Genomic DNA, 56,429 nt, shown 5'->3' on the forward strand with positions numbered 1-56,429 from the left:
CCACCAGCGAGACGAACGCGCCCGCCGTCAGGCGCTGCCAGTCCTGACCGCGCGTACCCACCATCTCGGCGAGACGCTGCGTCAGCGGTGCGACGTCCTGCGTGCCGCCCGAGAAGATGAGGGCGACGAGCAGGTCGTTCCAGACCCACAGGAACTGGAAGATCGCGACTGACGCGATCGCCGGCGTCGCCAGCGGCAGCACCACTCGCAGGAAGATCTGGCTGTGGGACGCGCCGTCGACGCGGGCCGCCTCGATGACCTCGCCCGGGATCTCCGAGATGAAGTTGTGGAGGAGGAAGATCGTCAGCGGCAGCGCGAAGATGGTGTGCGCGATCCACAGTGGCAGATAGTTCTGGGCCGGGATGATCGGCACGACATCGTGCAGCCACTCCATGCCCGGCTTCAACCAGATCGAGAAGGTCTGCAGCAGGGGCACCAGCGCCATCTGGATCGGAACGATCTGCAGCGCGAAGATCAGGATGAAAAGCCAGTTCGAGAACCGGAACTTCATCCACGCGAAGGCGTAGGCCGCCATCGACGCGAACACGAGCGGGAAGATCGTCGCGGGAATGGCGATCGCGAGGGAGTTGACGAAGTACGCGCCGAGCTGCGGCGAAGAGCGCGACGGCGACAGCAGCACCTCGCGATAGTTGTCGAGTGTGAACCCGGGGTTCTGGAAGATCGTCCACCAGCCGGTCGTGTCGATGAGCTCGGCCGGTCGGAACGACGAGATGAACAGTCCGAACGTCGGGATCGTCCACAGCACCGCGATGATCAGGGCGGCGATCGTGGCGGTGCGCGACGTGAGGCGCCGCTTCACGCGGGAGGTCTTCGTACCCGCCGCAGCGTCTTGATAGGCGTCCTTCCCGTCCTCTGTGGGAAGGTCGACAGGAGCCACGCTGCTCATCGGATCTCCCTCTGCTTGCGGAGCACATTGACGTTGTAGACGACGATGGGCAGCACCAGCAGGAACAGGATCACCGCGAGGGCCGACCCGCGCCCGATCTCGCTGGCACGGAACGCCTGCACGTACATCTCGTTCGCGACGACGCTGGTGTTGAAGTTTCCGCCGGTCATCGTGCGGACGATGTCGAACACTTTGAGGGTGGCGATCGAGATCGTCGTGAGCACCACGACGAGCGAACCACGGATGCCGGGCACCGTCACGCTGGTGAAGCGCTGCCACGCGTTCGTCCCATCGAGCTGGGCCGCCTCGATCTGCTCGGTCGGGATGCCCTTGATCGCCGCACTCAGCACGACCATCGCGAAGCCCGTCTGGATCCAGATCATGACGACGATCAGCAGCACCGTGTTGATGGGGTCCGTCTGCATCCACTGCACCGGCTCGCCGCCGAACGCGACCACGATCGCATTGAGGAGGCCGATCTGCTCGCGCCCGGCCGCCTTGTACTCGTACACGAAGCGCCAGATGATGCCGGCGCCGACGAACGAGATCGCCATCGGCATGAACACGAGCGCCTTGTAGTACTTCTCACCCCGCGACTTGTCGATCCAGACGGCGTAGAGGAGACCGAGCGCCGTCGAGAACGTGGGCACCAGAAGCACCCAGATGACCGTGTTGATGAGCGTGCGGATGGCCGCGGGCTGCGTGAACATCCAGACGAAGTTGGTCCAGCTGAAATTGCCCGAGCTGTCGAGGAACGCCAGTCCGGTCGTGCGGATCGCGGGCCAGATCAGGCCGATCGCGAGGAGCACGACGGCCGGAAGCAGGAACCACGTCAGCTGCCAGTAGTCGCGACCCTTCTTCGGCGCGCGATCCATCAGAAAGATCAGGGCCCCGATGATCGCCGCGAACACGGCAAGGCCCATCACCACCTGAAGGATTTTTCCGATGAGATCAGCGGTGGTCATGTGTGTGCACCTCTCGTCCTCGAGGATGGGATCGGGGCGGGCCATGACCCGCCCCGATCCTCATGGATGCGACATCCGGCCCTACTGCGAAGGCCAGCTGGACTCGACCGCGTCGACCGCCTGCTCGGTGGTCGCGTTGCCGGTGACCCAGGCCACGATCTGCTTCCAGAACGAGTCAGCGCCCACCGCTCCGGGCATCAGGTCGGAACCGTCGAACCGGAATGTCGTCTCCGGGTCCTGCAGGATCTCGATGCCCTGCTTCAGCAGCTCGCTGCCGGCGTTCTCCGGGTCGAGGCCCTTGTTGGCGCTGATCACGCCGCCGAGGCTCACCCGGTTGTTCGCCCACAGGTCGGTCGAGAGGTACGCACGGACCGCCTCGACCTCTTCGGCGTCACGGAATGCGACGGGGAACTCGCCACCGCCCGTGACCGCCTGGCCGGCGCCTGCGTCGACCGGCGGCAGGAGGAACGCGTAGATGTCGCCGTCCGGGGCCACCTCGGTGCCCTCCGGCCAGAACGAGGAGTAGAAGGTCGCCTGGTGGTGCAGCGAGCACTCGCCATCGAGGATCGGCAGGCCGGCGTCGCGGAAGTTGGTCGCGACGATCGTCGACACGTCTCCGAATCCGCCGTTGACCATCTCGTCGCTCTTGATGATCTCGCCGACGCCGTCCCATGCCTCGACGATCTGCGGGTCGTTGAACGGGATCTCGTGCGACACCCACTGGTCGTAGACGTCAGGGCCTGACTGGCGCAGGACGTAGTCCTCGATCCAGTCGGTGCCCGGCCAGCCCGTTGCCTCCGCAGACTCGAAGCCCGCGCACCACGGCTGGCGCCCGGTGTCCTCGGCGATCTGCTCCGAAAGCGTCATGAGCTCGTCGATGGTGGCGGGGATCTCCCAGCCGTTCTCCTCGAACTCCGAGGGCGAGTACCACACGAAGCCCTTGATGCTCGCCATGAGCGGCGCCGCGTAGAAGACGTCATCCACCGTGCCGTAGGTCTTCCAGATCGGGTCCCACCACTCGTCGGTGTTGGCCTCCACCGCTTCGGAAGCCGGGATGAGCCAGCCGCCGTCGGCGAGGCGTGCGACCAGGCCGGGTTGCGGAACGATGCCGATATCGGGGGCATTGCCGCCCTCGGCGAGCACCGCGATCTGGGCTTCGAACTCTCCTGAGCCCTGGTAATCGATCGTGATGCCGGTGCACTCCTCGAAGTCCGCCCAGGACTCTACGAGCGCGTCGGCCTCGACCTCCAGGATCGTTCCGCCGATGGTCACCTCGGCGCCGTCGAACGTCCCGAACTCCTCGTAGTCCGAGCAGTCTGCGTCGCCGCCGCCCTCCTCGATATCGCCGGTGCAGCCGGCGAGGGCGAGTGCTGCGACCGCCGCGCCCGCTGCCATCGCGATCAGACGACCGCGCTTGTGCACTCTCATTCGTCCTCCTCTATGAGTTCGCGGAGCCACGCCTCTCGGGATCCGCTCTTATGAGATCGGGAACCGATTCCATGCTCACGCTAGGGGATGCCGCCAGGAGGCACAATGACCGTGGGTCACAAGTCGATAAAGCCCGAGCCTTGGGCTGGTGCGCCGGCGGGGAGCACGGCAAAATGACCCTGGAACCGGTTCCAGATTCCCGGGTGACGTCGGCGTCTCCGGGAGCGCGAGGAGGACCCGATGGGGGGCATCGCCGATGTTGCGCGGGCGGCAGGCGTCTCGAAGTCGACGGCCTCGCGGGCTCTCACCGGTTCGGGGTACGTCTCGGCCGCCACTCGCCAGCGGGTGAGGGATGCCGCGACCGCCCTGGGCTACGTCCCCACGACGAGCGCCGTGAGCTTGGTGACGGGACGCACCCAGACCGTGGGCGTCGTCATGCCGTCGCTGGACCGGTGGTTCTTCGCCCAGGTTCTGGAGGGCGTCCAGGACGCGCTGCTCGAACGCCGGTACGACCTCGCCCTCTACGGCGCGCCACCCGAGTCGACCGCGCGCCGCGAGATGTTCGAGCACTTCCTCGCCCGCAAGGGGTTCGACGGGCTGATCGCGGTCGGCATCGAACCCAGCGCACGCGAGCTCGAGCGCCTCGTCGCGTTCGGCAAGCCGGTCGTCGCCGTCGGGGGCTACGACGTCGGCACCAATGCCGTCTCGATCGACGACGAGGCGGCCGCCCGGATCGCCACCGACCACCTCATCGGCCTGGGGCACCGCGAGATCGTCTTCCTCGGCGGCGACCCCGACGGTCGCCGCACCAGCTTCGGCGACGGCCGTCGCCTGGACGGGTATCGCTCTGCGATGCGCGAGGCGGGGTTGGAGGCATCCGCTCGCCATGTCCAGTCCGAGGTGACGATGCCCGGCGGGTACGGCGCGGCCGTCGAGCTGCTCGGCGACCGCCGCACGCGGCCGACGGCCATGGTGGGGGTGTGCGACGAGGTCGCGGTCGGCGCGATCATCGCCGCGCGACGGCTGGGGATCCGTGTTCCGGAGCGGCTCAGCGTGGTCGGCATCGACGACCACGCCTACGCCGAGATGTTCTCGCTCACCACGCTGCAGCAGCGGCCGCACCAGCAGGGACGAGCCGCGGTGCAGCTGCTCATGTGGCAGCTCGACGACCCCGACGCCCCCACCCACCGCTTGTACGAGTCGTCACCGCTCGTGGTGCGCAACTCCACAGCCCCCGTCGACGACGACGCGTCCGCGATCATCGGCGTCGGCCCGCTCGGCACCGCCTGAGCCTCGGACCGTGCGTCAGAGCACGGCGAGGTCTCGGAAGGTGCGCGCCTCCCACGCCACGCGCTCCACGGCGTCCTCGACTCCGGTCACGACGCGGAAGGTCTCGCCGGCGGACTCGTCGACCCGCACCAGCGCGGGCGCGATGGGCGTCGGCGGCGGACCGGTGACGATCTCCTCGAGAACGCGGGTGAAAGCACCGGTGCGCTCGAGCGGGGCGAGCAGCTCGTCGGTGCCGCGGATGTGCCGGACGAGGTTGTCGAGGAGCTCGGTGCGCTCGAACGCGTAGGTGCGCGGGAGCGCCGCTCCGTCGCGATGGACGTGGAGGGTGTCGAGCGTGTAGACGTACACCAGGAAGCCCCGGCTGCCGCGCACGAGCACGTACGGCTCATGGCGTTCCGCGGCGGTCGCCGCGAGCCCGGCCGCCACCCGCGCTCCGCCGCGCAGGTCGATGACGAGCGAAGACGTGTCGTCGGTGGCGATGTCGTTCGCGCGGCGGAGGTCGGCGTCGATCCCGACGACGTCCTCCGGGGCGGCGGCACCGGCGATCGCGAGCGCCGTCGCGATCGCGTGGGCCAGCGGATTGGTCGCGACGCCGTCGGCGACCAGCCGGCCATCGAGAACGCGGTGCCCGGCCCACGGCGCGCGCCGCCAGTACTCCTCGGACCGCGCCCATTGCCCCACTGCCCCGTAGTGGAGCACGTCGCCGATGATCCCGGATGCTGCGACCTCGGCCGTCGCCGCCACACCGGCGCTCCCCAGCGACTGGAAACCGACCTGCACGGCTCGGGACGCAGCATCCGCCGCGCTGACGAGCTCGTGGTGATCGGCGACGGACGGCACCGGCGGCTTCTCGAGCAGCACATGCGCGCCGCGGGCGAGCGCGAGCCGGGTGAGGCCCGCATGGGTGGGGATCGGGGTGCTGAGCACGACGATGTCGAGGCGGACGGCGTCGATCATCGCGACGGCGTCGGCGAAGACCCGCGTCGAGGAGGGAACGTCGCCGCCGCCCCGGGGGTCGGCGACGGCGACGAGTTCGAGGCCGGAAGCGGCGAGCACCGCGTCGACGTGGCGGCGCCCGTGGCCGTGGACGCCGGCGACGCCGACGCGGAGGCGTCCGGTCACAGCCCCGCCTCGGCGCGCAGCGCGGGAAGGGCCGCCTCGACGGCACCGGCGTCGGCGAGCTCCTCGTCGAGGACGTACGCCGTCAGCTCGAGGCTGAGCTCCCCTCCCTCGGGGATCGTCCGGGGCGCGTCCCATGCGACGGACGGCCCTGCGCCCAGGTACTCGGCGAACCGCACGAACCACGGCAGTCGCTCGTCACCCTGGGTCAGCACGACGGTCGTGCCCCGTTCGGGGAAGGAGAAGGCGAGCCACGGAGTCGCCGCGCCGTGCACGTCGCGCTCGGTGTCGCCGACCGGGCTGAAGACGCGGGCGATCTCGGGGGCGAAGCGCCAGAAGATGCCGCCGTAGCCCGCGCCGTCACGCCCGTTCGTCGCCGGCGAGCCGAACGTGATCGCGTCGAGGGTCGCCTTGAGGCGGCTGCGCCAGCGCAGCGCCCAGCCGTTCGCGAGTTCGGCCGACCGGAGCTCGCGCACTTCGACGAGCTGCGTCGTGCCGTGCTCGTCGACCCAGCTGAGCCGCTCGTCGAGCGCGTGCCCGTCGATGTGCAGGCGGTCCCGGCGCTGCCGTCCGTGGTTGGGGACCATGACCGACCCCTCGCCGCGCACATACGTGCGCCCGCCCCAGTACGACGTGCCGTTGACGTCGGCGATGGCCAGGCTCACGCCCAGGTGGTGAGGGTGGTCGGTCGGCTCGGTCACGGTGAGCGGGGTGCCTGTGCGGGAGATCACGGCGTCGAGATAGGGCCGCGGCGACAGCACCGAGTCGACGTTCACGCCCTCCTCGTACTGGGCGACGACGGTCGACCCCAGGCGCAGCACCGGGCGGGCAGGACCCACCCAGCCGCTGGCGTGGGACGCCGGACCGGAGCTGTGGCGCGCCACCAGGACGGGCCGATAGAACAGGGGGTGGTCGGCGCTCTCGCCGTCCAGTGCTTGACGCATGCGATTCCAAGCCTGCCGCCCGATCTCGATCCGCGGGACCGACATGGTCGTCAGCGGAGGGGCGGCGAAACGAGACTGCGGGATGTCGTCGATCCCGACGATGGAGAGCTGCTCGGGCACCTCCACGCCGACCTCGCGCAGGCGCGACATGAGCCCGAGCGCGACGAGGTCGTTGAAGGCGATGGCGGCGGTGGCCCCGGTCTCGAGCACGGCGTCGGCGGCGTCGTAACCCGCTTCCATGCTCGATCCCGCCGGAATGGTGAGGAACTCGAGGTCGGGGTGGTCCCGGGCGAGCTCCCCCAGCCCGAGAGCCCGCTGCTCGTTCGCGTAGCTGAGGGCCGGGCCCGCGACGTAAGCGATGCGCCGATGGCCGAAGCCGCGCAGGTGCATCCCCAGCTCCTTGACGGCCGTGGCGTAGTCGACCGACAGCTGGGCCGCCGCGGTGTCGTCGACGCGACGGTTCACCACCACGACCGGCGTGGTGCGCTGGATCAGATCGCGCAGCTCGGCGTCCGGCACGCGGGGTGAGACCAGCACGAGCGCGTCGCACTTGCTGCGGGCCTCGCTCGCGATGTCGGCCTCGACGCCGACGGCCTCCGCGCTGTCGGCCACGAGCACGCGGTAGCCGTCGCGGGCGGCGGCGACGGTGAGGCCCTTGAGCACGCCCTGGAACATCGGATTCTCGAGGTCGGGCACCAGCAGCGCGATGGTGTGACTGCTCCCCCTCACGAGGCTGCGCGCCGCCTCGCTCGGCGAGTAGTTCAGTGCGGCGACCGCGCGGTTGACCTTCGCGACGATCGCGGGGTCGACGGTGGCGACGCCGTTGAGGACGCGCGAGACGGATGCCTGCGACACACCGGCGTGCTGTGCGACCTGCGCCATCGTGATCGGGCGCGACGTGACCTCGCTCAAGGAACCCCTCCTCTCTCCATAGTGGGCGTGTTCGGGCCCGGTGCGGCGCATTCGGGCCGATGACATGCGAGCGGATGACCTGCCCGCCGTGGGCGCTCGTCCCGGGCCGCAGTCCGCCGGCCCGGGCGGCGTGCCCGCCCGGGACCGGACCCCTCATCACTTCGGTCCGGCCCCGCGCGGTCCTGGGGACGACGGGGTCGCGCGTTCGGATGGGCGCGACCCCGCTCGTCGGCTAGATGGCGGCGTCGTCGAGCGCCCGCTGCAGCTCCGCGATGAAGCTCGCCGCGGCGTCCTCGGGCGTCACTTCGCCGAACAGCACCCGCTGGGTGTGCTGGTCGATGATCGTCTCGATGGCTCCGCCCCCCGGCGGGGTGGCGGGGGGCGCGTCGCCCACGCGCGGAGCGATCTTGTCGAGGAAGTCGACGACCTCCTGGTTGACCTCGTCGAGCTTGGGGGTGATGTACTCGCGGATCTTCTCGTTGGCCGGCACGCCGCGCTCGGCGAGCAGCAGGTCGGCTGCCTCCTCGCTGTTCGCCAGGAAGTCGAGGAACAGCGCGACCTCGGCCGGGTGCTCGGTCTTGGCCGACGCCGACCAGAACATCGAGGGCTTGTAGTACGCGGCGGCTTCTTCGCCCTCGTCCGGAATCGGCACCATGAGCGGCACGAGGTTCTGACCGCTCGCGTCACGCAGCGCCGCGACCTGGTTCGACCACCACGGTCCGAAGGCCGACTGGTTGGTCGCGGTGAACGATTCCGCGAGGCCGGCCGACTCGCGCTCGATCGTCGCAGAGGGAACGGGCGTGCCGCCGGCCTCGGTGACATCGAGCAGGTTCTGCCACCACGCGGCGAGCGTCTTCTCGGTCGCGGTCACCTCCGGAGATCCGTCCTCGGCGTACAGCGACTCGCCATGCTGGCGCAGCCAGTTGTTGAGGCCGCCGTCCTCGAAGCCCCACGACTGCGAGCCGACGACCGCGCCGCCGCTGGCGGCGGTGACCTCCTCGGCGACCTCGTTGAGGTCCTCCCACGACCACGTCTCGTCGTCGGGCAACTCGATGCCGAGGCTCTCGAGGACATCCACGTTCGCCATGTACGTGTACGTGTTGATGCCGACCGGGATGCCGTACTGCGTGCCGTCGAGCGCGCCGGTGCCGAGCACCGACTCCGGGAAGTCGCCGGTGGGCAGCTGGTCGCCGAGGGTCCCGAGGTCGAGCAGCACGCCGTTCGCGGCGTACGTCGAGAGCTGCTTCTCGTCCATCTGGATGATGTCGGGCGCATCGCCGGCCGCCACCGTGGTGGCGAGCTTGTCCCAGTACCCCGCCCAGTCGGTGTACTGCGGCTCGATGGTGATGTTCTCGTGCTCGGCCTCGAAGGCCGCGATGAGCTCTTCGGTGATCCCGTGGCGGACGTCGTTGCCCCACCAGGTGAAGCTGAGTGTCACGGGCTCGTCGGACAGTGTCGGGCCGGTGGCGGGGGTCTCCGCCTGACCCGCGCACGCCGTCAGCGTCAGCATCGTCGCTGCGCCGACGGAGGTCAGCAGCAACCAGCGCGGTGCGGTTGTGGTGCGTCGCATGTCTTGCATCCTTTCGACCGAAGTCGGTGAGTGGTGTTGGTGCGTTGTGATGAGGGTGGGCCCGGCGGCCCGCGAAGCAGTGCGTGACGCGAGCGTCACTTGATCCCGGTCGTCGCGATCCCCTTGATGAGGAACTTCTGGCCGAACAGGAAGATCAGGAAGATCGGGATGAGCGAGACGACGCTCATCGCGAACATCTGGGCGTAGTTGGTGGAGCTCTGCGCGTCCTCGAAGGACCGCAGCGCCAGGGGCACGGTGTACAGCTCGGGCTTGGTGAGGAAGATCAGCTGCGAGAAGAAGTCGTTCCACGTCCAGATGAAGGTGAAGATCGCCGTCGTCGCAAGCGCCGGGACCATCAGCGGCAGGATGATCTGGAGGAAGATCCGGGGGTGACCCGCGCCATCGATTCGCGCGGCCTCATCGAGCTCCTTCGGGATACCGCGGATGAACTGCACCATCAGGAAGATGAAGAACGCGTCGGTGGCCAGCAGCTTCGGCACGATCAGCGGCAGGAAGGTGTTGACCCATCCCAGCTGGGAGAACAGCACGTACTGCGGGACGATGATCACGTGGATCGGGAGCATGATGCTCAGGAGCATCACCGCGAACCAGAACCGCTTGCCGGTGAACGACAGCCGCGCGAAGGCGTAGGCGGCCATCGAGCACGACACCAGGTTGCCGACGATGCAGCCGAGCACGATCAGTGCCGAGTTCCACATGTACACGTTGAACGGGTAGGCGAGCGCGTTCCAGCCGTCGGTGTAGTTCGAGACCTCGAAGCTGTCGGGGATGATGCTCGGATCGCGGAAGATCTCGTCGTTCGGGCGCAGCGAGCTGACGACCATCCAGATCACGGGATAGAGCATCGCGAGCGCGAGCGCGATGAGCAGGGTATGGCGCACGATGCTCGCCATCGGCCTGCGGAAGGGGCTCCGCCGGCGGGTGCGCGGCTGGCGTCCGGTGACGATCGTCTCGGTCGCGAGCGGGGCCGTCGTGGCGGCGTCGTCAATCTTGGTCATCGTAGAAAACCCAGAATCTCGAGGTCCAGAACATCAGGACGGTCAGAATGCCGATGATGACCAGCAGCAGCCACGCCATGGCCGATGCGTAGCCCATGTTGTAGTTCGTGAAGCCCTGCTGGTACAGGTACAGCGTGTAGAAGAGCGTGGAGTCCACCGGACCGCCGGTGCCGCCCGAGACGATGTACGCCTGCGTGAACGACTGGAACGTGCCGATCAGCTGCAGCACGGCGTTGAAGAAGATGATCGGTGTGAGCAGCGGGATCGTGATGCGGAACAGCTGCTGCCGCCGGCTGGCCCCGTCGACGTCGGCCGCTTCGTAGTACATCGTCGGGATCTGACGGAGGCCGGCGAGGAAGATCACCATCGGCGAGCCGAACGTCCAGACGTTCAGGATCATCAGCGTGCCCAGGGCCGTGTCGGGGTTCGAGATCCAGCCCTGGCCCTCGATGCCGAATACGGCGAGCACTTGGTTCACGAGTCCGTCGACACCGAAGATCTGGCGCCAGAGGATCGCGATGGCGACGCTCGCCCCCAGAAGCGACGGCAGGTAGAAGGCCGACCGGTAGAAGGCGAGCCCGCGCAGGCCCCGGTCGAGCACGATCGCGAGGAACAGCGCGACGGCGAGCTGCAGCGGCAGCGACACGAACACATACGTGAACGTCACCTGGAGGGCGGAGTGCAGCCGCTCGTCCTCCCACATGCGGGCGTAGTTCTGCACGCCGATCCACTTCGGCGGGCTGAGCAGGTTGTACCGCGTGAACGACAGGCCGAACGATGCGACCATCGGGCCGATCGTGATCAGCGCCAGCCCGACGAACCACGGGGCGAGGAAGAGGTAGGCGGCCTTGTTCTGCTTCTTGCCGTCGCCCTTCGCTGTCTTGAGCTTGCCGAGCTCGCTGATCGCGCTCATGCGGATGCTCCGCGTGCGCACCGTGGGGGCCGCGTTCTGGGGCGGTGCGTCGTCGTCACCGAATCCTCCGGTCTCGTCTTCGAGGGTGAGAATGCGCTTTCTGGAATGCGCTTTCTCATTCTTGCCAGAAGGGATGCTGAAGCGCAAGTCCTCCGGCGAAATCAACGGTGGAGCTTGACAGATTCGCGAGAAAGGGGTTTCACAGAATGCGCAGTCTCGCGGGTAGGCGGGCCGCCGCCGGCACGACGAAGGCCCCGGATGCCGAGCATCCGGGGCCTTCGTTGATTCGCTGCAGAAGCAGCGCGGGATTACTTGAGGGTAACCGTCGCGCCGGCCTCTTCGAGAGCGGCCTTCGCCTTGTCGGCGGTCTCCTTGTTGGCGCCCTCGAGGACGGCCTTCGGAGCACCGTCGACGACGGCCTTCGCCTCACCGAGGCCGAGCGAGGTGAGCTCGCGGACGACCTTGATGACCTGGATCTTCTTGTCGCCGGCGGCCTCGAGGACGACGTCGAACGAGTCCTTCTCCTCGGCCTCTTCCGGAGCGGCACCGGCGGGCGCGCCCGCAGCGGCAACCGCGACCGGGGCGGCGGCGGTGACGTCGAAGGTCTCCTCGAACGCCTTGACGAACTCGCTGAGCTCGATGAGCGTGAGCTCCTTGAACGCGTCGAGCAGCTCCTCAGTGCTGAGCTTTGCCATGATGTTTCTCCTTGATTGTGGTTTTGCTACGCCGAGGCCCGATGTCAGGCCGCGGACTCCTGCTTCTCGCGCAGCGCGTCGACCGTGCGGACGGCCTTCGACGGAAGCGCATTGAAGACGTATGCCGCCTTGGTCATCGAGGCCTTCATCGCACCGGCGAGCTTCGCCAGCAGGACTTCACGGCTCTCGAGGTCGGCGAGCTTGTTGACCTCGTCAGCGCTCAGGGGGTTTCCGTCGAAGAAACCGCCCTTGATCACGAGAAGAGGGTGTGCCTTGGCGAAGGCACGAAGACCCTTCGCGACGGAGACCGGGTCACCGTGCACGAATGCGATGGCCGACGGACCCTTGAGGTCGTCGTCCAGCGACGTGATCCCCGCGTTGTTCGCGGCGATCTTGGTCAGCGTGTTCTTCACCACGGCGTATTCCGCGTCCTGACGGATGCTGTTGCGCAGCTCCTTGAGCTGGGCAACCGTCAGACCGCGGTACTCGGTCAGCAGAACGGCGGTCGAGTCCTCGAAGTGCTTCGTGAGCTCGGCGACCGATGCTTCCTTCTGCGCCATGGCCACTCCTTGTGTGAATGAGACGCTCCGCGGTGGCGGGGCGCCGGCCGAAGGCTCCCGGTCATCCTCGTCGCGGCAACAAAAAAGCTCCGGCGCAAGCGCACGGAGCGGGATTCCTGAATCCAGGAGAATCGTTCGTGACACCTGCGCGGGCCCCTGCGTTGCAGAGCTTCGATCTTCATGCGTTCGCACGCACGTCGATGACCGGCGGTCTTCGGCTTCCACAAGGGTACGCGATCGCGCACGGTCCGCCAAATCGAGCCCCCAGTGCGCGACGCCTCCGGAAGGAGGAGTCAGGTGCGCCAGGGGCAGAGGTCGACCTTGTGACCGTCGGCGTCGGCGAGCGTCCACCATTCGGGCGCGTGCGAGTCGTCGACGATGACGCCGCCCGCGGCGAGCGCGGCGTCGAGCCGCTTCTCGATGACGTCCCGCGGTCCGTTGACGTCGAGGTGCGACCGACCCCGCAGCGGCTTGTCGACCGGCTGGAACCAGATGAGCGGGCCCCGTCCGTCCTTGTCGAACAGGACGCCGTCGCGCACCTCCGAGAATCCGGTCGCCGCCTTCCAGAACGGCACGACGGCGCCGGGGTCGGGGGTGGCGAGCGCGAGCATCACGTCGAGCATTCGCGCGGTGTCGGCCGGGATGTCGAGTTCGCGCGCGGCCTGCGAGATCTGCGCGGCGAGCGCCGCATCCTTGTGCGTCAGCCCGCCTGCCGAGTGCGTCATGAGCCGCACGCGCACGGAGGTGTACCGCACGTCGACGTCGGGATGGTGGTCGGCCGCCTCGGCCAGCTCGGCGATCGCGCCGAACAGCTGCGCCCCGGCGGCGAACGTGCCGGTGCGGAACAGCGCGAACGCCCCGGTCACGCGCGGATGCCAGTCCTCGACACCGGGGAACGCGCGGAACTCGCCTGAAGTGATGGTGTCCATGCCCCGAGAATGCCACCGTGGCCGCCGACCGCAACCCCCTTGCGCGCCGCAGGCCCGGCGACCGCGGTGCGTCGCAGGCGGCGGATGTCTGGTCGGCGGCGTAGCCTCGAAGGGTGAATCCCGTTCCCTCCGTCGCGCACCCGTCCGGGCTCGCGACGCAGGCACCGGAGGTCGCCGCCCGCATCGTCGCCGACTCGCGCGACCGGGTGGCCTGGGTGCGCGCGCGGTCCCGGGGCATCACCGCGACGGACGTCGCCACCCTCACCTCCGACAGGGCGATCGCCCGCGCGGCCGATGCGAAGCTCCTCGGCTCGGGCTTCTCGGGCAACGCGTACACCGCGCACGGACGCGCCCGCGAGCCGGAGATCGCAGCGTGGGTCGCCGCGACCCACGGCATCCAGCCGTCGTCCGCGCTCTTCCACGCGGTCGTCGAGAAGCGCCATCTCGCGACCCCCGACGGCATCGCCGTCGACAGCGTGGGTCGCATCACCCTCGCCGAGATCAAGACGACGAACAAGGCGTGGCGCAGCATCCCGCGGGGCTACCTCCGCCAGGTGTGGTGGCAGCAGCACGTGCTGGGCGCGGAGCGCACGCTGGTCGCGTGGGAGCAGCATGACGGCTTCGTGCCCGTCGACGACGAGCCCCGCTGCGCGTGGGTCGACCGCGACGACGCCGAGATCGCGAAGCTCGTGCGCCTCGCGACCTCCCTCATCGACGAGCTCTACCTGCGCACCATGCGCGCACGGCAGCAGCCGGCACGCACCCCGCAGCCGCCCGCCGCGCCGCGCGAGCCGTTCCGCGCGCTCGCCCTCGCGGACTGACCGCTCGCGCAGCCGGCGCCGCACTCACCGGATCGTGATGACGCGCCGGTTCTCGGCGTCCCACACCCGCGCACCGACGGCTTCTCCGCTCAGGTGCGGGGCCCTGATCGTGCGCATGGCCGTCGCCAGTCGCACCGCGGTCAGCCCGCGCGCGAGGGTGATGTGCGGCGTCCAGTGGTCGATCCGCGTGGTCGAGTAGCGGGGCTCGGGCCTGCCGGCGAGCTCGGCCACGACGCGGTGGATCTCCAGCAGGGCGGAGGTCACGACGACCTGGCGCGTGAGCACGTACCGATCCCGGTGGCCGAGGAGCAGCACCCCTCCGAGCTCGAGGGGTACGGGGAGCATCTCGGCGATGCCGGCGAAGGCCGACGGCTCGAGATGGTCCCGCACCGCGAGCGTGACGTGGGGGCGGTTGCTGGGCGCCGGGTTGCGTCCTGCGCTCGGCAGGTCCGCGCCGAGGAGCCGGTCCCAGTCCTCCCGGAGCACGCCGTCGATCTCGGCATCCGGAATCAGTTCGACACTGAACACCCCTCCATCCTCCCGCGCGCCGGTGTCCTCCGCCGGACCCGGCTCACCGCGCCTGCCCGGCCGCCTCGACCTTCGCCGCCTCCACTGCTGCGGCCTCCGCATCGCCGTCGTCCGCACCCGCGTCCGGTACGCCGCCATCGACACCCGCGGCCTCGACCTCGGCACCCGCCGCTTCGGCGTCCCACCCGGGCTTCGGCACCGAGTCGATGAGCAGCCGCGTGTACTCGTGCTGCGGGGCTGCGAGGAGCTCCGCCGTGCGACCGCGCTCGACGATCTCACCGCGGCGCATCACCACGGTCTCGTCGCACACGCGCCTGACGACGGCGAGGTCGTGGCTGATGAAGAGCACGGTGAGTCCGCGCTCCCGCCGGATCCGGTCGACGAGGTCGAGCACCTGGGCCTGCACCGAGACGTCGAGCGCGCTCGTCGCCTCGTCCATCACGAGCACGTCCGGCTCGATCGCGAGGGCGCGGGCGATGGCGACGCGCTGCCGCTGACCGCCCGAGAGGGTCCGCGGCCGCGCGGCGGCGTGCTTCTCCCCCAGTCCGACCTGGGCGAGCAGCTCGAGCACCCGCGTCCGTGCCTCGGTCGCGCTCAGCCGGGTGTGCAGGCGCAGGGCGTCTTCGATCGCGCGACCCGCCGTGATGCGCGGGTCGAGCGACAGGTACGGATCCTGGAACACCATCTGCACGCTGCGTGCGTGGGCGAGCCGCTCGCGCCGGTTGCGGGGAACCGCGGTGCGCTCGCGACCGTCGACGCGGATGTCGCCCGTGTCGGCGGCCTCGAGCCCCACGATCATGCGGGCGAGCGTCGACTTGCCCGACCCCGACTCGCCCACCACCCCCAGCGCGCCGCCGCGAGGCACCTCGACCGAGGCGCCGATCACCGCGCGCACCGGCTCCTTGCCCCGGCGGGCGTACGTCTTCGACACCCCCGCAGCCTCGAGCATCGGTCGTGCGGATTCGTCCGGGCGCGCGGCGGGGACCTCGCGGCCGGCCGTGCGGACCACGCCGCCGTCGCCGTGCACGGAGTCGGAGGCCATGGACGACACGCCGGCGGATGGATGCTGCGACCCGGCGTGCCCCGCAGAACCTCCGATGCTCTGGTCCGCGGTCGAGCCCGGGGCGGCGCCGACGAGGGTCGGGGTCGCGGCGACGAGGCGCCGCGTGTACTCGGCGCGCGGGTCGCGCAGCACCTCGTGCGCGCGGCCCTGCTCGACGACCCGCCCGCCGCTCATCACGTACACGCGGTCGCACAACGACGCCGCGAGGTTGAGGTCGTGCGTGATGAAGAGCATGCCCATCCCGCGGCTGGCGCGCTGCTCGGTGAGCACGCCGATGATCTCCGCCTGGGTGGTCACGTCGAGAGCCGTCGTGGGCTCATCGCACACGAGGAGCTTCGGCGACGTCGTCAGGGCTCCCGCGATCATGACGCGTTGCAGCATCCCGCCCGAGAACTCGTGCGGGAACTGGCGCAGGTGGTCTTCGGGGCGCGGGAGGCGCACCGCCTCGAGCAGCTCGACGGCGCGTGCGCGCGCAGCATCCGTCGACCATCCCTCTGCGAGGCGGAGCGCCTCGGTGAGGTGATCGCCGATCGTCCTCATCGGATTGATGCCCGCCCGCGGATCCTGGAAGATCATCGCCGCGCCGCGACGACGCAGCTTCCGGAGCTCGGGCGCACGGGCGGTGAGCACTCCGGCGCCGTCGAGCACGACCTCGCCGGTGATCGTGGAGCGGTCGGGAACGAGCCCCAGCACGGTGCGGGCGGTCAGCGACTTTCCCGACCCGGACTCGCCGACGAGGCCGACGGTCTCGCCCGCGGCCACCGACAGCGAGATGCCGTGCAGAAGCCGCGTGCCGTCGGGCAGGTCGAGCGTGAGGTCGCGGATGTCGAGCAATGCCGGATTCGGCGCGGCCGGCGCGACGGCGGGATCGGTGACGGTCTCGGTTGCGTTCATGCCGGGGTCTCCCCACCGATGCGGTCGGAGAGCTCTTCTCCGATGATGTTGACGGCCACGACGACAACGACGACGGCCACGGCCGGCACGATCGCGGGCAGGAAGTGCCCGCCGATGAGCCCGGCCTGCGCCTCGTTGATCATCGCGCCCCAGTCGGCGGTGGGCGGCTGCACACCCAGGCCGAGGAACGACAGGGCTGCGAGCTCCGCGAGCACGTACCCGAAGTTGAGCGTCGACTGCGCCCCGACGATCGGGGTGACGTTCGGCAGCACGCGCCGCAGCGCGATCCACGCACCGCCGAAGCCCTGCACGCGATATGCCGCGACATAGGGCCGCGTGCGCTCGGCAGCGATGAGCGAGCGGGTGAGGCGCGCGACGAACGGCGCGTAGGCGATGCTCATCGCGATGACGGGAGCGACCAGCCCCTTGCCGAACAGCGCGACCGCCATGATCGCGATGAGCAGGGACGGGAAGGCGAACAGCACGTCGAACAGGCGACCGAGCACCGAGTCGATCCAGCCGCCGCGCCAGCCGGCGACGAGCCCGAGGAGGATGCCGAGCACCGTCGACGCGATCACCACGAGGAGCGGGCCCAGCAGGGCCGTGCGCGCGCCGTAGATGAGACGGCTCAAGGTGTCACGGCCGAGACCGTCGGTGCCGAGCCAGTGCGCGGCACTCGGCGGCGCGTTCACCGCGGCGAAGTCGACGGCGTCGGGGTTGTACGGTGCGAGGAACGGCGCGAAGATCGCGGCCAGCGTCATCGCGGCGAGGACTCCGAGTGCGATCGCGAACGTCAGGCTGGTGCGGGGCAGCCGCGGTGCGCGCAGCACCTTGACGGCGAGGGTGGGCGTCGTGGTCATCATCGGGCACCGGCTCCGGCAGCGGATCGCGGATCGATCCAGGGTTCGAGGACGTCGATCACGGCGTTGACGAGCACGAACGCGGTCACGACGAGGAGGACGATCGCCTGCACGACCGGGAAGTCGAGGCGGTCGACCGACTGCACGAGCAGCGAGCCCATGCCGGCGAGGCCGAAGGCCGCCTCGACGATGGAGCTCGCGACGAGGAGGCCAGCCACCAGCATCCCGCTCACCGTCAGGATCGGCCCGACGGCGTTGCGGAACACGTGACGGCGGATCACCGTGCCGCGCCTGATGCCGCGGCTGATCGCGACCTCGACGTGCTCGCGGTCGAGCTGGTCGATCATCGACGAACGCGTCACCTTGCCCACCAGCACGACGAACACGATCGCGAGGGCGATCGACGGAAGCACGAGGTGGTAGGCCGTGTCCCAGAAGCCTTCGCCCGACCCGAACGACGGAAACCATCCAAGCTGCACCGCGAACACCGCGATGAGCACGATGGACCCGACGAACGACGGGATCGCGCCGAGCACGGTGAGCCCGATGAGGATCGAGCGGTCCGCGAGGCGGCCCCGGTGGAGGGCGGCGATCGCGCCGGCGATGAGGCCGACGACCGCGATCATCGTGCCCGCCATCACGACCAGCCCGAGGGTGACGGGCAGCCGCTCGCCGAGCACCGCCGTGACGTCCTGCCGGTACTGCAGCGACCGCCCCAGGTCACCGTGCAGGAGCCCCGCCACCCAGTTGAGGTACTGCTGCCACGGCGGCAGGTCGAGACCGTACTGCGCGGTGACCTGTGCCACCGCCTCGGGGCTGGGCTTGCGGCCGCGCAGCAGGAAAGCCACAGGATCGCCGGGCACCAGGAAGCGCGAGAAGAACACGAGCACGGATGCCAGGAACAGCGTGAGCAGGAGGCCCCCCAGCTTGCCGGCGATCCGGCGGACGGCGATCGCCGCTCCTGCGCCGCCTCGGGCCCGCCGCCGATGCCGGCCGGGCCCGGCGGCGACCGCCGGGCCCGCGCTCACGTCAGCGGGAGCCAATGGTCGCCGCCCACGGGTAGTACATGAACGCCACCGACGGGGCGACACCGGTCACCCGGTCGCCGAGGAACAGCGTCATCGGGCCCTGGAACAGCGGCAGCCACGGCAGCTGCTCGTTCGCGATGCGCTGCGCCTGGGCGGTGACCTCGCTGCGCGCCGCGGGGTCGTCGATCGTGACGGCCTCGTTCACGAGGGCGTCGAACTCGGCGTCGCTCCAGTTCCCGTAGTTGCTGAACTCGCCCGTGCGCAGCACGCTGTACATCTCGAGCGGATCCGGGCTCGACAGGTACCACGAGGTGTAGAACAGGTCGATGCCCTCGCGCGCGCTCGGGTCGGAGAACAGCGCCGTGTACGCGCTCGGGCTCACCGTCTCGATGGTCGCCGTGAGGCCGATCGACTGGGCGGCGGCGGCCGCTCCCTGGGAGACGACGGTGAACTCGTTGCTGATCGGCGCGGTGGCGATCACGATCTCCTCGCCCGCGACCCCCGCCTCGTCGATGAGCTTCTTCGCCGCTTCGACGTCGTACGGGTACTCCTCCAGGCCCTCGAACGCCTCCTTCAGCCCCGCCCCGCTCGCGCCGACCCACACCGACTCGGTGGTGAGCGCGTTCGTGACCTCGCCGTAGCCCTTGGCCGCAGCATCCAGGATCCCCTGCCGGTCCATCGCCATGAGCAGCGCCCGGCGCACGCGCTCGTCGCCGAGCGGACCCTCCATGTTGTTCACGATGAGGCTGCCGACCGCGGTGTTGAGGCCGAAGTGCATGTCCCCCTCGCCGGAGTCCTGCAGCTGCCCGATCGCGTCAGCCGGGATCATCCAGCCGCCGTCGACTTCGCCTGACTTCAGCGCATTGACGCGCGCGTTGGGGTCGGTCATGAAGAGGATCTCGACCTCGCCGGCGCGGGCGCGCAGCGTGTCGTCCCAGTAGCCGTCGTAGCGGGTCAGGGTGACCGACTCCCCCGACTTCCACTCGGTGAGCGCGAAGGGGCCTGTGCAGTTGACGAGCCCCGTCGAGTTGCCGTAGTCGGGCCCCTTCTCGGCCAGTGCCGCGGCGGACTCGACCACACCCGCCGATCCGCCCATCGCCAGGTTGAACTGCGAGTCGGGGCCGTTCATGGTCACCGTCACCTGACGGTCGCCGGTCTGCTCGATCGACGCGACGTTCTGATACGCCGAGTACCACGACGAACCGACCTCGGGATCGAGATGCCGGCTCAGGGAGGCGACGGCATCGGCCGCGGTCAGCGGCGTGCCGTCGTGGAAGGTGACGCCGTCGCGGATCGTGTAGACCCACGTCTCGGGCGTCGGGTGGTCGAACGCCTCCGCCAGGCCGGGCGAGAGCGTGAAGTCGGGGTTCAGCCGCAGCAGCGACTCGCAGACGTTCGCGAGCACCTGGTTGTCGGCGTAGTCGAACGCGTAGGCGTAGTCGAGCGAGTACGGCTCGGAGTAGCTCACCCACGAGTACGAGTCGATGTCCCCCGACGGCGCGGCCGTCTGGGCGGTGTACTCCCACTCGGGGGCGGCAGTGGCGTCGGGGCTCGACGTGTCGGCGCTGCACGCGGACAGGACGAGCGCCGCGGCCACGCCGGTGCCCGCGAACGCGAGCAGGCGACGGGTGCGTCGGGTGCGGATCATGGTGCTCCTCGGGGGTGTGACGGCGGTGTCGGGTGGTGGAGGGACTCAGGACAGGACGGATGCCTCGGCGTCGGCGTCGAGGTCGGCGTCGGCCTCGGCGTCGGCGTCGGCGTCGGCGTCGGCCCGCGCGTAGACGCGCTCGCCGTCGATCCAGGTCGAGGCCACGCGGCAGAGGTAGAGCTCTTCGACGGGGACGGTGAACGGATTCGGCTCGACGATCACGAGATTCGCGATGTAGCCGGCGCGGACGTAGCCGGTGTCGTGGTCGCGGTGGTTCACGTACGCCGTGCCCGACGTGTAGGCGGCGAGCGCGGTGGCGAGGTCGAGGCGCTGGTGGGCGCCGCCGAGCGGCTCGTCGTCGGACAGCGGGGCGACCCGGTTGACGGCGACGTGCACCCCGGCGAGCGGATCCGCGCTCGAGACCGGCCAGTCGCTGCCTCCGGCGAGGCGCACGCCGGCCCGCTCGAGATCGCCGAACGGGTACTGCCGCGACGCGGCGGACTCGGCGAGAAACGGCAACGTGAGCTCGTCCATCTGGTCCTCGTGGCACGCCCACAGCGGCTGCATGTTCGCCACGGCGCCGGCTGCCGCGAAGCGCGGCACGTCGACCGCGTCGACCACCTGGATGTGAGCGAGGTGGTGGCGGCCGTCGGTCGCGCCGTTGACCTCCGCCGCCGCCTCGATCGCGTCGAGCGCCTCGCGCACGGCCCGGTCGCCGAGGGCGTGGAAATGCAGCTGGAAACCCGCGGCGTCGGCGGCGATGACGTACTCGCGCAGCCGCTCGGTCGGGATGAACGACAGGCCGCGGTTGTCGGTCGAGTGACCGTGCCCGTCGCGGTACGGCTCGAGCATGGCGGCTGTGTGGTTCTCGGCGACGCCGTCGACCATGAACTTGATCGAGCCCAGCGAGAAGCGGTCCTCGCGTCCGAGCGCGGCGATCTCGTCGCGCGTGCGGATCATCCCTTCGAGCTGTTCGATCCCCTCACCTCGCTCCCACCACTGCGCCCCGACGACGTGAGCCTTGAGCGTTCCCTCGGCGAGCGCGCGACGGTAGGAGGCGAGCCCGCCCGAGATCCCGGGGAAGTTGCCGACGAGTGCGTCCTGCCAGCCCGTGATGCCCTGCGCGATGAGGTCGTCCTGCGCGCGCAGCAGCCCCGCGTAGGCGAGGTCTTCCGAGACCTTCGGGCGTGCCTCGGCGAACAGGTCGGCCGCGCCCTCGTGGAAGGTGCCGGCGGGGAAACCGTCGGCCTCGCGCTCGATGCGGCCGTCGGCCGGGTCGGCGGTGGCCGCGTCGACGCCGGCCGCGCGCATCGCGGCGGTGTTGGCCCACGCGGAGTGGTGGTCGCGACTCGCGAGCAGCACCGGCCGGTCGGGCACGATCGCGTCGAGCGCGCCGCGCAGCGGAGCCCCGCCCGCGAAGTGGTCCATCGACCACCCGCCGCCCACGATCCACTCGGCGTCGGGGTTCTCGGCGGCGTAGCGCGCGATCGTCGCCAGCGTGTCGGCGGCATCCTCCGAGCCGGTGAGGTTGCACTGCAGCAGCTCGACGCCGCCCGACATCGGGTGCACGTGCGCGTCCTGGAATCCCGGCGCGAGCAGCGCTCCCGCGAGGTCGACGACCTCCGTGTCAGGACCGATGAAGGCGGATGCCTCGTCCTCGGCGCACACCGCCGCGATGCGCCCGTCACGCACGGCGACGGCCACACCGCTCAGGGCCTCGGTGCTTCGAGCCCGCACGAGGTCGGAGCTGAACACGGCACCTCGGATGAACACGGTGTCTGCGTACGGGGTGTCTGCATCTGCAGGAACGGCAGCGGCCACGGGACCTCTCCTTCGTCGTCGAACGGATCGCTTGACGATAGACCGACGTCATCGCTCCTGTCAACACTGTTGACACGGGCGATGACAGGCAGGCTAGGCTGGTGACGTCACGACGCCGAGGCAGGGCCGCGTGGCACGATGGACGCGACGCAGAGAGCGGGGATCATGGCGGCACGCACCGGGGCGACGCCCGAGAAGCCGGGCGCGAAGCGCCTCGACCGGGCCACGATCATCGCGGCCGGCCTCGAGCTCGCCGAGACGACCGGAGCATCCTCCCTCTCGATCCGCGAGCTCGGCGCGAAGCTCGGCACCGACCCGACCGCCGTCTACCGCCACTTCCGCGGCAAGGAAGAGCTGATGAGCGCACTGCTGGACGAGCTCACCCTGCGGAGCCTCGCCGCCGTCACCGCCGACCCCGAGGAGTGGCAGGAGCGCCTTCGCCAGCTCGCGGCGGCAACCCTGACCGAGTTCGCCCGCTACCCCGCCGTGGGGCAGGAGGCGATCGTCCTCACCACCCACGGCCCCGGCGAGCTCGACGCCATCGAGCTGATGCTCGACGCGTTCTCGCGAGCCGGCCTCACCGGCGATGCCCTGGTGCAGCACTACGCGCTCCTGGCGACGCACGTGCTGTCGATCGCCGCCGGCGTCGCCCGCGCGCGGGCGGAGCGCACCTCCACCGCCTCCACGGAATCCAGCCCGTGGTTCGAGGGCCCGCTGCTCGTCGACCCGATCAAGCACCCCCACATCGCGCAGATGTCCGCGCAGCTGCAGGACCTGAAGGACCGCGAGCTCTTCATGCTCGGCGTCGAGTCGGTCATCCGCTCGGCCGAGCGCGCCGCCCACTCCGCCTGACACCCCGTCACCGCCGGTCGGCCCGGGCCGCAGCATCCACTCTCCCGCCGCTCGTTCACATCACGCGCTCTCACCGAACGCACGCGTTGTGAACGCACACGACGGGTGATCTCGGTGAGAGCACCCGATGTGAACGGCAGGGTCACCGGCGCGGCGGGGTGATCCCGAAGGCAGCGAGGCGGCGACCGAGCGCCTCGGGCGTGACGATGTGCGGAGCCTCGGCGCGGACCAGTCGACGCTGAGTCGTCCCGCGGATCCAGTCCTCGCGGCGCTTCTCGTCGAGAACCACCTCCTTGAGGGTCTTCCCCGACGCGAGCGCGAGTTCGTCGTATTTGCCCATGCCGTCGAACTCGTAGAAGCTCCGCACGTCTTCGATGCCGATGTCGACGCGATAGGTCCGCCCGTCCGGTCCCCTGACCGGCACCTGGAGCCGCAGCTCGCGGAATCCGAGACGACTCAGCTGCAGCCTGCTGACCGCCTCGCCGGGCGACTCCGACCGACCGTCGGCGAAGCGGATCGCCGCCTCAGCCTGGCGAACCCCTCGGCCACCGCGTGCAGCTTCGCACCGCTGCAGCATTCGCTCACGCCAGGCTTCCGCGGCGCGCTCGTCGTACGCGGATCCGCGCATCGCCTCGCGGCGCACGGCGGCATCCGCCACGGCGACGGCGGCCTCCATGCTGAGGGCGCGCACCAAGTCGAACACCGTGCGATCCAGCGTCGTGCATCGGATGCCGTTGACCACCGTGATGTCGCCGGCGGGAAGCAGATCGGCATGGTGTTGCAGCCCGACGCGGCTGGACCCGCGTCGCGCTCCGGGCTTGAGGAGGTGGACCGCCGACGGCGTGTGGCGATACAGGGGCAACTCCGCCAGAACTCCGGCCGACTCATGGGAGGCGACGCCATCGCCGTCGCGCATCTCGGCGACCGCGGCGCACACCTCGATGAGGTGACGCGACTCCGGCCAGAGATCGTTCCAGAGCTCCACCCCGACATATCGGTTGCGCTGCAGCCGCCGCAGCTGCCCGCGCACCACCGCGTCCCCGATCGCCCGCGCGGTCATACCGCTCGCCCGCAGCTGCTCGCGGCTGCGGACTGCAGCCATCGCCTCATCGAGACTCAGGTGGCGCGGCACGCGACCCAGCCTGCCCGCGACGGCACCCGGACGCTCGACCGATCCCGCAGCCTGTGCGCGGCTCGTCCCCGCAACGACCTTGTGGAGGAACGGATGCCGCGGGCCACAGCATCCGCCCCACATCGCTCGTTCACATCACGTGCTCTCACCGAGCGCACGCGTTATGAACGCACACGACAGGTGATCTCGATGAGAGCACCCGATGTGAACATCCCGCGCTTGTGCCTTCAACTCGGCTGATAGTTGACGCACGTCAACCATCGGCGTATAGTTGACGCGAATCAACTGTTGACTTGCGTCAACCTTCTTGCGCGCCGACGTCGCCGCGACACCACCACTCCTCGTTCCTAAGGACTCTTATGGCTACGTCCACCCCCGCGACCGGGTCGGTCGCGATCGCCGACGAGAAGCGCCGGCACCGCAAGATCCTGCAGGCGCTCACCGGCCTGCTGCTCGGCATGTTCGTGTCGATGCTCGCGTCGACCGTCGTGTCGACGTCGCTCCCCGTCATCGTCCACGACCTCGGCGGCGACCAGGCGGCGTTCACGTGGGTCGTCACCGCGACCCTGCTGACCACCGCGATCTCGACCCCGATCTGGGGCAAGCTCGCCGACCTGTTCAACCGCAAGCTGCTCATCCAGATCGCGATCGTGATCTTCGTGCTCGCCACGGCGGCCGCCGGCTTCTCGCAGGACCCCGGCACGCTCATCGCGTTCCGCGCGGTGCAGGGCATCGGCGCCGGCGGCCTCGCGGCGCTCAGCCAGGTCATCATGGCCGACATCATCAGCCCGCGCGAGCGCGGCCGGTACATGGGCCTGTTCGGCGCGGTCATGGCGGTCGCGACCGTCGGCGGTCCGCTCCTCGGCGGCTTCATCACCGACACGATCGACTGGCGCTGGAACTTCTTCATCGCGCTGCCGTTCGCCGTCGCCGCTCTCATCATCATGCAGCGGACGCTCCACCTGCCGCCGCGCCCCAAGAAGAAGGCGCGCATCGACTACTTCGGCATCGTGCTGCTGTCGACGGCCGTCTCGCTGCTGCTCATCTGGATCACCAACGCGGGCAAGGACTACGACTGGTGGAGCACCGAGACCATCCTCATGGTCGGCGGCGCGCTGGTCGCAACCGTGCTCTTCGTGATCGTCGAGCTGCGCTCGAAGGAGCCGCTCATCCCGCTCACGATGTTCCGCAACCGCACCTTCACCCTCGCGGTCATCGCGTCGATCTCCATCGGCATCGCGATGTTCGGCACGTCGGTGTTCCTCAGCCAGTACATGCAGCTGGCGCGCGGCGCGACCCCGACCGAGGCGGGCCTCATGACGATCCCGATGATCGGCGGTCTCCTGATCTCCTCGATCGTCATCGGCGGTCTCGTGACCCGCACCGGACACTGGAAGCCGTACCTGATCGTGGGCGGCGTGCTGCTGATCGCCGGCTCGTACCTGCTGTCGACGATCCACTACGACACGAACTTCGTGCTCGTCTCGCTGTACATGTTCCTGCTCGGCGCGGGCGTCGGCATGACCATGCAGAACCTCGTGCTGATCGTCCAGAACACCTCCAAGCCGTCGGAGATCGGCGTGGCGAGCTCGGGCGTCACGTTCTTCCGCAGCCTCGGCGGCACGATCGGCGTCTCGGTGATGGGCGCTGCCCTCGCGACGTCGGCGACCGACCTGTTCGCCGACCGCAAGGACGACATCGGCGCCGCGCTCATGGCGCTCGGCGAGAAGGGCGCGGCCATCGGCCAGCAGCTCGCGTCGGGCACCATCCCGCAGGTCTCGGCGCTGCCCGAGTCGATCCGCGTGATCGTCGAGGACATCTACGCCCAGGCCATCGCCCACTCGTTCCTGATCGCCGTTCCGCTGGCCGTGGTCAGCCTCATCGCGATCATCTTCCTGCCGAACAAGCCGCTCACCCGCATGACGACGAGCGAGCGCGTCCAGGCGAGCGAGGCCGACCTCGCGACGGTCTCGGTCGCCGAGGGCATGGAGACGCTGACCGCCACCGCGACGGTGGACACGGATGCTGCCACCCGCGGCACCGCGGCCGGCACCGCCGACGCCGCCCACGCCGCGGACGCCGCGGACGAGGCATCCGTCCCCCGACGCTAATGTCGAACCTGATGACCTCCGACGACACCCGAGCGGCGCGCACCGAAGCGGTGCGCGCCCTCGAGGCGGAGTTCGGGGAGCTGATCAACCGATTCCGGCGGATCATCACCGAGAACGCCAACCGCCTGAGCCCGGGCATGCTGCCCGGCGCCTACAAGGTGTTCACCACGATCGTGCGCCGTGAGGGCATCACCCTCTCGGGACTCGCCGAATCGCTCACGGCCGACAAAGGGCAGATCAGCCGCACGGTGCGCGAGCTCGAGCAGCTCGGACTCGTGCAGCGCACGCCCGATCCGGACGACGGCCGGTCGAGCCTGCTGTCTCCGACGGCGTTCGGGCTGGAGCGCCTGGAAGTGGCGCGAGCACCTCAGGAGCACAGCCTCGTCGATGCGCTCGAGGAGTGGCCGCTCGAGGACATCACGAACCTGACGCGGCTGCTCCACGCACTGACGGCCGGCGAGAGCCCCGCCTCCTGACGTCCGAGGATCAGGCCTCGACGAAGTCGTACTCCTGGAACTGCGCCACCTCAGGGACCCAGCGCTCGGCGACGAACGCGACGTGGGTGGGGTGGTCGTTGTAGGCCTGGTACGCGGCGTCGTCGGCGAACACCATCGAGAACTGGTGCGCGAGGTCGCTCTTCGCGCTCACCTGCCGGTTGATGCGGAATTCCTCGACACCCGGGATCGACGTGAGCGCCGCGCGCGCGTCGGCGAGGAACGCCGTCTCGTCCGGCGAACCGGCAGGGTGGGCGAGGCGGAAGACGACGGTGTGCTGAATCGGCATGCTCCGAGTCTTCCGCATCATCGGCAGCCCGGGGCCACGACGAACTGCGCGGTTCGCCCGTGATCGCTCAGCGCGACGCCTGCAGCGCCGTGAGATACCTCAGCGAGCGCTCGGCGAGGTCGTCCTGGCTCGACGCGAGCGGTCGCCACACCGACGCGGCGACCGCGATCGTGGCATTCTCGCCCGTGAAGCTCTCCAGCCCCAGGATGCCCGCGTACCCGGCGTCGTCGAGGGCCGCGAGAGTCTCCGGCCAGTCGGTGTGATCGTCGCCGACCGGCCCGCGGTCGCTGCCGCAGACCTGCACGTGCGCGATGTTGCCGGCGGCGGCGCGGATCGCAGCATCCGGTCGCTTCTCCTCGATGTTGAGGTGGTAGGTGTCGAGCGCGAGGCCGAGCCCCGGCCCGAACAGCGGCGCCAGCGCGTCGATGCCCTGCTCGACGGTGTTGATGACGCTCGTCTCGTACCGGTTGAGGGGCTCGACGGCGAGCGCGAGTCCGGCCGCCGCAGCCTCGTCGACGAGCGGTTCGAGGTTGCGGCGCAGCTGCGCCACCACCTCGGTGCGCTCGCCCGTGGTCATCCGCCACGTCACACCGGTGGGCGCATAGAACGGCCCTGCGACGACGGATGCCCCGACCCCGCGCGCTGCGGCCAGGCACGTGCGCAGGTACGCCTGGGTCGCGGCGACGTTGCCCGCCCGATCGACGAGCGAACGGCCCGGGCCCATCGCGCCGATCACGACAGGAGCGAGACCCAGCGAGCCGAGCAGATCGCCCGCGCGCGCGGCATCCCAGTCCCCGGCGTTCTCGAGGGGCAGCTCGATCGCACCGAAGCCCATGCGCGCGATCTTCGGCGCGAGCTCGGCCAGCGACTCGTCGGTCAGCGGCGAGGTCCACACCCAGGTGTTAACGCCGATCGTGCGCTGCATCCGGATCCTTCGTCGTCGTCGGTTTACGCGCGTTTCGACTCGCTTCGCTCGCTCAACGACCGACCTTGGGGTCGTTGAGCGAGCGAAGACGAAACGTCGGCTTACGGGATCTGGCGCTGCTGCCAGACCTCGGGGTAGCCCGGCAGGTTCTCGCCGCCGAACTTGGCGTAGTGCCCATCGGGCATGCCGTCGTTGGCCTCCAGGTACTGGTCGACCTCCTCGGCCGTGATCGGGCTCTGCGGCAGCACCCACTCTTTCGGGATCTCCTCGCCGGCGAAGATCTTCTGCGCCGCCAGCAGCGGCGTGCGCCACTGGAAGTTCGAGTAGACCGGGGCGAGGCCGGTGAGCTCCGTCTCCTTCCACTTGCGCAGGAAGCTCATCTCGTCCTCGCCCGTCATGACCGGGTAGTCGACGCCGGCGTCCTCGAAGGCCTCGATGGCGGCCACGGCGCCGTCACCGGCATCCATCCAGATGCCCGCCACGTCGCCCTTGGCCAGTTCGTCCGAGATGATGCCCTTGATCTCGGCCGGGTCGGCGCCGGTGAAGTAGTCGACCGCCTCGATGCCCGCGTCGGCGAACATCTTCTCGGCCGCGGCCCACCGCTGCTCGAGCACATCGACGCCCGGGAGGATGCGCAGTCCCACGACCTTGTCACCCTCCTCGAGGTTGTCGATGAGGAACTGCGCGGTGTCGATGCCCCACGCGAAGCCGCCGATGGGGTGGATGAAGGTCACGGGGCAGTCGGTCTCGACGCCACGGTCGAACACGATCACCGGCTTGCCGGTGTCGCAGGCGCGCTCGACGGCGGGCGTCATCGCCGCCGTGCTGTTCGGCGAGATGATGAAGACATCGCAGTTGCCGTCCGAGATGAAGTAGTCGATGTCGGCGATCTGCGTGTCATCGGAGTCCTGTGCGTCGCGCGTCTCCATCTCGCTGATCGCGCCGGCCTCCTGCAGCACCTTGAGCTGCTCGTTCATCGTGATCCACCCGGTCTGGCGCCAGGGGTTCGAGATCGACGCGTTCGCGAAGCACGCCTTCTTGGGGCCGCTGCTCGCGTACTGCGACGTGTCGACCATCTCCGCGTCGATGTGCTGCAGGTACGGCTCGTCCTCGGGACCCTCGGGCACGACCTCGCGCTGGGCCATCTGGGTGTCGAACAGCGCCTGGTCGAACCACTCGTTCGCGCCACCCTCTTCGGTCGGCGCGGCGGACGAGTCCGGCGGGGCCACGTTCGGATCGGTCGTACACCCTGCCAGGGCGAAGAGGCCGACGAGCGCCACCGCGGTGGTGGCGATCTTCACTGATCGTCGCATTGCTAGCTCCTGTTGTTGTGTGCTGCGCCCTCGCCTGCGAGGGTCGGTGTTGCGGACGATTCCTCGGCGCCGTCGGGCGCGTCGGGTTCCTTCCCCGGTGAGGGAGGGGTCTGCGGGCCGCTGCGCCGCCGGGACCGGAACACCAGTCCCGAGTAGGCGACGGCGGCGATGATGATGACGCCCTGGACCGCGTCGCGCAGCGACGACGGCACTCCGGCGATGTTGAGCAGGAGGAAGAGCGCTTCGAGGACGAAGGCGCCGGCCACGGCGGCGACGATCCACCCGCGACCGCCGCCCAGCACGACTCCGCCGAGCACGACGGCGGTGATCGCGACGAACTCGTAGCCGCGTCCGACCGACGGGTGCACGCCCGCGTAGCCGACGAGCAGCACGGCCGAGACGGTCGCCGACAGCGACGAGATCATGAAGGCGCGGGTCGTGACCCACCAGTCGCGCGCCCCCGAGTAGCGCGTCGCGCGAGCGTTGTCGCCGATCGCGATCAGGAGCTTGCCCAGCGGGCGCTTGGTGATCCAGATGCCGAGCGCGAGCCACACCGCGAGGATCAGCACCGACCACGGCAGGAAGTCGATGACCGGAAGATCGCGGATGCCGCCGCGGCCGATCTGACGGAAGCTGTCGGCGGGATTTCCCGTCGCCGCTCCGCCCGTCCACCACAGCACCAGGCCGAGGAGGGCGAGCATCATGCCGAGCGTCACGATGAAGGACGGCACCTTGAGGAGGGTCGTGAGCAGCCCGTTCACGAGCCCGACGAACAGGCCGAGCCCGATCATGAGCGCGAGGACCGGCACGGTGCGCGAATCGTCCTGGCCGACGAGGTTGCCCGCGACGATCACCTGCGCGGTGATGAGCGATCCCTGCGACAGATCGAACTCCCCCGCGATGATGACGAAGTACTGGCCGATCGCGACGATCGCGACGGGCGCGACCCGCTGGATGTACCGCATGATCTGGCCGGGCTCGGCGAAGTTCGGGTTCAGCAGCATGATGGCCACGAGCAGGATCACGAGCAGCAGGAACACCGCACCCCGCGGGCTCACGAGCGCCTTCAGGAACCTCATCGCGCACCTCCCCCGGTCGCGGCGCCGCCTTCGGCCGCGTCGGCGTCCGCCTCCAGGGCGTGGGATGCCGCGACCATCGCCGGTGCGGCGGCCTCAGCCTGGGCGTCGCCCCCGGTCCTCGTCCCGCCTGGGCCGAACCGCGTGCGGCGGCGGACGATCGCGCGGCGGCTGTACACGGCGACCGCGGCGACGATGACGACGCCGCGCACGACGTCCTTGAGGAAGGGGTTCACCTGCATGACGCTCATGACGTTGTCGACGACCGCGAAGATCGCGACGCCGCCGATCGTGCCCCACACCGACCCCCGGCCGCCGAGCAGCAGGGTCCCGCCGAGCACGACGGCCGCGATCGACAGCAGCGCGTAGCCGCCCTGCTGGCCCACGGTCGGGCTGCCGACGCCGAGCCTGCTGGCGAGCAGCAGTCCGGCGAGCCCGGCGAAGACGGAGCAGATCACGTGTGCCGCGATGAGCGGCGGCCGCGTGCGCACGCCCGACAGGCGGGCCACCTCGGGGTCGCCGCCGACCGCGAACAGGTGCGCGCCGGTGCGGGTGCGGTCCAGCAGGAACCAGACCACGGCGGCGAGCGCGATCATGATGATCGTCGACACCGGCACGGGTCCGACGCCCGTCGCGCCGATGAGCTGGAACGCCCACGGCACCGATCCGGCGCTCCCTTGGAAGTTCGTGTTCAGGACGCCCTGCAGGATGAGCCCGACACCGAGCGTGGCGATGAACCCGTTGACCTTCAGCACGGTGACGATCAGCCCGTTCGCGAGCCCGATGAGGGCGCACACCAGCAGCGTGAGCGTCACCGCCCAGGGGATGTTCGCCGGGTTCCCGTTCATCGTGGTGGCCGCGATGAGGCTCGCGAGGCTGATGACGTAGGTGACCGAGAGGTCGAGGGATGCGCCGAGGATGACGAGCGTCTGCCCGATCGCGACGAGACCGAGCACGCTCATGCCGGTGAGGATGTCGCGGATGTTGCCGGGGCTGAAGAAGCTGCGGCCGACCGTCGCCACGAGGATCGCGCCGATCGCGATGACGAGGATCAGGATGCCCAGCACGATCACGGTGGAGTCGACACGCATGCGCTTCACGGGCGGCTCCCCTCGTCGTCGGTGCCCGGATCGTCGGGCACGTCTTCCGCGTCCACGGAGCCGGTGGCGGCCGCCAGCACTTCGTGCTCGGCGGAACCCGCCGCAAGCTCCGCCGCGAGCTCGCCGTCCCGCATGACCAGGATGCGGTCGCTCATGCCGATGACCTCGGGCAGCTCGCTCGACACCATGAGCACGGCCTTCCCCTCTGCGGCCAGCTGACGCATGAGCTGGTAGACCGCGACCTTCGCGCCGACGTCGATGCCCCGCGTGGGCTCGTCGAACAGCACGATCTGCGGGTCGGTGACGAGCCACTTCGCGAGCACGACCTTCTGCTGGTTGCCGCCGGAGAGGAACCGCACCTCCTGATCGACGCCGCGCGACGACACCTCCAGCGAACTCAGGATGCCGGGCACCCGCTTGCGCGAGGCGCCGGTGCGTCCGGCGAAGACGCTGCGCACCACGAGCAGCGAGTTGTCGAGCACGGACTGACCCAGCGCGAGACCCTGCGCCTTCCGGTCCTCGGTCACGAGCGCCAGTCCCGCCCGCACCGCGGCCCGCGGGCTGGTGAACCGCACCGGTCGTCCGTCGAGGGTCATGCCGCCGCGGGTGAAGCCGTGCACGCCGAAGATGCCTTCGACGAGTTCGGTGCGACCCGAGCCCTGAAGCCCCGCGAGTCCCACGATCTCCCCCGCGCGGAGGGTGAGGGAGACCCCGTCCACGTACTCGTTGCCGCAGCCGGCGAGCTCCAGCCGGGGCCCGCCGAGCGTCGTGCCCTCGACCGGACCCGGGAAGTACGACTGCAATGGGCGGCCCACCATGCGACGGACCAGCTCCCCGTCGGTGAGGTCGGTCGCGGCATCCGTCGACACCAGCGCGCCGTCCTTGAGGATCGTGATGCGATCGCACAGGTCGAAGATCTCCTTCAGCCGGTGCGAGACGTAGATGACGGCGACGCCGCGTGCGGTGAGCCGCCGGATGATCGCGTAGAGGAGTTCGACCTCGTGGTCGCTGAGCGCCGCGGTCGGCTCGTCCATCGAGATCACGCGCGCGTCGAACGAGAGGGCTTTGACGATCTCGACGATCTGCTGCTCGGCGACCGTCAGCGACGAGATGCGGGCGCCCGGGTCGATGAACGAGACACCGAGACCGTCGAGCAGCTCGCGCGTGCGGCGCTGCATGCCCTTCTTGTCGATGAAGCCGCCGCGACGCGGTTCGCGACCGAGGAACACGTTCTGTGCGACGGTGCGCTCGGGCAGCAGGTTGAACTCCTGGAAGACCGTCACGAGGCCGGCGTCCATCGCCTGACGCGGGTGGCCCCACGCGACCGGCTGCCCTTCGAACTCGACCGATCCCGCGTCGGCATGGTGGACGCCGGCGAGCACCTTCATGAGCGTGGACTTCCCGGCGCCGTTCTCGCCGACGAGCCCGTGGACCTCGCCGCGACGGACGTCGAGGTCGACGTCCGAGAGCACGCGCACGCCGAAGAAGGACTTCGAGATGCCGCGGGCGCGGAGCACCACGTCCGAGCCGCCCGGTGGCACCGGCGTGTCGGCGAGCATCGTGTCGGTCATGCCGGCACCTCGATCCAGGTTCGGGTCTGGGCGGATTCGAGCACGGCCGCGGTCAGGACGGCGGCACGCAGGCCGTCGGCGAATGTGGGCATCCCGTCCGGCTGTGCTCCGCCGATGGCGGCGTAGACGTCGGCGACGAATCCGTCGAAAGCGTCCTGGTACCCCATGGGGTGCCCTGCGGGCACGGTCTGCAGCCGCGCCGAGTCGGGGTGGTCGGCGGCCGGATCCCGCAGCACGAGCCGGGAGCCCTTGCGCGCCCCGACCCACAGCTCCTCGGGCCGCTCCTGGTCGAAGCGCAGGCTCCGGCGGGTGCCGTGCAGCTCGAGGACGAGCGCGTTCTTACGGCCGGGCGCCATCTGCGAGACGAGCAGCGTGCCCAGTGCGCCGGACGCCGTCTCGACCAGCAGCGCGGCCACGTCCTCGTTCGCGACCGACCGGCCCGCGCGCTCGTCGAACATCCGGCGGGTGCGGGCGGCCACGCGCGCGATGCGCTCCCCCGTCACGAACTCGACCAGGTCGCACAGGTGCGAGCCGATGTCGGCGAAGGCTCGCGACGGGCCTCCGGCCGCAGCATCCGCTCGCCAGTCGTCGTCGTTCTGCCGCAGCATCCAGTCCTGCAGATACGAGCCGTCGAGCGAGAGCAGGGTTCCGATCCGGCCGGAGGCGACGCGCGCGCGGGCCTCGCGGACCATCGGGTGGTAGCGGTAGACGAAAGGGACCGCGGCGACGCTCCCGGTTGCGGCGGCGTGCCGGGCGAGTGCCCGCGCGTCGGAGACCGAGGTTGCGAGCGGCTTCTCGCACACGACGTGCTTGCCGGCGGCGAGGGCCGCCTCGGCGAGAACCGCGTGGGTGGCGTTGGGGGTGCAGATGTGCACCACGTCGACATCGGATGCTGCGATCACGCCGGCTGCGTCGTCCTCGACACGGGCGACGCCGAGCTCTCGAGCCACCGCCTCGGCGCGGTCCCGGCTGGAGGAGGCCACCGACGCCAGCCGGGCACCTGCCCGCCGCGCGGCGGCCGCATGGACCCGCCCCATGAATCCGCCGCCGACGAGTCCGGTGCGGACCGTGCCGACGACAGTGTCGATGACTTCCGTAGTCATGCGGCGATCATGGCACGCGGCATCCGACTTTTGCTAGGACTCCGTCAAAAGTAATCGCGTCGTGACCTTAAGTCCTGATGACTTCGGTCAGAAGCCCGTGCTTTACTGTCGCCATGGTCGATGCGGTGCGCGGCAGCGGAGCCGTCGGAAGCAACGGCGCGGGCGAGATCTTCCAGATCCTCCGCGACGGCAATGCGCGCACCAAAGCGGAGCTGGCGACCCTGACGGGCCTGGCCCGCTCGACGGTGTCCGGTCGCGTCGACACCCTGCTGGCCGCCGGGCTCCTGCGCCCCGCCGGCGAGGCCGTGTCCACCGGCGGACGCCCGCCCGCGCGCGTCGCCTTCAATCCGTCGGCCGGTGTCGTGATCGCGGTCGACCTCGGGGCGACCCACGCGACGGTCGCGGTCTCCGATCTCGCCGCGAGCATCCTCACGTCGAACACGCATCCCCTCGACATCGCCGACGGCCCGGAGGCGGTGCTCGACGCCGTGATCTCGGAGGGCGCGGCCCTGCTGGAGCAGCAGGGCATCGCCGCATCCCATGTCGTCGGCGTGGGCATCGGCGTGCCGGGGCCCGTCGAGCACTCGACCGGCCGTCCGACGAACCCGCCGATCATGCCGGGCTGGGACCGCTTCGACGTGCCGCACTACGTGCAGCGCACCTTCGACGTGCCGGTCCTCGTCGACAACGACGTCAACATCCTCGCGCTCGGCGAGCAGTCGCTGAGCTGGCCCGGCGTCGCCGACCTGATCTTCGTCAAGGTGTCGACGGGCATCGGCGCCGGCATCATCTCGGGCGGCGCGCTGCAGCGCGGCGCCCAGGGGTCGGCCGGCGACATGGGGCACGTGCAGGTGCCCTACAGCCACGACTCGCCGCGACCGCCCGGCGACCAGCGAGACCTCGAGGCGATCGCCAGCGGCACCGCGATCGCGGCCGACCTGCGCGCGCAGGGCATCGACGCCGCCGGGAGCGCAGACGTCGTCGCCCTCGTCCGGGCGGGACATCAGGCCGCCATCACGGCGACGCGGCAGGCCGGCCGCGAGGTCGGCGAGGTGCTCGCGACCGTCGTCAACATGCTGAATCCGTCGGTCATCGTCATCGGCGGCAGCGTTGCCCGCGCCGGCGAGCACCTGCTCGCGGGTGTGCGCGAGGTCGTCTACCGCCGCTCGATCCCGCTCGCCACACAGCACCTGGGCATCGTGCAGTCCCAGGCCGACGAGACGGCCGGCGTGCTGGGGGCGGCGATCATGGTCACCCAGCAGGTGCTCTCTCCCGCGGCGGTCGAACTCCGCGCCGCCCGAGCCTGACGGGCGGATCCGACGTTTTGCCCGTTCGGTAGCACCCGCGTAACACGGGCGAGACGAAGGCAGGGTTGACTGTAGCCACGGGGGTTCAGTTCTGGTGCCGAAGGCGGCACACCCGCGGAAGGAGCGCACGATGAGGATCCGACCGCTGCGATCGGCACCTGAGACACCGCTCGTCCCCGTCGAGGCGCCGCCCGCCGAGATGACGGCGATCGTCGTCGACGCCCCGGGGGACGCGGACGCGCTGCACGCAGCATCCATTCCCGTCCCCTCCCCCGTGCTGAGCGAGGTGCTGGTACGGGTCGTCGCCGCGGGAGTGAACCCGATCGATGCCAAGACCCGCAGCGGCCGGGGCGTCTCCGGAGCCATCGCGGCGTACCCCGCGGCCCTCGGCTACGACTTCAGCGGCATCGTCGTGAAGAGCCCGTACGAGGCGCACCCGCTCGCACCCGGCACCGAGGTCTTCGGCATGGCATCCTTCCCGCGCACCGGCGGCTCGTACGCCGAGTACGTCGTCGCCCCGTCGCTCTCGGTCGCACGCAAGCCGGCGTCGCTGTCGCATGTCGAGGCCGCCGGCGTGCCGCTCGCCGCGCTCACCGCCTGGGGACTCGTCGTCGAGACCGCGCACGCGCACGAAGGGCAGCGCGTGCTGATCCACGCCGGAAGCGGCGGCGTGGGCCACTTCGCCGTGCAGTTCGCGGCCTACTTCGGCGCGCACGTCACCGTGACAGCCTCCGGCCGCAACGCCTCGTGGCTGCGCGAACTCGGTGCCGCCGTCGTCATCGACTACACGACCACGCGGTTCGAAGAGGTCGTCGGCGAGGTGGACGTCGTCATCGACCTCGTCGGCAATGTCTATGCCGAGACCGGTGCGCGCTCGCTCGAGGTGCTGAGGCCCGGCGGGCTCTACGTGCTGGTGCCGACCGGCTCGTGGCCGGGCTATGCCGAAGCGGCGGCCGAGGCGGGCGTACGCGCCACCTCGTACAAGGTGATCCCCGACGGCGGTGCCCTGGCGACCATCGGGCGCCTCCTCGACGCCGGCTCGGTGCAGGTCTACATCGAGCAGGTGTTCGACCTCGCCGAGGCCTCGGCCGCGCATCACGCGATCGAGACCGGACACACGCGCGGCAAAGTCGTGCTCCGCGTGAGCGACGGCTGACCGCGTCGGCCCGTGCAGGGTGCGCCTGATCCGTGAGACGACAGTCCGCGGACGAGACCGCGGGTATACCCCAGGGTCTCGTCCGCCCACTGTTGTCTCACGGGGCTGGGGGGACGGCGAGCACGCGGCGCCCTTCCGCCACGATGGCGTCCGCGATGGCGTCGAGCAGCGGTGAGCGCAGGTTCCACTGCTGCCAGTGCAGCGCGACGTCGACCGGCGGGCCGCCCAGCAGCACGAGCTCGCCGCGCTCGAGGGCGTCGTGGGACTGGAACCGCGGCAGCATCGCCCAGCCGAGGCCGAGGCGCACCGCCGACGCGAAGTCGCTCGACGCGGGCACGTAGTGCCGCGGCGGCCGGGCCGGATCGACGCCCTGCTGGGACAGCCACTCGTTCTGCAGATCGTCGCGGCGGTCGAAGTCCACGAGCGGCGCGTGCGTCAACGCCGTCGCGCGATCCCCGCCGAGCCACCGCGCCGCATACGCGGGCGTCGCGACCGCTTCGTAGCGCATCGCCCCGAGTGCCGCGCTGCGGCATCCGGCGACCGGCGCGGCACGGGAGGTGACGGCGCCCATGACGGTCCCCGATTCGAGCAGTCCCGCGGTGAAGTCCTGGTCGTCGCGGTGCAGATCGAAGACGACCGGATGCTGCTGCGCCAGCCGCGCGAGCGGCTCGAGGAACCACGTGGCCAGCGAATCGGCGTTGACGGCGAGCGGCACCACGGTGAGCGCGGCCTCGTCTTCGCCGGCGCCGAGCTCCGCGAGCGCGTCGTGCTCGAGCAGCGCCGTCTGCCGCGCGAGCCGAATCACCGACATGCCGGCCTCCGTCGGCCGTACGGGCTTGGAGCGCACCAGCACCAGCCGCCCGAGCTGCTCCTCGAGCGCTTTGATGCGCTGACTCACCGCCGACGGCGTGACGTGCAGACGGCGTGCGGCAGCATCCAGCGTGCCCTCGTCGACGACGACGGCCACGGTCTCAGCCAGCTCGAACGGAATCCGCATATTAAGTCAGGCTAATGGTACTGAAGATCCATGAGCTGGACTACCGCTACTGCCGCTCGTAGCGTCGACTCGTGCTCTCCCCCGTCCTCGCCGGCCTCGGCCTCGGCTTCTCCCTCATCATCGCCATCGGCGCCCAGAACCTGTTCGTCCTGCGCCAGGGTCTGCGCCGCGAGCACGTCCTCGCCGTCGCGGCGATCTGCGCGATCTCGGACGCCGCGCTCATCGCGCTCGGCGTCTCTGGCATCGGGTTCGTGCTGCAGGCCGTGCCGTGGCTGGTCGTCGTGGTGCGCTGGGCGGGCGCGCTGTTCCTGGTGGTGTACGGCGTGCTGGCGGCGCGGCGCGCCTGGCGCCCGTCGGGTGAGGCGCTCGGTGCCGGCGCGGCGGACTCGGACCCCGCGGCATCCTCCGGCTCGCACGCACCCGCGCCGCCCGCCCGCACCCACACGGGTGAGGCCCTCGAACCCGACGCCTCGGCCTCCGCAGTGCGCAGCGACATCCGCACCGCAGCCACCCCCACGACGCGCGCACGCCTGATCCCGGTGCTGCTCACCTGCCTGGCGCTGACGTGGCTCAACCCGCACGTCTACCTCGACACCGTGTTCCTCCTCGGCACCGTCGCGAACACGCACGGCGACGACCGCTGGCTCTTCGCCGCAGGGGCCATGACCGCGAGCGTCACCTGGTTCTTCGGCCTCGCGTTCGGCGCGCGCCTGCTCGGACGCTGGCTGTCGACCCCTCGGGCCTGGCGCGTCCTCGACGCGGTGATCGCGGTCGTCATGATCGCCCTCGGCGTCTCGCTCGTGCTCCCGCAGTGACGGGGGCCGTCACCGTCAGCCGTCGATCTGCTCCTTGCGGGCGAGTACGAGGGCGCGCACGATGTCGTCGGGCAGCGGGTGGTCCGGCTGGTAGCGGATCGTCCCCTTGTCGAGGCCGATGCCGGGGTGCCCGGCGAGCGCGTCCGCGACCGCCGACACCGCGTCGGGGCTGAACGGGTACACGCCGATGTGCTTCTTCGCCCGCATCACCGAGACCAGCGGCTTGCCGCGGTACACCAGGGCCGGCATCCCGTACCCGCGCCCCTGCTCCGCGTCGGGCGCCGCTTCGCGCGCGATGGCGTAGATCCGCTCGACCGACGGCCGGTCGGCCGGGTCGAGTCTTTCCAGGAGTTCGTCGACGGTACCCATGTCGGCATCCTGGCCGACGTGCCCGGTCGCGGCAAGGTGCGCGCGGCGGCAAGATGGGCGGCATGAGACGCGTGCACGTGACGGTCCGCGGCGACGTGCAGGGCGTCGGCTACCGCTACACCATGCTCATCGTCGCGCGCGAGGCCGGCGCGGCGGGCTGGGTGCGCAACCGCCGCGACGGCTCGGTCGAAGCCGAGGTCGAGGGCACGCCCGGCCAGGTCGACGAGGTGCTGGCGTGGATGGCCGAGGGCCCGCCCGGCGCGCGCGTCGAGCAGGCGACGGTGACGGATGCCGCCACCACCGGCGAACGGGGCTTCGAGGTTCGCCCCACCCACTGACCCCTGCTCACACCTGTCGCGATAGGCCGCCCGCCGCGACAGTTCGCGACAGGTGAGCCCCGAGCATGTCAGTCCGGGACGCCGGCCGCGAGCTCGGCGAACACCTCGGCCGCGTCGTCGCTCGACGCGAGCCCGGCCGCTTGTCCCGCCCACAGCGACACGAGGTCGCCGTCGCCACGGCGCCCGGCCTCGGCACGGAACCGGCCGGTGAGCCAGTTCTGCGCCGGGAACGGAGCGATGATCCCCGTGGTCTCGATCTCGCGCATCACCCGATTCGGGATGCCGCGGGCCAGCCGCCCGCTCATCGCCCGGGTGAGCACGGTGGCGGTGTCGGCGGCGTCGGCGATGGCCTGGCGGTGCACGTCGGTGGCCGCCGACTGGCGGGTGCGCAGGAACGCGGAGCCCACCTGCACTCCCGACGCGCCGAGGGCGAACGCCGCCGCGACCCCGCGCCGGTCGGCGATGCCCCCGGCCGCGATGACCGGCACCTCCACCGCGTCGACCACCTGCGGCACGAGCGCGAACGTGCCCACGAGCGAGTGCTCGGCGGGCCGCAGGAACGACACCCGGTGACCGCCCGCTTCGGCCCCGGTCGCGACGATGGCATCCACCCCGGCCGCGTCGAGCGCCACGGCTTCCGCGACGGTGGTGGCGGTGCCGATGACACGGATGCCTCGGCTGCGCGCCGCCGCGACCACGTGCTCCGACGGCACGCCGAAGACCACGCTCAACGCCGCGGGCGCAGCATCCATCACCGCCGTCAGCTGGGAGTCGAGGTCGGGCAGGAACTCGATCGGAGGCGTCGGGTGGGCAAGGCCCAGTTCATCGTAGAGGGGAGCGACGGCCTCGATCGCCGGCTTCAGGTCGATGTCGCCCGGCGTGACCTCGTCGCCCGTCGGCAGCCAGAGATTGACCGCGAACGGACGCCGCGTCGCGGAGTGGAGCGCGGCGATCGTGTCGCTGATGAGGTCGGCCGAGTAGCCGTACAGACCGTACGAGCCGAGTCCGCCGAGCTCGCTCACCGCGGCCGTCAGCTCGATCGACGACAGCCCCCCGAAGGGGCCGAGCACGATCGGCGCGTCGATTCCGAACAGATCCTGGAGCGTCTTCGACATGCCTCAGACGCTACTCCCGCCTTCGCGCCCGCGCCCGGGCGTCGCGCGGGAACGACGAAGGCCCCACCCGGACGGGTGGGGCCTTCGTACGACAACGACTCAGACGAGCGAGTTGACGTCCAGCGGGATGCCGGGGCCGAACGTGGTCGACACGGCGCCCTTCTGGATGTAACGGCCCTTCGAGCTCGACGGCTTCAGACGCACGATCTCCTCGAGCGCTGCGGCGAGGTTCTCGTCGAGCTGCTCGGCGGTGAACGACGCCTTGCCGACGACGAAGTGCACGTTGGCGTGCTTGTCGACGCGGAACTCGATCTTTCCGCCCTTGATCTCCTCGACGGCCTTGGCCGGGTTGGGAGTCACGGTGCCGGTCTTCGGGTTGGGCATGAGGCCACGGGGGCCGAGCACCTTGCCGAGACGACCGACCTGGCCCATGAGCTCGGGCGTCGAGACGGCCGCGTCGAACGCGGTCCAGCCGCCGGCGACCTTCTCGATGAGCTCGGCGCCGCCGACCTCGTCCGCACCCGCGGCGATCGCGGCCTCAGCGGCCGGACCCGTCGCGAACACGATGACGCGGGCGGTCTTGCCGGTGCCGTGCGGGAGGATGACGGTGCCGCGCACCATCTGGTCGGCCTTGCGAGGGTCGACGGAGAGCTTGAGCGCGACCTCGACGGTCGAGTCGAACTTCGCCGAGCCGGTCTGCTTCGCGAGCGCGACGGCCTCGGTGGGGCTGTAGAACTTGTCCGCCTCGATCTTGGCGGCGGCGGCCCGGAAGGCCTTGGACTTGGTAGCCATGTTTCCTATCCCCCTCAGTCCTCGACCGTGATGCCCATGGAACGGGCGGTGCCGGCGATGATCTTCGAGGCGGCCTCGATGTCATTCGCGTTCAGGTCGGGCTGCTTCGTCTCTGCGATCTGGCGCACCTGCTCCTTGGTGAGCTTGGCGACCTTGACCGTGTGAGGGGTCTTCGAGCCCTTCTGCACGCCCGCAGCCTTCTTGATGAGCTCAGCGGCCGGCGGGGTCTTCAGGATGAACGTGAAGCTGCGGTCCTCGTAGACGGTGATCTCCACGGGGATGACGTTGCCGCGCTGCGACTCGGTCGCGGCGTTGTACGCCTTGCAGAACTCCATGATGTTGACGCCATGCTGACCGAGCGCGGGGCCGATCGGCGGCGCCGGGTTGGCTGCACCGGCGTTGATCTGAAGCTTGATCAGGCCGGTCACCTTCTTCTTCGGTGCCATTCTTCTTCCTTTCGTCGAACGACGGCTGCCAGGGCAACCGGTTCTCCCGCGAATCCGGCGGTTCCGGAACGCGGTGTCAGAGACGCGCGCTCACCGCGCGCGCAAACCTGGAGAGTCTACCAGGTCAGAGCTTGGTGACCTGGTCGAACGACAGCTCGACCGGGGTCTCGCGCTCGAAGAGCGAGACGAGGACCGTGAGCTTGCCGCTCTCGGGCTTGATCTCGCTGATCGTGCCGGGCAGGCCCGCGAACGAGCCTTCCTTGATCGTGATGGTCTCGCCGACCTCGAAGTCGACCTCGGCGGGGATGACGCGGGCCGCGGCGGCGGCGCCCTTCTTGGCCGCACCGCCCTTGGCGCCGGCGACCTCCTTGACCTCGACGAGGCTCTTCAGCATGTTGAAGGCCTCCTCGAAGCGCAGCGGCGTCGGGTTGTGGGCGTTGCCGACGAAGCCGGTGACACCGGGCGTGTGGCGAACGACCGACCAGGTGTCCTCGTTGAGCTCCATGCGCACGAGCACGTAGCCGGGGATACGGACGCGCGTGACCATCTTGCGCTGACCGTTCTTGATCTCGACGACGTCCTCCATCGGGACCTCGATCTGGTAGATCTCCTCCTCGACCTCGAGCGTCGACTTGCGCTGCTCGATGTTGGCCTTCACCTTGCGCTCGAAGCCGGCGTAGGAGTGGATGACGTACCACTTGCCCGGGAGGGTGCGAAGGTCGGCACGGAACGCCTCGTAGGGGTCCTCGTCCTCGTCGTCCTCGGCCTCCGCGGCGTCGACGACGGCGGCTGCGGCGTCCACCTCTGCGACGAAGTCCTCGTCGAGCTCGGGCTCGTCCTCATCGCCGTTCACGTCGGGACCGTCGTAGGGGGTCACCTCGTCGGCGGCCTCGGCCTCGCGCTCGGCGACCTCCTCCGCGATGGAGTCGTTGATCACCTCGGCCGCGGCCTCGGTCTCTGCGGTCTCGTCCAGGTTGAGAGCGTCGTTCACGATGGCGTCCGCCTCCGGGTCGTCGATGTCGATGTCGTCCAGGTCGGCGTCGTCCTCATCGGAGTCGTCGACGATGTGGATCGCGGCGTGCTCGGCGGCCTCGACCGACCGCTCCTCCTCCGCGAGGACGTTGCCCTCCTGGGCTTCGTCGTCCTCGGAGGACTGCTCCGCGGCGGTCGCCCAATCGGCGTCGTCGACATATCTTTCAGTCACGTGAGTTCTCTTCCGTTCCGTCCGCTGCCGGACCTGCGGTCCGCCCGTGTCTTGCCTCGCTGCGAGTCGGAGGCGCTCGGGATCAGGCGCCGGGCACACCGAAGACGTACGACGTGATCCACACGAACAGCACGTCCAGGCCGTAGACGAGCGCCATCATCACGACGACGAAGCCCAGCACCACCGCCGTGTACTTCAGCAGCTCCTGGCGCGTCGGAGTGACGACCTTGCGGAGCTCGGCGAAGACCTGGCGGACGAACAGGGCGATACGAGCGAAGACGTTGGGCTTCTTCTCGCGAGGCGCGGCCGTTCCCTCTGCGGGAACGACTTCGCCCTTCGGCTCGTCCTGAACCATCGATGCCACCTGATTACCTTCCGTGAGCCGACACGGATCGGCACACTGTGTTGTCAACCACCAGCATGTCACCGGCGTTGCGCTGACGCGCAGGGCGGACAGGAATCGAACCTGCAACCTGCGGTTTTGGAGACCGCTGCTCTGCCAATTGAGCTACCGCCCTAGAGACCCGGAGGTCTCGCGGAACCCGCACTCTTCCCCTCTCACCGCGGCTTGAGGATCCGTACCCGAGGACCGGGCACGGCGAAAGAATGCAGACTTCGACTGCACGTTCCAGTGTACGGCATGCCCGCAGGCCCCGCGAACCGAGGCGGCTCCGCGCACGCGCGCACACGGGATCAGTACTGCTGCACGCCGTACCGGTCGGGCTCGGGCGCACGCTCGAAGGCGCGCCCCGACAGCGACGTGGCCTCGACGCGCACGTAGGTGTACTTCAGCGTCGGGATCCAGGGCCGAAGGCCGAGGCCGTCGGCGCGCTCCACGTCGGCGGAGCGGTCGAGCGGGTGGGCGCGACCGCGCAGGATCACGCTCCACGCGTCGGTGTCGGTGTGGTCGTCGACCTCGAAGAGCACCTCGTCGTTGATCGTCAGCTCGAACAGCTTGCTCCCCTGCGCGGTGCGGAAGAGCACGCTCTCGCCGTCGACGACGTAGTTCACGGGGAAGATGTCGAGCACATCGCCGACGTGCGTGACGAGGCGGCCGAGCTCCTGGCCGCGCAGGCGCTCCCAGCACTGTTCATCCGAGAGGGAGACGACGGGGTCCGGTGTGTCTGCCATGACTCCATCCTCGCGCTCCCACCGCTTCGGCGACACCCCCGGATGTCGGCATTACCATTCCGGCATGGCTCTTGCGCAGACCCGGCTCGACGAGCTGTGGGACTTCTCCGACGCGGCCGGCTCCGAAGGGCGCCTGCGCGCGGCGGCGGCGGAAGAGACGGATGCTGCCGTCCGCGCCGAGCTCGAGACGCAGGTCGCGCGGGCCCTGGGCCTGCAGGAGCGTTTCGACGAGGCCGACGCGGTCCTCGACGCCGTCGAGATCGAGGATGCCGCCATCGCGGCGCGTGCCACGCTGGAGCGAGGGCGCGTGCGCAACTCTGCGGGCGATCCCGAAGCGGCGGTCCCGTACTTCCTCGCTGCCGTCGATGCGGCGTCCGCGGCCGGGCTGACGTTCCTCCAGGTCGACGCTCTGCACATGCTCGCCATCGCAGAGCCCGATCAGGCCGAGGAGTGGACCTCCGCGGCCCTCGGCGCGCTCGAGGGCGCCGAGGATCCCCGCACCCTCCGCTGGAACGTGTCGCTGCACAACAACGCCGGCTGGCGCCTGTTCGACGCCGGCCGCCTCGACGAGGCGGTCACCTCGTTCGAGGCGGCACGGGATGCTGCGACCCGCTGGGGCACGCCGCAACAGGTCCAGTGGGCGGACGAAGCCCTCGCCGAGGCCCGCGCCGCGCTCTGACCCCGCCCCGGCGCGAGTCAACATCGGATCCGCAGGTACGGACGCCTGCGGCGACACGCCGATTCGAGGTGCCCCTCACCGGCGTGTCGCCGCGCGCGTCCGCAGGTGCGGATCCGATTCTGCGTACGGGTCACGCGACCTGCGACGGGGAGAGTCAGACGCCGATGCGGATCAGCTTCTTGTTGACGAACTCGTCGGCGGCCAGCAGCCCCATCTCACGCGAGGTGCCGGAGCGCTTCACGCCGCCGAAGGGCAGTCCGGGCTCGTCGGCGAGGACCACGTTGACGTAGACCATGCCGGCGTCGATCTTGTCGGCGACGCGCTGGGCCTGCTCCTCGTCCGTCGTGAAGACGTACGAGCCGAGGCCGTAGCTGGTGTCGTTCGCGAGGGAGACTGCGGCGTCCTCGTCGGCCACCTTGTAGACGACGCCCACGGGGCCGAAGAACTCCTCGCGGTAGGCGTCCATGTCGCTCGTGACGTCGGTGAGGACGGTGCCCGGGTAGAACGCGCCGTCGCGCTTTCCGCCGGCGACGAGGGTCGCCCCCTGGGCGACGGCCTTGTCGACCTGCTCCGCCAGGCGCTCGGCCGCCGTGACCGACGACAGCGGGCCCAGCACGGTGTCGCCCTCGAAGGGGTCGCCGACCTTCGCGCCCGACATCGCGGCGGTGAACTTCTCGAGGAACGCGTCGTACAGGCCGTCGACCACGATGAAGCGCTTGGCGGCGTTGCACGACTGCCCCGTGTTGTCGAGGCGGGCGGCGACCGCGGCCTCCACGGCCGCGTCGAGGTCGTCGGTGGAGAGCAGGATGAACGGGTCGGATCCGCCGAGCTCCAGCGCCACCTTCTTGAGGTTGCGGCCCGCGATCTCCGCGACGGCCGCTCCGGCACGCTCCGACCCGGTCACCGACACGCCCTGGACGCGGCGGTCCGCGATGATCGTCGCGGCCTGGTCGTTCGTGGCGTAGACGTTCGTGTAGACGCCCTCGAGGCCGGCGTCCGCGTAGATCGCCGCGATGGCCGCGGCCGACTCGGGGCACTGCGGGGCGTGCTTCAGGAGGATGGTGTTGCCGACCACGATGTTGGGCGCTGCGAACCGCGCGACCTGGTAGTACGGGAAGTTCCACGGCATGATGCCGAGCAGCACGCCGAGCGGCGAGCGGCGGATGACCGCGGTGCCCTCGCCGTCGATGTCGATCGGCTGGTCGCCGGTGATCTTCTCCGCATGATCGGCGTAGTACTCGGTGATGTCGGCGGCGAAGTCGACCTCGCCGAGCGCCGCCTCCAGCGGCTTGCCCATCTCTCGCACGATGATCGCGGCCAGGTCGTCGCGACGCTCGCGGTGCAGCTGCGCCGCCTTGCGGATGCGAGCGGCGCGCTCGGCCACGGGCTCGTCGCGCCACGTGCGGTACGCAGCATCCGCTCCCGCGATCGCGCTCTCGAGAGCCTCGTCGGTGATGGTCGGATACGTGGCCAGGGTCTCGCCCGTGGCCGGGTTGACGACGGCGTAGTCGGTCATGCTTACTCTCCGATCGGATGGTTGTGGGTCAGTCTGCCTGCCGGCGGCGGGCGCGACGAAGGCTTTCGGGAGCGTCGATACTGAGTGTCTCACCGCGGAAGAACGCCGGACGCTTGATCGCCTGCCAGATCATGATCACGACCCCCACGAGGATGACGGTCACGCCGAGAACGAACACCAGGCCGAGGCCGAAGATGCTCGACCCGCTGCCGTAGGCGGGGTCCATCGAGTCGATGAGCGTCGTCACGAACAGCACGGCGAGGATGGCGCCGCCCACGAGCGGGAACAGGAACGTGAAGAAGAAGCTGCGCACCGAGTCGAACCACTGCTTGCGGAAGTACCAGACGCACGCGAACGCAGTGAGGCCGTAGTAGAAGCAGATCATCATGCCGAGCGACAGGATCGTGTCGGTGAGCACGTTCTCGCTCACGACGCGCATGACGGCGTAGAACACCGAGGCCACGATCGCCGAGACCACGGTGGCGTAGCCCGGCGTGAAGAAGCGCGGGCTCACCTTCGCGAACTTCGCCGGCAGGGCGCCGTAGTGCCCCATCGCCAGCAGAGTGCGGGCGGGACCGACGGCGGTCGACTGCAGCGAGGCGGCCGAACTCGACAGCACCGCGAGCGATACCAGGAACGCGAGCGGTCCGAGGATCGGGTCGGACAGCGCGAAGAAGACGTTCGCCGAGATGTCCTCGTTCGCAAGTCCCAGCGGACCGTCGCCGACGCCGGCGAACATGATCAGGCCGATCGACAGCAGGAGGTAGAGCGAGACGACGATGACGACCGTGAGCATCGCTGCACGACCCGGGGTCTTCGCGGGGTTCTTGGTCTCCTCGTTCATGGTGAGGACGACGTCCCAGCCCCAGAAGATGAAGATCGACAGCGACAGCCCGGCCGCGAACGCGCTGAACGTCGGCACCTCGAACGGGTTGAACCACGACCACGAGAAGGCGGTCGGGTCGGGCGCATCGCCCGAGACGGCCTTGACGATCGCGACCACCGCGAACAGCACCAGCACGACGACCTGGAACGTCACCAGGATGTACTGGAACTTCTGGGTGGTCTGCATGTCGCGGTACGAGATGAGCGTCGCGCCGAGCATGAAGAGCAGGCACACCACGACGTTGATGAACGGGTTGAAGGCGAGCTCGGCGATGTCGGGATTGCCGCTCAGCTGCGAGATCAAGAGGAAGAGGAACTCGACGGCGATGCCGGCGAGGTTCGACAGCACGATGACGGTGGCCGCGATGAGCCCCCAGCCGGTCATCCAGCCGATCCACGGGCCGAATGCCCGCACCCCCCAGGTGAACGAGGTGCCCGAGTCGGGCATCGCACGGTTGAGCTCGCGGTAGCCGAACGCCGTCAGCAGCATCGGGATGAACCCGACGAGGATGATCGCGGGCACCTGCGTGCCCACGACCGACACCGTGGGTCCGAGCGAGGCGGTGAGCGTATACGCCGGGGCGATCGTCGAGACGCCGATCACGACGGCGCCGAGGACGCCGACCGCGCCGGCGCTCAGCCCCTTCTTCGACAGCTCACCGGCGTGCGCGCCGGAGGACGGGGCCAGCGGCGGGGTTTCGGAAGCGCTCATCAGCGTGCGCCTTTCTTGTCGCGCGTGCGAGGCACGACGACCATGGGTACGGGAAGCTCGTGCAGCATCTTCGCTGCCGTCGAGCCGAGGAACAGACGCCGGCGCCGGGCCAGCCGGCTCGAGCCGACCACGGCGAGCTCGCCGGGCTCCCAGCTCAGGTGCGAGACGGCGTCCTCGATGCTGTCGCCGCGTGCGACGACCACATCGGCTTCGACACCCTCGGGCAGGGCGTCGAGGGCTTTGCCGAGCACGTCGTCGGCGTGGGCGGCGCCGGCGACGCGGATGACGCCGGTGTCGACGCCGACAGGAAGGTCCACCGAGACCAGCGACAGCAGCCGCAGCTCCGCCCCGGTCGCGACGGCGAGTGCCACGCTCTCGTCGAGCAGTGCACTCGCGCCCGGGCGGGTGCCGATGGCGGCGGTGATGCGGGTGACGGTGGTCGCCTCCAGCCGTCGCGATCCCTCGGGGGCGAGCACGACCGGCACGTCCGACGAGTGCAGCAGCTCGTTGGCGACGGTGCCCAGGCGGTGACGCCCGCGGAGTCCGCCGTTGGCCGCGCCGACGACGATGTGGGATGCCGAGAGCTCGTGCGCGGCGGCGATGAGGCCCTCGGCGAAGGAGTCGCCGAACCGCACGTGCGACGCGTGGGTCACCGCATCCGGAATCTTCGCGGCAGCCTCGGCGAGCCAGGCCTCGGCCTGCGTCACGAGGTAGCGGTCGTAGCCGGCGTCGGGCGGGGTGATGACGCTGCGGTCCTCGGCAGGGAGCACCAGCACGAGGTCGAGCGGCACGTCCATGGCTGCGGCCAGGCGTGCCCCGAGTGCGACGGCGTCGGCGCCGGCGTCGGTCGCGGTGTACCCGACGACGATGCGGCCGCTCATCGGCGGGCCGCCTCGACGATGTTCGCCGCAACCAGGCGACCCATGCGGATCGCGCCGTCGACGTGCTGGTAGCCGGCGCCGGCCATGTCGCTGCAGGCGAAGTGGATCGGGCCGACGGGGGTGCGCAGGTCCGCGCCGTAGCGGGCGAGACCGCCGAGGTCGAAGCTCGCGGCGTACGCGCCGCGGGTCCACTCCTCGGCGCCCCAGTCGCTCTCGAAGTAGACGAGCGGGTTCTTGGCCTCGGGACCGTAGTAGTGCGACAGCGACTCGAGGATGCGCTCCTTGCGCTCCTCCGCCGACACGCGGAAGAGGTCGTCGGCGTTGCGGTCCGACACGAAGCCGACGAGGGTTCCGCGCTCGTCGTCGTGGTTGGTGTTGTCGTACGCCTCGTGCGAGATCTCGTACGGGCTGAAGGCGGTGCCCGACAGGCCCTGCTCGCGCCAGAACGGCCGATCGTAGACCGCGTGCACCTTGATGACGAAGCCCATCGAGATGTGCTGGTGCATCTGCTGCTTCAGGCGCGGCAGCGGCGGCGCGAACTCGATCCACGGGTAGAGGATCGGCGCGTGCGCCAGGATGACGAAGCGGGCGCGCACCTCGAGGCCGTTGTCGGTGACGACGCGGACGCCGTCCTGCGACCAGTGCACCTCGGTCACCGGCTGCCCCAGGATGACGTCGTCGCCCAGCCGCTCGGCGAGGAGCAGGGGAACCTGCTGCAGGCCGCCGACGACGCGCTCGTCGAGGATGAAGTCCGCGTCGACCAGGTGCGAGAAGCTGCCGGCGCTGGCGGCCATGAGGAGGGCCTGGAGCGCCGAGAACGCGTAGGCGGGCTTGGTGAGCATCGCACCCGCGATGAAGAGGGCGATGTTGTCGCGCGCCTCCTGGTCGTCGGTCTGCTCCTCGAGCCACGCCTCGAACGAGACGCGGTCGAGCTTCTCGGCGTCGGGGTGCTCCCACGGCTTGTCGGGGTCGATCTGCGCGACGAGGCCGTCGAGCACCTCGATGAGGCGGACGATCTCCTTCTCGGTCTCCGGCGCGACGGGGAAGATCTCGCCCGTGAAGCGGGTGAGCTCGCCGTCCTTGCCGATGTAGACCGACTCGCCCTCGCGGTAGCGGCTGTACGTCTCGAGCCCCAGCTCGGCGATGGTCTCCTTGAGCGCGTCCTGGTCGGGCGACACCCACTGCCCGCCGATCTCGAGCATCGCTCCGTCGACGACATCGGTCCACAGGCGCCCGCCCACGCGGTCGCGTGCCTCGAGCACGACGACCGAGAGGCCCGCCTTCTTCAGTTCGTTGGCAGCGGTCGTGCCGGCGGCGCCGGCGCCGACGATGACGACGTCACGGGTCAGCTCGGTCATTCGGACTCCTTCGTCAGGCGAGGTTGCGATGGTCTTGTGCGAGGTGCGGGAGACGGATGCTGCGACCGCGGCGCGTGCGGCGGTCGCAGCATCCCTGATCAAGAAGCCGTGAGTGCTGCGGCGACGACGTCCATGCCCTCGTGGAGCAGGTCGTCGGTGATCGACAGCGGCGGGAGGAAGCGGATCACGTTCCCATAGGTGCCGCAGGTGAGCACGATGACGCCCTGTGCGATGGACGCCTTCGCGACCGCGGCGGTGAGCGCGGCGTCCGGCTCGCCCGTCGCGGGGTCTACGAACTCGGCGGCGATCATGGCGCCATGACCGCGCACGTCGCCGACGCGGGGGTCGGCGGCCTGAAGATCCTTGAGGCGACCCTTCAGAACGGTCTCGATCTCGCGGGCGCGCTCGAGCATCCCGTCGTTCTCGAACACGTCGATCGCGGCGAGCGCCGCGGCGCAGGCGATCGGGTTGCCGCCGTAGGTGCCCCCGAGGCCGCCCGCGTGCGAGGCATCCATGATCTCCGCCCGGCCGGTGACAGCCGCCAGCGGCAGACCGCCGGCGATGCCCTTCGCGGTGGTGATGAGGTCGGGGACGATGCCGAAGACCTCGCTGGCGAACATGCGGCCGGTGCGGGCGAAGCCGGTCTGGATCTCGTCGGCGATGAAGACCACGTTGTTCGCGCGGCACCACTCGACGAGTGCGGGCAGGTACCCGTCGGCGGGGACGATGAAGCCGCCCTCGCCCTGGATGGGCTCGATGATGATCGCGGCGAGGTTGTCGGCGCCGACCTGCTTCTCGATCATCGAGATGGCCTTCTTGGCCGCGAGGCCCCCGTCGAGCCCGTCGCGGTAGGGGTACGACAGCGGGGCGCGGTAGATCTCCGAGGCGAACGGCCCGAAGCCGCTCTTGTACGGCATCGACTTCGCGGTGAGCGCCATCGTGAGGTTGGTGCGGCCGTGGTAGCCGTGGTCGAACGCGACGACGGCCTGCTTGCCGGTGTACTTGCGGGCGATCTTGACCGCGTTCTCGACCGCCTCGGCGCCCGAGTTGAACAGGGCGCTCTTCTTGGCGTGGTCGCCCGGCGTGATGCGGTTGAGGGCCTCGGCGACCGAGACGTACGAGTCGTACGGCGCGATCATGAAGCACGTGTGGGTGAACTGCGCGACCTGCTCCTGCACGGCCTTGACGACCTTCGGGTGGGCGTTGCCGATCGTCGTGACCGCGATGCCCGAGCCCAGGTCGATGAGCGAGTTGCCGTCGGCGTCGACGATGACGCCTCCGCCGGCCGCGACGGCCTGCACGGGCGCGGTGTGGCCGACACCCGCGGCGACGGCGTCGGCCTTGCGGTCGAGCAGCTCCTGCGAGCGGGGACCGGGGATGCTGGTGACCAGGCGGCGCTCCTGCGGAAGGGTCGGACCGCCGAGGGGCGTTTCAGTGAGGGTGTCGGCTGCGCTGCTCATGGAGGGGAGCGTATTTCGTCGCCGGGACCCGCCGCACCCGCCCCCGTGTACATTCTGTCCGGCCCGCTGTACGGGCCGTACACTCAGAGCATCATGGACGCCGACGCCCCCACTCTTCGCGCGCTTCTCGCCCGGCGGGATCTGAAGCTCTCGCTCGCCGGCGACGACCTCGATCCGCAGGCGCTGGACCGCGCCATCCGCTGGGTCCACAGCTCGGATCTGGCCGATCCGACGCCGTTCCTCTCCGAGGGCCTGGTGCTCCTCACCACCGGAACGCAGTTCCCGCAGGGCGACGACGCCGACGCGGCCGCCGTCTACCGCTCGTACGTCCATCGCCTGGCGACCCGCGGAGTCGTTGGGCTCGGCTTCGGCACCGAGGTCGTGCGCGCCGGCATTCCGCCCGCCCTCGTCGACGCGTGCAGGGACGAGCGGATGCCGCTGTTCGAGGTGCCGTACCGCACGCCCTTCATCGCCGTGGCCCGGGCCAACGCCGAGGCGATCGCCGCCGAGGCCTACGCGCGGCGCAGCTGGGCCCTCGCCGCGCAGCGCGCGATCGCGCTGGCCGCGTTGCGGCCCGACGGGCTCGGCGCCACCGTTGCGGAGCTGGCCAAGCAGCTCGACACGTGGGTGGGCATGTTCGACGCCGCCGGCGAGCTGTCGCGCGAGCATCCGGCTGGCGGACTCGACGCCGAGACGGCCGCGGCGCTGCAGCGCGAGGTGACCGGCGTGCTGCACCGCGGCGCCCGAGCCGGCTCGTCGCTGCACATCGGCGAGACGCCGTTCTCGCTGCAGACCCTCGGCCGCGGCGGCCACCTGCGCGGCGTCATCGCGATCGCCGCCGGCGACCTCGACCAGGAGGGCCGCGTCGTCGTCACCGCCGTGATCGCGATGGCCGGCCTCGCACTCGAGCAGCAGCAGGGCCTCGGCCGCGCGCGCTCGGCGCTGCGCGCCGGTCTCGTGCAGTCGCTCCTCACAGGCGATCCCGCGCTCGCCCGCCGCACATCGCGGGAGCTGTGGGGGCCGCTGCCCTCCGCCCCCGTCGTCGTGGGAGTGACGGATGCCGCCGCCGCACGCGTCGACGGCATCGCCGAGCTGCTGGAGCTCTGGGCCGACGAGCGTCGCGGCGCGCTGTTCTTCGGTCGCGGTGAGGACGGCTTGGTGATGGTCGTGCCCGCGGGCGACCGCTCGAGCGTCGACGAGCTCGTCGCCCGCTTCGAGGTGCGCGTCGGGTTGTCGGACCCCACCGGCTACGACGGTTTCGCCGCCGCGCTCGGGCAGGCGCGCGTCGCGCGGGACCGCGGCATCGGTCCGGTGACGCAGTTCGCCGAGGTCGCCCGCGCCGGAGTCCTGTCGGCGCTCACGGACGAGGCCCGCGCTCTGGCGCGAGCGGAGCTCGCACCGCTGTACGACCACGACGCCGCGCAGGGCACACACCTCGTCGAGACCGTGAAGGTGTGGCTCGACGAGGACTGCTCGCACGAGGCCACCGCGCAGGCGCTCGGTGTGCACCGGCATACCGTGCGCACGCGCCTCGCCCTCATCGAGCGCGTGCTCGGGCGCGATCTCTCGTCGTTCGCGACCCGCGCCGAACTCTGGGCGGCGCTGCGCGCCCTGGCCTCCTGACCCTCCCCCCGGCCACGACGTTCGCGCGTGCACGCGGTCGTCCCCCGGGGGTTCGTTCGTCACTCGCGCCCGCGATCTCGCCGGACCGGCGGACACAAGGGACGAACGAACCGGGGAAACGGGACGGATCGACGGATCACGCCCGATGCCGGGGACGAGGTGCGGCGATAGCCTGTGGCCCGTGTCGACCACCGCCCGAGACGATGCCCACGTGCCCAACGGCGACGTGTCGTGGTGGTGGCGCAGCCTCGGCGGCACGCCGAGCCCGCGCGCTCCCCTGGCCGGCGACCTCGCCGCCGACGTCGCGATCGTCGGCGGCGGCTACACCGGCCTCTGGACGGCCTACTACCTCAAGCGCGCCCAGCCCGACCTGCGCGTGGTCGTGCTCGAACAGCGCTTCGCCGGGTTCGGGGCATCCGGCCGCAACGGCGGATGGCTCACCAACACCGTCACCGGCGGCCGCGAGCGCTACGCCGAGACGCACGGCCGCGACGCGGCGATCGCGCAGCAGCGCGCGCTCAACGACACCGTCGACGAGGTCATCGCCGTCGCCGCGCGCGAAGGCATCGACGCCGACATCGTCAAGGGCGGCGAGTACGGCGTCGCCCGGACGCCTGCCCAGCTCGCGCGGCTCCGGGCGGCCGTCGCGGCTGAACAGGCCTGGCCGCACACCGACATCGAGCGGATGGATGCCGCGGCCGCAGCATCCCGTATCCGCATCGCCGGAGCGCTCGGCGCCGCATGGCATCCGCACTGCGCCCGGGTGCACCCCGCAAAGCTCGTGCGCGGGCTCGCCGACGCCGTCGAGCGGCTCGGCGTGCCGATCCACGAAGGGACGCATGTGCGGGAGATCGCACCCGGCCAGGCGCTCACCGACCGCGGGACCGTGCGCGCGACCCACGTGCTGCGCGCCACCGAGGGCTTCACCGCCGACCTCCGCGGCGAGCACCGCACGTGGCTGCCGATGAACTCGTCGATGATCGTGACCGAGCCCCTGCCGGCCTCGTTCTGGGACGCGGTCGGCTGGGGCGGATACGAGACGCTCGGCGACTTCGCCCATGTGTACATGTACGCGCAGCGCACGGCCGACGACCGCATCGCGTTCGGCGGCCGCGGCGTGCCCTACCGCTACGGGTCGCGCGTCGACACCGACGGCACGACGCAGGCGCGAACGATCGCCTCGCTCACGCGGCTGCTGCGCGAGTTCTTCCCGGCTGCCGCGGATACGCCGATCGCCCACGCCTGGGCCGGCGTGCTCGGCGTCCCGCGCGACTGGGCCGCGGCCGTCGTCCACGACCGGGCGACCGGCCTCGGCTGGGCCGGCGGCTACGTCGGCACCGGCGTGACCGCGACGAACCTCGCCGGCCGCACGCTCGCCGACCTCGTGCTCGAGCGCGACACCGAGCTCACCCGGCTCCCCTGGGTCGGCCACCGCGCGCGGCGCTGGGAGGTCGAGCCGCTGCGGTGGACCGCCGTGAACGCGATCTACACCGCGTACCGGACGGCGGACCGGGTCGAGGCATCCCGATCCTCCGACCGCACGGCATGGCCCGCCCACATCGCCGACTGGGTCGCCGGCCGCCACTGACCCGGTCGGCCGGGTCGCCCGGCGCGCGGTCAGCGCGGGGCGTGGGCCTCGAGGAACTCGTAGACGTCGGTCGTGTCGACACCGGGGAACGACCCCGTCGGCAGTGTGGCCAGCAGCGTGCGCGGCGTGCGCACGTTCGGCCACGACTGCTCGCGCCACGCCGCCTCGAGCTCGGCGGGGGCCCGCCGGCAGCAGACCTCCACGGAGTGCTTGGAGACCCCGCGGTTCGGGGTGTCGCGGCCGAGGAACCACTTGGTGTCGTCGAAGCGCACGCCGACGCTGATCGAGTGCGCGCCCTCGCTCGAGAGCTCGACGCGGGCCGTGCACCAGTAAGTGCCGTTGCCGGTGTCGGTGTACTGGTAGTACGGGTTGAAGTGGTCGTCGACGTCGAACACGACGCGCGAGGTCCACTTGCGGCAGCACATCTGCCCCTCGATCGCGCCGAGGCGGTCGGTCGGGAAGTTCACGTCGTCGTTCTCGTAGACCTTGGTGATCACGCCCGACTCGTGCACCTTGAGGAAGTGCACGGGAAGGCCCAGGTGCACCGTCGCGAGGTTCGTGAAGCGGTGGGCGGCGGTCTCGTACGACACCGAGTACGCATCGCGGAGGTCCTCGATCGAGAGCGAGCGGTCGGCCTTCGCCTCCTGCAGGAACGGCACGGCGTGCGCCTCCGGGATGAGCAGAGCGCCGGTGAGGTAGTTCGTCTCGACGCGCTGGCGCAGGAAGTCCGCATACGAGGTCGGCTCGCGGTGCCCGAGGATGCGGCTCGACAGTGCCTGCAGCACCGCCGTGCGTGGGTCACCCTTGGTGGCCAGTCGGCTCGACAGGTACAGCCGGCCGTTCTTGATGTCGGCGACCGATCGCGTCGTCTGCGGCAGGTCGGGCACGTAGTGCAGGGTGAATCCGAGGTGCGCGGCGATGTCGGAGGCCGTGCGCTGGGTCAGCGGGCCGCCCGGGTGGTCGACCGCATCGAGGATGCCCCGCGCCTGCTGCTCGAGCTCGGCGAAGTAGTTGTTCTGCGTGCGCATGAGCTTGCGCAGCGCCACGTTCGCGCGTCGCGCCTCTTCAGGAGTCGCCGCGCGCTCGTCGCGCAGCCTCTCGATCTCGCCCTGCAGCGCCAGCATCGCCTTGAGCGCCTCCGTCGGCACCGTCTTGCCGATCCGGAACGGGGGGATGCCGAGCGCCTGGAACGTCTGGCCGCGCATCGCCCGCTCGAGCGAGATCTCGAGCGTGGCGCGCTCGTCGAGCGGCTCGGACTCGAGGATCGCGTCGATCGACGAACCCAGCGCCCGCGCGATCGCCTGCAGCAGCGTGAGCTTGGGCTCGCGGCGTCCGTTCTCGATCATGGACAGCTGGCTCGGCGCACGGTCGACCGCGGAAGCGAGCTCTTCGAGCGTCATCCCGCGGTCGGTGCGCAGCTGCCGGATGCGTCGGCCGATGGTGAGGGGATCCACCTCACCATCGTCCGGGACTTCACCGCGCACATCCGAGGTCAACGTCGTCGTCATGCCGCGATTCTGTCACGAAAGCAGAAATACCGGAAAACTTCACACCCGGATTCGTCGGGTACACCCCCGAACTTCACCCCAGAGTGGTCTCACGACGAACCATCGATCCACACAGAACGTGGATCACCGGATGCCTCGACCCGGCGCACACGCCGGGCAGAGGCATCCCCCACACACTCAACGCAGCCGATCACAGGAAGGCAGGGACATGACACCTGCGACCGCCACCCCGATGCGTACGCGCACCGGCCCCATCCCCACTCAGACCCACGAGCCCTCGATCGAGATCGCCGGCCGCCTCGGCCCGCGCTACGACGAGGTCCTGACGCCTGAGGCGCTCGCGTTCCTCACCGAGCTGCACCACCGCTTCGGCGCCCGCCGCCACGACCGGCTCGCCGACCGCATGCGCCGCCGGTTCGAGATCGGCAACGGGCACGACCCGCAGTTCCGCGACGACACCCGGCACATCCGCGAGGACGCCGAGTGGAAGGTCGCCGGCGCCGGCCCCGGCCTCGAGGACCGCCGCGTCGAGATCACGGGCCCGACCGATCCCAAGATGACGATCAACGCGCTGAACTCCGGCGCCAAGGTGTGGCTCGCCGACCAGGAGGACGCCACCAGCCCGACCTGGAAGAACGTCATCGAGGGCCAGCTGAGCCTGCGCGACGC

General features: G+C 70.3%; 52 protein-coding genes and 1 tRNA gene (2 of these 53 cut by a window edge). 13 read left to right on the forward strand and 40 right to left on the reverse strand.

Annotated features, from left to right (window positions below):
- From AC3A46_RS04425 to AC3A46_RS04435, 3 genes are all read right to left on the reverse strand, one after another.
- Positions 1-907 carry the 5' portion of a carbohydrate ABC transporter permease gene (locus AC3A46_RS04425; protein WP_487663999.1) on the reverse strand. Its footprint begins 74 nt before the window's first position, so 907 of the gene's 981 nt are visible here — the first part of the coding sequence; its start codon is at positions 905-907; its stop codon lies beyond the left edge, outside the window.
- Positions 904-1,872: a carbohydrate ABC transporter permease gene (locus tag AC3A46_RS04430; RefSeq protein WP_487664000.1), complete on the reverse strand. Its 969-nt coding sequence runs from the start codon at positions 1,870-1,872 to the stop codon at positions 904-906. The genes AC3A46_RS04425 and AC3A46_RS04430 overlap by 4 nt, the downstream gene beginning before the upstream one ends.
- An 81-nt stretch (positions 1,873-1,953) precedes the next feature.
- Complete coding sequence (locus AC3A46_RS04435; RefSeq protein ID WP_487664001.1) at positions 1,954-3,300, reverse strand: ABC transporter substrate-binding protein; 1,347 nt, start codon at positions 3,298-3,300, stop codon at positions 1,954-1,956.
- A 240-nt stretch (positions 3,301-3,540) separates the two neighbouring features.
- On the opposite strand from AC3A46_RS04435, the gene AC3A46_RS04440 reads away from it, so the two are divergent.
- Positions 3,541-4,590, forward strand: coding sequence for a LacI family DNA-binding transcriptional regulator (locus tag AC3A46_RS04440; RefSeq protein WP_487664002.1), 1,050 nt, complete (start codon positions 3,541-3,543; stop codon positions 4,588-4,590).
- Between the two features lie 15 nt (positions 4,591-4,605).
- Here AC3A46_RS04440 and AC3A46_RS04445 read toward each other — a convergent pair whose 3' ends face one another.
- The 8 genes from AC3A46_RS04445 to AC3A46_RS04480 form a co-directional block, all read right to left on the reverse strand.
- A complete protein-coding gene (locus AC3A46_RS04445) occupies positions 4,606-5,712 on the reverse strand; it encodes a Gfo/Idh/MocA family protein (protein WP_487664003.1) in 1,107 nt (368 codons plus the stop codon).
- Positions 5,709-7,565 carry a DUF6807 family protein gene (locus AC3A46_RS04450; RefSeq protein ID WP_487664004.1) on the reverse strand — a complete coding sequence of 619 codons (1,857 nt, stop codon included), beginning with the start codon at positions 7,563-7,565 and terminating at the stop codon, positions 5,709-5,711. The genes AC3A46_RS04445 and AC3A46_RS04450 overlap by 4 nt, the downstream gene beginning before the upstream one ends.
- Positions 7,566-7,797: 232 nt before the next feature.
- Positions 7,798-9,135, reverse strand: coding sequence for an ABC transporter substrate-binding protein (locus AC3A46_RS04455; RefSeq protein WP_487664005.1), 1,338 nt, complete (start codon positions 9,133-9,135; stop codon positions 7,798-7,800).
- A gap of 95 nt (positions 9,136-9,230) precedes the next feature.
- A complete protein-coding gene (locus tag AC3A46_RS04460; protein WP_487664006.1) occupies positions 9,231-10,154 on the reverse strand; it encodes a carbohydrate ABC transporter permease in 924 nt (307 codons plus the stop codon).
- The gene (locus tag AC3A46_RS04465; RefSeq protein ID WP_487664007.1) at positions 10,141-11,067 is read right to left on the reverse strand and encodes a carbohydrate ABC transporter permease; all 927 of its coding nucleotides are present in this window, start codon (positions 11,065-11,067) and stop codon (positions 10,141-10,143) included. The genes AC3A46_RS04460 and AC3A46_RS04465 overlap by 14 nt, the downstream gene beginning before the upstream one ends.
- A gap of 308 nt (positions 11,068-11,375) precedes the next feature.
- Positions 11,376-11,762: a 50S ribosomal protein L7/L12 gene (rplL, locus tag AC3A46_RS04470; protein ID WP_203580323.1), complete on the reverse strand. Its 387-nt coding sequence runs from the start codon at positions 11,760-11,762 to the stop codon at positions 11,376-11,378.
- Between the two features lie 44 nt (positions 11,763-11,806).
- The gene (gene rplJ / locus AC3A46_RS04475) at positions 11,807-12,322 is read right to left on the reverse strand and encodes a 50S ribosomal protein L10 (RefSeq protein ID WP_045300342.1); all 516 of its coding nucleotides are present in this window, start codon (positions 12,320-12,322) and stop codon (positions 11,807-11,809) included.
- A gap of 293 nt (positions 12,323-12,615) precedes the next feature.
- Positions 12,616-13,251, reverse strand: coding sequence for a 4a-hydroxytetrahydrobiopterin dehydratase (locus AC3A46_RS04480; protein WP_487664008.1), 636 nt, complete (start codon positions 13,249-13,251; stop codon positions 12,616-12,618).
- A gap of 113 nt (positions 13,252-13,364) precedes the next feature.
- On the opposite strand from AC3A46_RS04480, the gene AC3A46_RS04485 reads away from it, so the two are divergent.
- Positions 13,365-14,072: a YqaJ viral recombinase family protein gene (locus AC3A46_RS04485; RefSeq protein WP_487664009.1), complete on the forward strand. Its 708-nt coding sequence runs from the start codon at positions 13,365-13,367 to the stop codon at positions 14,070-14,072.
- A 24-nt stretch (positions 14,073-14,096) separates the two neighbouring features.
- Here the strand turns inward: AC3A46_RS04485 and AC3A46_RS04490 are convergent, their stop codons facing one another.
- From AC3A46_RS04490 to AC3A46_RS04515, 6 genes are all read right to left on the reverse strand, one after another.
- Complete coding sequence (locus AC3A46_RS04490; protein ID WP_487664010.1) at positions 14,097-14,600, reverse strand: 2'-5' RNA ligase family protein; 504 nt, start codon at positions 14,598-14,600, stop codon at positions 14,097-14,099.
- Positions 14,601-14,643: 43 nt separating this feature from the next.
- A complete protein-coding gene (locus tag AC3A46_RS04495) occupies positions 14,644-16,557 on the reverse strand; it encodes a dipeptide ABC transporter ATP-binding protein (protein WP_487664011.1) in 1,914 nt (637 codons plus the stop codon).
- Positions 16,554-17,417 (reverse strand): ABC transporter permease, encoded by an 864-nt coding sequence (locus AC3A46_RS04500; RefSeq protein ID WP_487664012.1) that lies wholly within the window; start codon positions 17,415-17,417, stop codon positions 16,554-16,556. The genes AC3A46_RS04495 and AC3A46_RS04500 overlap by 4 nt, the downstream gene beginning before the upstream one ends.
- Complete coding sequence (locus tag AC3A46_RS04505; RefSeq protein ID WP_487664059.1) at positions 17,417-18,370, reverse strand: ABC transporter permease; 954 nt, start codon at positions 18,368-18,370, stop codon at positions 17,417-17,419. The genes AC3A46_RS04500 and AC3A46_RS04505 overlap by 1 nt, the downstream gene beginning before the upstream one ends.
- Positions 18,371-18,446: 76 nt before the next feature.
- Complete coding sequence (locus AC3A46_RS04510) at positions 18,447-20,093, reverse strand: ABC transporter substrate-binding protein (protein WP_487664013.1); 1,647 nt, start codon at positions 20,091-20,093, stop codon at positions 18,447-18,449.
- Between the two features lie 45 nt (positions 20,094-20,138).
- On the reverse strand, positions 20,139-21,914 hold the full coding sequence (locus tag AC3A46_RS04515) for an amidohydrolase (protein ID WP_487664014.1): 1,776 nt from the start codon (positions 21,912-21,914) through the stop codon (positions 20,139-20,141).
- Between the two features lie 165 nt (positions 21,915-22,079).
- Between AC3A46_RS04515 and AC3A46_RS04520 the strand changes: the two genes are divergently transcribed.
- Positions 22,080-22,766, forward strand: a complete 687-nt coding sequence (locus tag AC3A46_RS04520) for a TetR/AcrR family transcriptional regulator (RefSeq protein ID WP_487664015.1) — start codon at positions 22,080-22,082, stop codon at positions 22,764-22,766.
- 142 nt (positions 22,767-22,908) lie between these two features.
- Here AC3A46_RS04520 and AC3A46_RS04525 read toward each other — a convergent pair whose 3' ends face one another.
- Positions 22,909-23,898, reverse strand: a complete 990-nt coding sequence (locus tag AC3A46_RS04525; protein WP_487664016.1) for a hypothetical protein — start codon at positions 23,896-23,898, stop codon at positions 22,909-22,911.
- A 359-nt stretch (positions 23,899-24,257) separates the two neighbouring features.
- On the opposite strand from AC3A46_RS04525, the gene AC3A46_RS04530 reads away from it, so the two are divergent.
- Both AC3A46_RS04530 and AC3A46_RS04535 read left to right on the forward strand, forming a co-directional pair.
- A complete protein-coding gene (locus tag AC3A46_RS04530; protein WP_487664017.1) occupies positions 24,258-26,009 on the forward strand; it encodes an MDR family MFS transporter in 1,752 nt (583 codons plus the stop codon).
- Positions 26,010-26,020: 11 nt separating this feature from the next.
- Complete coding sequence (locus tag AC3A46_RS04535; RefSeq protein ID WP_487664018.1) at positions 26,021-26,485, forward strand: MarR family winged helix-turn-helix transcriptional regulator; 465 nt, start codon at positions 26,021-26,023, stop codon at positions 26,483-26,485.
- Positions 26,486-26,495: 10 nt separating this feature from the next.
- Here the strand turns inward: AC3A46_RS04535 and AC3A46_RS04540 are convergent, their stop codons facing one another.
- From AC3A46_RS04540 to AC3A46_RS04570, 7 genes are all read right to left on the reverse strand, one after another.
- A complete protein-coding gene (locus AC3A46_RS04540) occupies positions 26,496-26,792 on the reverse strand; it encodes a Dabb family protein (protein WP_487664019.1) in 297 nt (98 codons plus the stop codon).
- 67 nt (positions 26,793-26,859) lie between these two features.
- Positions 26,860-27,717 (reverse strand): sugar phosphate isomerase/epimerase family protein, encoded by an 858-nt coding sequence (locus AC3A46_RS04545; protein WP_487664020.1) that lies wholly within the window; start codon positions 27,715-27,717, stop codon positions 26,860-26,862.
- A 101-nt stretch (positions 27,718-27,818) separates the two neighbouring features.
- Positions 27,819-29,030 (reverse strand): substrate-binding domain-containing protein, encoded by a 1,212-nt coding sequence (locus AC3A46_RS04550; protein ID WP_487664021.1) that lies wholly within the window; start codon positions 29,028-29,030, stop codon positions 27,819-27,821.
- Positions 29,031-29,032: 2 nt separating this feature from the next.
- On the reverse strand, positions 29,033-30,109 hold the full coding sequence (locus tag AC3A46_RS04555; RefSeq protein WP_487664022.1) for an ABC transporter permease: 1,077 nt from the start codon (positions 30,107-30,109) through the stop codon (positions 29,033-29,035).
- Positions 30,106-31,197 (reverse strand): ABC transporter permease, encoded by a 1,092-nt coding sequence (locus AC3A46_RS04560; protein ID WP_487664060.1) that lies wholly within the window; start codon positions 31,195-31,197, stop codon positions 30,106-30,108. The genes AC3A46_RS04555 and AC3A46_RS04560 overlap by 4 nt, the downstream gene beginning before the upstream one ends.
- Positions 31,198-31,202: 5 nt before the next feature.
- Complete coding sequence (locus tag AC3A46_RS04565; protein ID WP_487664023.1) at positions 31,203-32,777, reverse strand: sugar ABC transporter ATP-binding protein; 1,575 nt, start codon at positions 32,775-32,777, stop codon at positions 31,203-31,205.
- On the reverse strand, positions 32,774-33,880 hold the full coding sequence (locus AC3A46_RS04570) for a Gfo/Idh/MocA family protein (protein WP_487664024.1): 1,107 nt from the start codon (positions 33,878-33,880) through the stop codon (positions 32,774-32,776). The genes AC3A46_RS04565 and AC3A46_RS04570 overlap by 4 nt, the downstream gene beginning before the upstream one ends.
- Before the next feature lie 113 nt (positions 33,881-33,993).
- Here AC3A46_RS04570 and AC3A46_RS04575 point away from each other — a divergent pair, with 113 nt between their 5' ends.
- Positions 33,994-35,187, forward strand: coding sequence for an ROK family transcriptional regulator (locus tag AC3A46_RS04575; protein ID WP_487664025.1), 1,194 nt, complete (start codon positions 33,994-33,996; stop codon positions 35,185-35,187).
- A gap of 130 nt (positions 35,188-35,317) precedes the next feature.
- Entirely contained in the window at positions 35,318-36,343 is a 1,026-nt protein-coding gene (locus AC3A46_RS04580) for an NADP-dependent oxidoreductase (RefSeq protein ID WP_487664026.1), read from the forward strand.
- Between the two features lie 97 nt (positions 36,344-36,440).
- On the opposite strand, the gene AC3A46_RS04585 is transcribed toward AC3A46_RS04580, so the two are convergent.
- Positions 36,441-37,340 carry a LysR family transcriptional regulator ArgP gene (locus tag AC3A46_RS04585; RefSeq protein ID WP_487664027.1) on the reverse strand — a complete coding sequence of 300 codons (900 nt, stop codon included), beginning with the start codon at positions 37,338-37,340 and terminating at the stop codon, positions 36,441-36,443.
- 71 nt (positions 37,341-37,411) lie between these two features.
- Between AC3A46_RS04585 and AC3A46_RS04590 the strand changes: the two genes are divergently transcribed.
- Positions 37,412-38,155, forward strand: a complete 744-nt coding sequence (locus AC3A46_RS04590) for a LysE/ArgO family amino acid transporter (protein WP_487664028.1) — start codon at positions 37,412-37,414, stop codon at positions 38,153-38,155.
- A 15-nt stretch (positions 38,156-38,170) separates the two neighbouring features.
- On the opposite strand, the gene AC3A46_RS04595 is transcribed toward AC3A46_RS04590, so the two are convergent.
- Positions 38,171-38,524 (reverse strand): iron chaperone, encoded by a 354-nt coding sequence (locus AC3A46_RS04595; protein WP_487664029.1) that lies wholly within the window; start codon positions 38,522-38,524, stop codon positions 38,171-38,173.
- 62 nt (positions 38,525-38,586) lie between these two features.
- Here AC3A46_RS04595 and AC3A46_RS04600 point away from each other — a divergent pair, with 62 nt between their 5' ends.
- Positions 38,587-38,862, forward strand: a complete 276-nt coding sequence (locus tag AC3A46_RS04600; protein ID WP_487664030.1) for an acylphosphatase — start codon at positions 38,587-38,589, stop codon at positions 38,860-38,862.
- Between the two features lie 68 nt (positions 38,863-38,930).
- On the opposite strand, the gene AC3A46_RS04605 is transcribed toward AC3A46_RS04600, so the two are convergent.
- The 7 genes from AC3A46_RS04605 to AC3A46_RS04635 all read right to left on the reverse strand — a co-directional run bounded on the left by AC3A46_RS04605 (position 38,931) and on the right by AC3A46_RS04635 (position 43,550).
- Positions 38,931-39,977: an NAD(P)H-dependent flavin oxidoreductase gene (locus AC3A46_RS04605; RefSeq protein WP_487664031.1), complete on the reverse strand. Its 1,047-nt coding sequence runs from the start codon at positions 39,975-39,977 to the stop codon at positions 38,931-38,933.
- 99 nt (positions 39,978-40,076) lie between these two features.
- The gene (gene rplA, locus AC3A46_RS04610; RefSeq protein ID WP_487664032.1) at positions 40,077-40,769 is read right to left on the reverse strand and encodes a 50S ribosomal protein L1; all 693 of its coding nucleotides are present in this window, start codon (positions 40,767-40,769) and stop codon (positions 40,077-40,079) included.
- Between the two features lie 14 nt (positions 40,770-40,783).
- On the reverse strand, positions 40,784-41,215 hold the full coding sequence (gene rplK / locus AC3A46_RS04615; RefSeq protein WP_045247325.1) for a 50S ribosomal protein L11: 432 nt from the start codon (positions 41,213-41,215) through the stop codon (positions 40,784-40,786).
- Positions 41,216-41,339: 124 nt separating this feature from the next.
- Positions 41,340-42,419, reverse strand: a complete 1,080-nt coding sequence (nusG, locus tag AC3A46_RS04620; protein ID WP_487664033.1) for a transcription termination/antitermination protein NusG — start codon at positions 42,417-42,419, stop codon at positions 41,340-41,342.
- Between the two features lie 82 nt (positions 42,420-42,501).
- Complete coding sequence (secE, locus tag AC3A46_RS04625; protein ID WP_045300625.1) at positions 42,502-42,774, reverse strand: preprotein translocase subunit SecE; 273 nt, start codon at positions 42,772-42,774, stop codon at positions 42,502-42,504.
- 90 nt (positions 42,775-42,864) lie between these two features.
- Positions 42,865-42,937, reverse strand: a tRNA-Trp gene (locus AC3A46_RS04630).
- Between the two features lie 175 nt (positions 42,938-43,112).
- Positions 43,113-43,550, reverse strand: a complete 438-nt coding sequence (locus AC3A46_RS04635; protein WP_487664034.1) for a pyridoxamine 5'-phosphate oxidase family protein — start codon at positions 43,548-43,550, stop codon at positions 43,113-43,115.
- A gap of 64 nt (positions 43,551-43,614) precedes the next feature.
- On the opposite strand from AC3A46_RS04635, the gene AC3A46_RS04640 reads away from it, so the two are divergent.
- Positions 43,615-44,229 carry a hypothetical protein gene (locus tag AC3A46_RS04640; RefSeq protein WP_487664035.1) on the forward strand — a complete coding sequence of 205 codons (615 nt, stop codon included), beginning with the start codon at positions 43,615-43,617 and terminating at the stop codon, positions 44,227-44,229.
- Positions 44,230-44,383: 154 nt separating this feature from the next.
- Here AC3A46_RS04640 and AC3A46_RS04645 read toward each other — a convergent pair whose 3' ends face one another.
- The 5 genes from AC3A46_RS04645 to gabT form a co-directional block, all read right to left on the reverse strand.
- Positions 44,384-45,745, reverse strand: coding sequence for an NAD-dependent succinate-semialdehyde dehydrogenase (locus AC3A46_RS04645; protein WP_487664036.1), 1,362 nt, complete (start codon positions 45,743-45,745; stop codon positions 44,384-44,386).
- Between the two features lie 28 nt (positions 45,746-45,773).
- Positions 45,774-47,342 (reverse strand): APC family permease, encoded by a 1,569-nt coding sequence (locus AC3A46_RS04650; RefSeq protein WP_487664037.1) that lies wholly within the window; start codon positions 47,340-47,342, stop codon positions 45,774-45,776.
- Complete coding sequence (locus tag AC3A46_RS04655; protein WP_487664038.1) at positions 47,342-48,223, reverse strand: universal stress protein; 882 nt, start codon at positions 48,221-48,223, stop codon at positions 47,342-47,344. The genes AC3A46_RS04650 and AC3A46_RS04655 overlap by 1 nt, the downstream gene beginning before the upstream one ends.
- Positions 48,220-49,581, reverse strand: coding sequence for a flavin monoamine oxidase family protein (locus AC3A46_RS04660; protein WP_487664039.1), 1,362 nt, complete (start codon positions 49,579-49,581; stop codon positions 48,220-48,222). Before AC3A46_RS04660 ends, AC3A46_RS04655 begins: the two co-directional genes overlap by 4 nt.
- 98 nt (positions 49,582-49,679) lie before the next feature.
- Positions 49,680-51,041 carry a 4-aminobutyrate--2-oxoglutarate transaminase gene (gene gabT / locus AC3A46_RS04665; RefSeq protein ID WP_487664040.1) on the reverse strand — a complete coding sequence of 454 codons (1,362 nt, stop codon included), beginning with the start codon at positions 51,039-51,041 and terminating at the stop codon, positions 49,680-49,682.
- Between the two features lie 93 nt (positions 51,042-51,134).
- Here gabT and AC3A46_RS04670 point away from each other — a divergent pair, with 93 nt between their 5' ends.
- Complete coding sequence (locus AC3A46_RS04670) at positions 51,135-52,664, forward strand: PucR family transcriptional regulator (RefSeq protein WP_487664041.1); 1,530 nt, start codon at positions 51,135-51,137, stop codon at positions 52,662-52,664.
- A gap of 181 nt (positions 52,665-52,845) precedes the next feature.
- Positions 52,846-54,252, forward strand: a complete 1,407-nt coding sequence (locus AC3A46_RS04675; protein ID WP_487664042.1) for an NAD(P)/FAD-dependent oxidoreductase — start codon at positions 52,846-52,848, stop codon at positions 54,250-54,252.
- A gap of 29 nt (positions 54,253-54,281) precedes the next feature.
- Here AC3A46_RS04675 and AC3A46_RS04680 read toward each other — a convergent pair whose 3' ends face one another.
- Positions 54,282-55,760 (reverse strand): helix-turn-helix domain-containing protein, encoded by a 1,479-nt coding sequence (locus AC3A46_RS04680; protein WP_487664043.1) that lies wholly within the window; start codon positions 55,758-55,760, stop codon positions 54,282-54,284.
- Positions 55,761-55,992: 232 nt separating this feature from the next.
- On the opposite strand from AC3A46_RS04680, the gene aceB reads away from it, so the two are divergent.
- A protein-coding gene (gene aceB / locus AC3A46_RS04685) for a malate synthase A (protein WP_487664061.1) crosses the window boundary here: on the forward strand, positions 55,993-56,429 show its start. It continues 1,204 nt past the right edge of the window; 437 of the gene's 1,641 nt are visible here — the first part of the coding sequence; its start codon is at positions 55,993-55,995; its stop codon lies off the right edge, out of view.

It is taken from the genome of Microbacterium sp. Soil_C_42, from assembly GCF_057656735.1.

Bases quoted from the DNA above. Each gene is read 5' to 3' on its own strand.
- AC3A46_RS04430 (WP_487664000.1), bottom strand. From the start codon at position 1,872: ATGACCACCGCTGATCTCATCGGAAAAATCCTTCAGGTGGTGATGGGC.
- AC3A46_RS04435 (WP_487664001.1), bottom strand. From the start codon at position 3,300: ATGAGAGTGCACAAGCGCGGTCGTCTGATCGCGATGGCAGCGGGCGCG.
- AC3A46_RS04440 (WP_487664002.1), top strand. From the start codon at position 3,541: ATGGGGGGCATCGCCGATGTTGCGCGGGCGGCAGGCGTCTCGAAGTCG.
- AC3A46_RS04455 (WP_487664005.1), bottom strand. From the start codon at position 9,135: ATGCGACGCACCACAACCGCACCGCGCTGGTTGCTGCTGACCTCCGTC.
- AC3A46_RS04460 (WP_487664006.1), bottom strand. From the start codon at position 10,154: ATGACCAAGATTGACGACGCCGCCACGACGGCCCCGCTCGCGACCGAG.
- AC3A46_RS04465 (WP_487664007.1), bottom strand. From the start codon at position 11,067: ATGAGCGCGATCAGCGAGCTCGGCAAGCTCAAGACAGCGAAGGGCGAC.
- rplL (WP_203580323.1), bottom strand. From the start codon at position 11,762: ATGGCAAAGCTCAGCACTGAGGAGCTGCTCGACGCGTTCAAGGAGCTC.
- rplJ (WP_045300342.1), bottom strand. From the start codon at position 12,322: ATGGCGCAGAAGGAAGCATCGGTCGCCGAGCTCACGAAGCACTTCGAG.
- AC3A46_RS04480 (WP_487664008.1), bottom strand. From the start codon at position 13,251: ATGGACACCATCACTTCAGGCGAGTTCCGCGCGTTCCCCGGTGTCGAG.
- AC3A46_RS04495 (WP_487664011.1), bottom strand. From the start codon at position 16,557: ATGAACGCAACCGAGACCGTCACCGATCCCGCCGTCGCGCCGGCCGCG.
- AC3A46_RS04500 (WP_487664012.1), bottom strand. From the start codon at position 17,417: ATGACCACGACGCCCACCCTCGCCGTCAAGGTGCTGCGCGCACCGCGG.
- AC3A46_RS04510 (WP_487664013.1), bottom strand. From the start codon at position 20,093: ATGATCCGCACCCGACGCACCCGTCGCCTGCTCGCGTTCGCGGGCACC.
- AC3A46_RS04520 (WP_487664015.1), top strand. From the start codon at position 22,080: ATGGCGGCACGCACCGGGGCGACGCCCGAGAAGCCGGGCGCGAAGCGC.
- AC3A46_RS04530 (WP_487664017.1), top strand. From the start codon at position 24,258: ATGGCTACGTCCACCCCCGCGACCGGGTCGGTCGCGATCGCCGACGAG.
- AC3A46_RS04535 (WP_487664018.1), top strand. From the start codon at position 26,021: ATGACCTCCGACGACACCCGAGCGGCGCGCACCGAAGCGGTGCGCGCC.
- AC3A46_RS04540 (WP_487664019.1), bottom strand. From the start codon at position 26,792: ATGCCGATTCAGCACACCGTCGTCTTCCGCCTCGCCCACCCTGCCGGT.
- AC3A46_RS04545 (WP_487664020.1), bottom strand. From the start codon at position 27,717: ATGCAGCGCACGATCGGCGTTAACACCTGGGTGTGGACCTCGCCGCTG.
- AC3A46_RS04550 (WP_487664021.1), bottom strand. From the start codon at position 29,030: ATGCGACGATCAGTGAAGATCGCCACCACCGCGGTGGCGCTCGTCGGC.
- AC3A46_RS04555 (WP_487664022.1), bottom strand. From the start codon at position 30,109: ATGAGGTTCCTGAAGGCGCTCGTGAGCCCGCGGGGTGCGGTGTTCCTG.
- AC3A46_RS04560 (WP_487664060.1), bottom strand. From the start codon at position 31,197: ATGCGTGTCGACTCCACCGTGATCGTGCTGGGCATCCTGATCCTCGTC.
- AC3A46_RS04565 (WP_487664023.1), bottom strand. From the start codon at position 32,777: ATGACCGACACGATGCTCGCCGACACGCCGGTGCCACCGGGCGGCTCG.
- AC3A46_RS04570 (WP_487664024.1), bottom strand. From the start codon at position 33,880: ATGACTACGGAAGTCATCGACACTGTCGTCGGCACGGTCCGCACCGGA.
- AC3A46_RS04575 (WP_487664025.1), top strand. From the start codon at position 33,994: ATGGTCGATGCGGTGCGCGGCAGCGGAGCCGTCGGAAGCAACGGCGCG.
- AC3A46_RS04580 (WP_487664026.1), top strand. From the start codon at position 35,318: ATGAGGATCCGACCGCTGCGATCGGCACCTGAGACACCGCTCGTCCCC.
- AC3A46_RS04585 (WP_487664027.1), bottom strand. From the start codon at position 37,340: ATGCGGATTCCGTTCGAGCTGGCTGAGACCGTGGCCGTCGTCGTCGAC.
- AC3A46_RS04595 (WP_487664029.1), bottom strand. From the start codon at position 38,524: ATGGGTACCGTCGACGAACTCCTGGAAAGACTCGACCCGGCCGACCGG.
- AC3A46_RS04600 (WP_487664030.1), top strand. From the start codon at position 38,587: ATGAGACGCGTGCACGTGACGGTCCGCGGCGACGTGCAGGGCGTCGGC.
- AC3A46_RS04605 (WP_487664031.1), bottom strand. From the start codon at position 39,977: ATGTCGAAGACGCTCCAGGATCTGTTCGGAATCGACGCGCCGATCGTG.
- rplA (WP_487664032.1), bottom strand. From the start codon at position 40,769: ATGGCTACCAAGTCCAAGGCCTTCCGGGCCGCCGCCGCCAAGATCGAG.
- rplK (WP_045247325.1), bottom strand. From the start codon at position 41,215: ATGGCACCGAAGAAGAAGGTGACCGGCCTGATCAAGCTTCAGATCAAC.
- secE (WP_045300625.1), bottom strand. From the start codon at position 42,774: ATGGTTCAGGACGAGCCGAAGGGCGAAGTCGTTCCCGCAGAGGGAACG.
- AC3A46_RS04635 (WP_487664034.1), bottom strand. From the start codon at position 43,550: ATGGCAGACACACCGGACCCCGTCGTCTCCCTCTCGGATGAACAGTGC.
- AC3A46_RS04640 (WP_487664035.1), top strand. From the start codon at position 43,615: ATGGCTCTTGCGCAGACCCGGCTCGACGAGCTGTGGGACTTCTCCGAC.
- AC3A46_RS04645 (WP_487664036.1), bottom strand. From the start codon at position 45,745: ATGACCGACTACGCCGTCGTCAACCCGGCCACGGGCGAGACCCTGGCC.
- AC3A46_RS04650 (WP_487664037.1), bottom strand. From the start codon at position 47,342: ATGAGCGCTTCCGAAACCCCGCCGCTGGCCCCGTCCTCCGGCGCGCAC.
- AC3A46_RS04655 (WP_487664038.1), bottom strand. From the start codon at position 48,223: ATGAGCGGCCGCATCGTCGTCGGGTACACCGCGACCGACGCCGGCGCC.
- AC3A46_RS04660 (WP_487664039.1), bottom strand. From the start codon at position 49,581: ATGACCGAGCTGACCCGTGACGTCGTCATCGTCGGCGCCGGCGCCGCC.
- gabT (WP_487664040.1), bottom strand. From the start codon at position 51,041: ATGAGCAGCGCAGCCGACACCCTCACTGAAACGCCCCTCGGCGGTCCG.
- AC3A46_RS04670 (WP_487664041.1), top strand. From the start codon at position 51,135: ATGGACGCCGACGCCCCCACTCTTCGCGCGCTTCTCGCCCGGCGGGAT.
- AC3A46_RS04680 (WP_487664043.1), bottom strand. From the start codon at position 55,760: ATGACGACGACGTTGACCTCGGATGTGCGCGGTGAAGTCCCGGACGAT.